Below are 57,284 nucleotides of genomic sequence, written 5' to 3' on the forward strand. Positions count from 1 at the left end.
AATACCGATTCCAGGGAATCAATCCATTCCGTGGTTTCGATCGGATCGAGATCTTCTCTTGTCTCCAGACTCATAGAGGTCTCTCCGAATGACGATAAATGACAAAAATCCCCGCTACCCTGAAGGGCCTGGGGCGGCGGCGTGGCACTACACCACGCGCCAACATTCAGCCGGTGATTAAACGCCGGATAGGGGTTTTAGCTCTACATTCAACAAGCTACGTAACTATTGATGTAGTAAAGCTACACAATTCTCTTAGAAGTTAGCCTTTTGTATAGGCGAAGATACCTCAAAGTCGCCACGCTGCCAATTCCGTCGCAGCGGAAAAGCCTATCGAAAACAAACTATTGCACTGCAACATAAGCAATTCATAGAGCATTTGCCATTGCGACCAAATAGTCATCCGATGTAATTAAACTACCGTTTTATTGCGTTATTAGTGAAATACTTAGCACACGGGGGAAAACGTAATCGAACCGCTAACGCTCAACACGCGATGTCAGCAGTTGCTGGAAATACGCCCAATCAAACGCCGGACCAGGATCCGTTTTGCGCAGCGGCGCCACATGGGCATGGCTGGTAATACGACTGCTATCTAGCTGAGGGTTGCGCGCCATTAGCCACACCACTGCTTCCACCAGAGTGTCATACTGTGCTTTGCGATAGGGGGTAACGTCATCCCCTTCAAGTTCAATCCCCACCGAGAAATCGTTGAGCGCCTTTCGCCAGCTTAGCTGGCGAGCATCCCACCAGTTGGAGCGCCCAGCATGCCAAGCACGCTGATCTGTATCAACAAACTGCACGCACTCACCATCGCGACGGATAAGCAGGTGTGCGGAGACTCTTAAGTGGGCAATTTCGGCGAAAAATGGATGTTCGTCTACCGCCAATTGATTGGTAAATAGCGCTTCAATAGCATTACCACTAAACTGACCAGGCGGAAGACTGATCGCATGAATCACTAGCAACGACACCTCACCGGTGGGCCGAGGGTCACAGTTCGGTGAAACGACTTTACGCGCGCTTTCCCACCACCCGTCAAGGGGTTGTTTATTTTCCACTGGCAAGGGCTCCTTTACGTTAGCGCTTTCTTTCTCTGTTCTCTTTCACCTTCACCGCTGTTTTTCACTACAATGCACGTCATCGAAGACGACGTTCAGGGAATTCACGGCCATGCATTATCAATCCGCTCTTGCTGAAGAAATCCGCGCCAGCGCCGCCCGCTTGCTGTCAGAAGACGTTGGCCCAGGTGATATTACCGCGCAATTGATCCCTGAACACCAGTGGGCCTGCGCCGACGTAATTACCCGTGAAACCGCAGTGCTGTGTGGCGCACCCTGGGTAGATGAGCTGTTTCGCCGCCTGGATAGTCGGGTAAGCCTGACCTGGCACGCCGCTGACGGCGATAAGCTAGAGGCTGAACAGTGTTTCTTAACCCTGGAGGGCCCCGCCCGTGTCCTGCTTACCGGCGAGCGGGCGGCGCTTAACGTATTGCAAACGCTGTCTGCCACCGCCACCGCCACCCGCGCATATGTCGACCTGATTGAAGACACCGGCGTTCGCCTGCTTGATACGCGTAAAACGCTGCCCGGCATGCGCTTGGCGCAGAAATATGCGGTCACCTGCGGCGGCGGCCACAACCACCGCATTGGCCTATGGGACGCGTTTTTGATCAAAGAGAACCATATTGCCGCCTGTGGAGGCATTCAAGCGGCGGTTGCGCAAGCGCGCAAGTTAGCCAACGACCTGCCCGTGGAAGTCGAGGTAGAAACCTTTGAAGAGCTGGATCAGGCATTGGCCGCGGGTGCTGATATTGTCATGCTCGACAATTTCGCCATCGAAGACCTGCACGTTGCCGTGGAAATTAACGGCGGCCGAGCCACCCTGGAAGCTTCAGGCAATGTGGATGCTGCCACCCTGCGGGCAATTGCCGATACCGGTGTTGACTGTATATCGAGCGGCGCACTGACCAAGGACATCGCCTCGATCGATCTTTCCATGCGCATTACCCGCAGCTATAGCGTTTGATGATTAGGTTTCGACAGCATTAAGCGATTTGGAAAGTTTATAACGCAGCAGTCGCTCCCCGCTTCGCTCGACCCACTCCTCGCCGTGGTTTTTCCAACCACGGCGCAGCAGGCGCTCATAGAGCATTGAACTCGCCTCTATCTCGATTTGCCCCTTTCCCTGCTCAAGCAGCAGCCGTTCGGCATGTACCAGCAGCGTGGTACCGATACCGCGACCGGCTAATGAGGGCCATACGTAGAGTGTTTCAACCCGCCCAGCGACTAAATCCAACTCCAGGAACCCCACGCAGCGACCATCACAGGTAGCCACTAAGGTTGTGTAGAGCGCTTGGCGCACTCCCCATGCACTGCCTTCGCGGGGCAACGCATTGGCCCACGCACGCCGCTCATCCAGCGTGTAATGCGTGGCCGCTCCCTGCATAACAGCGTGATAAAACACTTCCGCTTGGTCGGCGGCATCCCGTGCTAGCGCCGCGCGATAGGTTATTCGCGTACTGGTTGGCGCTTGCTGCTCCTCGGTATTGGTCATGCGTCACCTCTGAGCTGTTCAGCTATCATTTGATCAAGACACATTCGATCACGCCCCATTTGGTCACGCTTAAGCCATTGGCCTGCTTTATACTACTTGGATCAATTCTACGCGAATCAACCCCAGCAGAAGGCAGTGTGATGGACGATGCCCCTAACAGCGAGCACTTTACGCTGACGCCCATTGGTCATGTGGTTAGCGACTACCCCGATAAATTCGGTATTCCCCGCCAGCCGGGGCTCGCCCCTGCGGCCGATGCCCGGCTTGTACTCACTGCGCCCTACAACGATCCACTCGCGGTGCGCGGTTTGGAAGACTTCAGCCACCTGTGGCTGAGCTTTATTTTTCATCAAAGCCCCGAGCGCTGGTCGCCGCTGGTAAGGCCGCCGCGCCTGGGGGGCAATAAAAAGGTGGGGGTTTTTGCCAGTCGCAGCACCCACCGCCCTAACCGCCTGGGGCTCTCACTGGTGAGATTAGTCGGTATCGACACCCAGCACGGCGTTACGCTGCAGCTCCAGGGCTGCGATTTAGTCAGCGGCACCCCAGTGATTGATATCAAACCCTACCTGCCCTGGGCCGAATCCGAGCCTAACGCACAGGCCGGTTTCGCCCCTGAAACACCGCCACTCATGGACGTCACCTTTCATCCAGCGGCACTGGATACGCTTGCTCAGCGCCACGACAGCGCCACACTGCTGGCATTAATTGAGCAGGTACTCAGCCAAGACCCCAGGCCCGCCTATAAGCAAAAGGACAGGAATTCTGAGCGTCTTTACGGCGTACGCCTGCGCGACGTGGACGTTAAGTTTTGCCCTCGCCAAAATGGCGAAGCCACCACCTTAGAGGTGATGGCTATCGAACCTTACGCCGGGCAATAAATCTGACGTGCCGGCTTAAGCAGGAAAGGTAATGCCCAAACGGCGGCCAACTTCCTCATACGCTTCAATCACACCGCCCAACCCCTGACGGAAGCGGTCTTTATCGAGCTTCTCACGGGTGTTGGCGTCCCAAAGACGGCAACCATCCGGAGAGAACTCATCCCCCAGCACCACCTCGCCTTTGAATACACCAAACTCAAGTTTGTAATCCACCAGTAGCATATCGCCCTCAGCAAACAGCGCTTTGAGGATATGGTTAACCTTGAAGGTCAGCACCTTCATCTTGGCTAACTGCTCAGGCGTTGCCCAACCGAAAGTCTCCGCCAGCGACTCATTGATCATCGGGTCGCCCTTCTCGTCGTTCTTCAGAAACAACTCGAAGGTGGGTGGCGTCAGTGCAATTCCCTCTTCAACGCCGAGACGTTTTACCAACCCACCCGCGGCGATATTGCGCACCACACACTCCACCGGGATCATCTGCATCTTTTTGACCAGACTCTCGGTGTTGGAGAGCTGTTTTTCAAAGTGGGTGGGGATGCCCGCTTCCTGCAGCCGCTCCATAATGAAAGCGTTAAAGATGTTATTGACCATTCCCTTGCGGGCCAGCGACTCGACTTTTTTGCCATCGAAGGCGCTGGTGTCATCACGAAAATTGAGCACCAACAAATCCGGATCGTCGGTGGTGTACACAGATTTCGCCTTACCGGCGTAGAGTTCTTGGCGCTTTTCCATGGGGGCTCCGTAAGGGGTCAAGGATCAACAAATTAACGTAAATAGCCGGAGACACGCTCAAGCAGCTCGCGCTGATCATCGGCGCTGAATGCCCGCTCGCTGGCATTGATGGCACGCAGAATCGTCTGGTCGCCGTTAGGCTGCAGGGCAAGACGAATCTGCTGGGACATTTTGCGCACATCCGGGCTGAAGACGATTTGCAACGGGTTGCGGTTGCGCTCGGTTTCAGTCATGTACTCAACCATAAACTCATGACTGGCAGGGTCGACGGCCAGCAAATCACGCTGACCTTCCTGAGCAAAATCCAGCTCAAGATAGTGGTTCAACTCTGCCCATACCCGATCGACCGGCTGCGGGATCACCACTTCCCACTCGTCGTCCTGCTGGCGGATTTGCAGCGTTTGCTCACCGGTGAGGCGCTGAGCGGTCCAGGAAGAAGAGACACTGGCAGATGCACTGCGCGCGCTTAAATGGCTCTCTAACGCATCGAGGCAGCTCGCCATGGTTTGCCCGCCGCGTTCGCAGCGAACTTCGCTACTGCCTGCGCGTAGTGCACTTTGCAGGCGAATTTCCGCCTGGGGCGTGACGATAACGCCCTGAGAAGCACTGCTCTGCTGCACCTCCAACTGACGACTACGTACAAACTCTTCCAACTGCGGCCAGACCGTACCGGTGTCGGCGGCCACTACTAGCCAGGTTTGATCGCCCACTTCGCGACGCTCGACATACTCAGGTTCCATCCCACTGCCAATCGCCAATGACTGTGGCGGGCGAATCTCTGCTGCTTCGTCAAGCCGTGCACCTTGGGTGGCGGCTTGAGGAACCGGCAGCGCATCGCGATAGCGCTGGGTGTTGCGGGTCTCTGGCAGCACCAAAGGCGGCGCCGGAGCGGCCTCGGTGTAGTCCAAATTACGGTCGTGGTAAAAACCATCCCGCGCACAACCAGAAAGCGCGACAGCCGCTGCGAGTGCCAGCGGAACCCATTTAAGCGCACGTATTTCAAGCACAGAGCTCATCAAGCCACCTTAAGTCAACAATTCGGGTACCCAGCTCAACGGTAAGCGAGCTGGGTAGCAAAGGGTATTGCGTCGGACTACTCCTCTACGACACCCGCCAACTGCAGCGCTTCGCTCACCGTGGCGTGGTACTTTTCCGACAGCCAGGTTAGCGGTAAGCGAATACCCGCATCCGCGTACCCCATACGGTTCAGCGCCCACTTCACTGGAATAGGGTTCGACTCTATACCCAGGTTGGTATGCAGCGGCATCAAAAGCGTATTAATCTGATGCGCCTTATCGGAGTCGCCGGCCACCGCTGCCGAGCAAAGCTCATGCATCGCCCGGGGGGCAACGTTGGCGGTGACGGAGATATCCCCATGGCCACCCATCAACATAAAGTCGCAGGCGGTCGCATCATCACCGGAGTAGAGCATAAAACCACTGCCCTTCAGGCGAGTGATTAGATCTTCCGCACGCTCCAGGTTCCCCGTGGCGTCTTTTAAACCGATAATATTATCGACTTCGGCCAGGCGTAACACGGTCTCGTTGTAGATATCCGAGCAGGTGCGACCAGGCACATTGTAAAGAATAACCGGCAGGTCGCTGGCCTCGGCTGTGGCCTTGAAGTGCTGAAACAGGCCTTCCTGAGTAGGCTTGTTGTAGTAGGGAGCCACCGTCAGACAGTAATCTGCACCCACCTCTTTCGCGTAGCGGGTCAACTCCACTGCTTCGGTGGTGTTGTTCGAGCCGGTACCGGCTATGACCGGTATACGGCCATTGACCTCTTCCACCACGCTACGAATCACGTCAAAGTGCTCCGCAAACGACATGGTAGTCGGTTCGCCCGTGGTGCCAGCGGCGACAATGGCATCGGTGCCATTTTCGAGATGGAAGTTCACCAGACGACGAAGCGCCTCCCAGTCGATGTCGCCATTGACCTTCATAGGCGTCGCCAGGGCGACGATGCTGCCTGTGATCATCCGTTTATTCCTCACCAGCCAAATTGTGATATCAACTATCTGTGTTTTTGAATACGAGAGTTTTTTTCAAAACCGAGCGCGATCACGCTATTTTGCATCAAGCGCCGACACCGCACAGAGGCCAAATGGTACTCAGGCGATTCGAGCCTGTACAGCGTAAAGCGGTGTGAGTTTGTCGTCACCCTGTTTTGAGCTTTGACAACGGCCGCTGGCTTACGTGTAATCACGCGTAACAAGCAATATTAACACCCACCCTTAAAAGGATGCCTTATGCCTGTTGAAATTGGTCAACCCGTTGCTGACTTCTCCGCCACTGCCACGGGTGATACCACCGTGACACTGTCGGAAATGCGTGGCAAACAAGTGGTCATATACTTTTATCCCAAAGCCAGTACACCTGGCTGCACCACCGAGGGCGGTGACTTCCGTGACCGCAAACCCGCCTTCGATGCCGCTAATACGGTCATTCTTGGTGTTTCTCGAGATGGCTTGCGCGCCCAGGAGAATTTTAAGGCCAAACAGGATTTTAATTTCGACCTTATTTCAGATAAGGACGAAAACATCTGCACGCTATTTGATGTTATCAAGCTCAAGAAAATGTACGGCAAGGAGCACCTGGGCATCGAACGCAGCACCTTCCTGATTGATAAGGAGGGCAAGCTAGCCAACGAATGGCGCGGCGTTAAAGTACCTGGCCACGCGGAAGAAGTACTTGCTGCGGCTGAAAAGCTGAACGCTTCCAACTAACTCAACCAGAGCTCTATCTCAACCAGGGCTCTATTTCAGTTCAGCCCACTGCCCATAGTGATCTCTTGCGCGGGCAGTGGGTGAGCGCTATTCGGCTTCCTGGCTAGCTGTGGCTGGTATACTCCGACGCTCCTCCCGCTCATGCATGCTACGTGGCCAGGCGTAAATCAATGCCTTGAGCAGTGTTGCCAAGGGAATCGCAAAGAAGATCCCCCAGAAGCCCCAAATCCCACCGAAGAACAGTACCGCCACAATAATCGAAACCGGATGAATATTATTGGTCTCAGAGAACAATACCGGTGCCAATACGTTGCCATCCAGGGCTTGAATCACGCCATAAGCCACCAGCACATAGACAAAATCTTCACTAAGACCAAAATAGAACCCCGCTACCGCGGCGACCGGTAGTGTAGCCACCGCAGCACCGATATAAGGCACTAACACCGAAAGGCCGACCAACACCGCTAGCAGCGCTGTATACGGTAAGCCAAAGAACGCAAAGGTAAAGAACGCCACGGTGCCAACGATGATGATTTCAATAAATTTGCCGCGGATATAGTTGGCAATCTGATCGTCCATTTCGCGCCAAATACGCGATAGCAGCGTACGCTTTTGGGGCAGCAGCGAAAGAATAAAACCGACCAACACGTCGCGATCCTTGAGCATAAAGAACACCAGGATCGGCACCAGTACTAGGTAGATAATCAGCGACATAATATTGCCGAGCGAAGCCAGCGAAAGCGTTAAGGCGCGCTGGCCTAGCTGGCTAATCTCGCGGCTCGCCACGCCTATCCAGCTTTGCATCTGATCCGGCGTAATAATATTCGGATAGCGCGCCTGCAGTTCATCCAACCAGCCCTGGCCACTGGCGAACATCCGCGGTGTCTCTTGCACCAGCCCCACTAGCTGATTCCAGATCAACGGCATCAGAATAAACGCCAGGGTGAGCAGCACGCTGATAAAGGCCAAAAAGACCAGAATGACCGCTAGTAGGTGCGGTACCCCTCGCCGGGTAAACGCACTCACTACACCTTGCAAAAGAAACGCAATCACCAGTGCAGTAAAAAACGGCGCCAGCATGCGTCCAAACCAGATAATCGCGGCAAAGCCCGCCACCAGTACTATCAGCAGGATCAGCGCCTCCTCATCCGAGAAATAGCGTTCAACCCAGCTTTTTAAAATCGTGCGCAGGGTCATGAGTGCGCATCCCCAGCTTTTCTAATCCAATAAACATACACCTCGTCGCGCTGCTCACGACCTTCCAGCGTATGTGCACTTTGGTCGGTAAACGACGCCATATCACGCCACGAACCCGCATCGGTGGAACGCACTTCCAGTAACTGACCAGCCGCCAAACCTGCCAAGGCCTGCTTAGCCTTCAGCAAAGGCAGCGGGCAATGCAGCCCGCAAGCGTCAAGCACCGTGTCGGGTTGAAAGCCCTCGGATTGCTCAGACATATACACTCCCTCAAAATGACCTGCATACTCACGGCATTGTTACATAAACTATCTTTTTAGCGATTGATTTCACTAGGCAGTCGATTTAACGGCACTTCCCTGTGTTTATCAATGTCACACTCTTCACCAATGCCATACCCTGACCACTGTACTTATTCATTATTTATGAGGATGCCATGCCAACCCTTCGTATCGCTTACCCAGGCTGGATATGTGCGTTTGCTTGTGCCTGTGGCAGCCTACTGTTTAGCCCACCAAGCATTGCCTCCAGCGATTACGGCTTGCCGAGCTTAGGGGCGGCGTCTACCTCTGTCAGCAACGAAGAGTACCGCTTGGGCCGCGCCTGGTTGCGCCAGTTTCGTGCCCAAGCCCCCCAGTGGCAAGACCCCATAACCAATGATTATTTGCAAAGCCTGATTGCCCGGCTGGCCCCGCATAGTGATATTAACGGTCTGCGCACGATCACCGTCATGGTCGATAACGCTTCATTGAACGCCTTTGCCGTCCCTGGCGGCGTAGTAGGGATCAATTCAGGACTTTTCGCGTTTGCCGAAGATGAAGGCGCTTTTGTCTCGGTGCTAGCTCACGAACTGGGCCACCTCTCTCAACGCCACTATGCCCGAGGCAGTGCCCGCGCGGCTCAGACCCAACTGCCCGCCATGGCAGCCATGCTGGCGGGTATGCTGATTGCCGCCAGTGGCGGCGGCGACGCTGGAATGGCGGCCGCCATGGGCTCACAGGCGGCGCTGATCCAGGATCAGCTCAGCTACTCACGGCTGTTTGAGCAGGAAGCCGACAATATCGGTCTTCAGGCCATGGCCGATGCGGGCTATGACCCCGAGGCAATGGTGCGCATGTTCTCGGCCATGCAGCGTATGGCGCGCCTTCAGGGCGATACACCCCCCGAGTTCCTGCTGACCCACCCGGTCACCGACAATCGTTTAAGCGCCGCACAAGCCCGCGCTGCCCAGCTCAATGTTGCCGATGCATATACCAGCGACACCCTCTACGACATGATGCGCGCCCGGGCGCTGCTAAGCATTTACACTAATACGCCGCAGCAAGCTGCTTCGCGCCTTGCTCAGGAAGGCGCCGAACAAGCCGCTCAGGACTACTTAGCGGCACTGATCGATGCTCGCAACGGCCAAACCGATAGCGCCCTGGAGCAACTGGATAGGATTGCCAACGAGCATCCCGACTTTGCCATGCTGCCCGCCTCTTCGGCTAGCGTCGCCCTGGAAGCTGGCCGCTACGATCAGGCCATTCAGCGCAGTCAGCAATTGCTACGTTTTATGCCCAACTACCTACCTGCCCAACTGATCTTGGCCGAAGCACAGCTGCAGCGCGACCCGCAGGCGGCCTATGACCTGCTGCGCGACATCACTTCCCAAAACCTGGAAAACCCGCAGGTCTTTAACCTGCTGGCCGAAGCCGCCGGGCGCAGTGGGCATGATAGCTGGGGGCACTTAGCCCGCGCAGAGTATCTTCAACTGACCGGCCGCGTCGATCGCGGCATTCGCCAACTTTCTATCGCTCGGGATGCTGCTGAGCGGGAAAATGATCAGCAGGCGCTGGCAAGAATCGAGCAGCGCCGCGAGGACTTCATTGAGTATCGCGAAGCGCTGGATGATTTTAACTAAACCTGTGTCATTGCAAGGAGCGCAGCGACGCGGCAATCTCAACCTGCGGTGGCAGTCACCCCGAGATTGCTTCACTTCGTTCGCAATGACACACCACATGTCATTGCTAGGAGCGCAGCGACGCGGCAATCTCAGCCAGCGGTGGCAGTACCCCCGAGATTGCTTCACTTCGTTCGCAATGACACACCACATGTCATTGCGAGGAGCGCAGCGACGCGGCAATCTTAACCAGCGGTGGCAGTCACCCCGAGATTGCTTCACTTTGTTCGCAATGACATTCGGTTAATCTTTTCTCGCTAAGCATTGAAGTTAAGCATGCGCTCAAGGGGCTTTAAAGCCTGCAGACGCAGCGCTTCATCCACCTGAATTTCTCCACTTCCCTCACGCAACGCACCGGCTAGATTATCCAGCGCGTTCATGGCCATCCAGGGGCAGTGTGCACAGCTACGACAAGTGGCGCCGTTGCCTGCCGTCGGCGCTTCAAACAGCGTTTTATCCGGCACTGCCTGCTGCATCTTGAAGAAGATGCCACGATCAGTTGCCACGATCAGCTTATCGTTGGGCAGCTCTTTCGCGGCCTTGATCAACTGCGAGGTGGAGCCTGCCACGTCCGCCAGCTTCACTACTGGCTCAGGCGATTCGGGATGCACCAGTACTGCGGCATCTGGATAGATGCGCTTCAGATCTTCAACGCCCTTGGCCTTAAACTCTTCATGAACGATACAGGCGCCGTCCCACATCAGCATATCGGCGCCGGTTTTGTTCTGGATATAGCCGCCCAAATGCTTATCGGGCGCCCAGAGAATTTTCTCGCCTTTGGCCTGCAGGTGCTCAATCACCTCGACTGCAATCGACGAAGTCACCACCCAGTCTGCCCGCGCCTTAACGGCTGCAGAGGTGTTGGCATACACCACTACGGTGCGGTCAGGATGGGCATCGCAGAAGGCGCTGAACTCATCGGCGGGGCAGCCAATATCCAGCGAGCAGGTGGCTTCCAAGGTGGGCATCAGCACGCGTTTTTCAGGCGAAAGGATCTTGGCGGTTTCGCCCATAAAGCGGACACCGGCGACGACCAGCGTGGTGGCTTCGTGGCGAGCACCAAAGCGTGCCATCTCCAGCGAGTCAGCGACACAGCCACCGGTCTCTTCCGCCAGTTGCTGAATGGCATCATCGGTGTAGTAGTGTGCGACCAAAACGGCGTTATGGGCCTTCAACAGTCGTTTGATCTCTTCAACCCGTGCCTGATCTTCCGCCGGAATGCGGGTCGGGCAGTAGGCTGTGGGTAGCGGGGCCTCAAGCTTCGCTTGAGTAGTCATAATAGTCATTGTGTCTACCACTGTGACGAACAGGGAATCCCCCTGTTAAACACTGGGCTACGGCGCAGTGCGTCTTGCACATGCACCGCTCGTTGGAGCGATGAGCCGCTGCGTCTCTCGCGATGGCCATCGCTTAAAATCTATTCTAGACAGATTTATTCTAAACCATTTTGGCGGGAAATAGCGTTTGACTGCAAACAGATTGTCACACATAGAGTTCTTTCTAGACACATAGCAAAACGCCCCTGGCAGCTAAACTGCCAGGGGCGTTGAATTTGGTGGGTCGTGCAGGATTCGAACCTGCGACCAATTGATTAAAAGTCAACTGCTCTACCAACTGAGCTAACGACCCAAACTTGCTGTGCTGATCACTTTCCAGCGTTACTACACATACTGTTACTACACATACTTTAAACGTTCACCACTGCATTCAAACTGACTTTATTCAAACTGATCAGTCGTTTGAATGGTGGGTCGTGCAGGATTCGAACCTGCGACCAATTGATTAAAAGTCAACTGCTCTACCAACTGAGCTAACGACCCGCCTGAACGGATGCATATCCTACGCTTACACCTTATTGATAGCAAGCGTTTTTTCGCTTTCACTCTACAATAATGAACCATTTGCGTGCCCGCTGGCGTCACTCAATGCTGACAGGCACGCTTATCAGCCTAACCGCTAACGACTGAGCACCAAGAGGTTCAACGGGCTCTGCAAGCCGCGCTTAGCGAGCCTTGCTTTTCGGTTTGCGCAGTGCCTGTACCGGCTTACGCTTGTGCTTATCGCGGTTCCAGCGATTCTTCTCATCCGGTGTCAACGCGGGCACTTTACGTGTTTCCAAGTTAGCCAGCGTGGCTAAGTCATCCACCTCATCCTGGGTAAGTTCGACCCATTCGCCGGCTTTCGCCCGCTTATCGAGGAAGATATTGCCGTAGCGCACGCGTTTAAGACGACTAACCGTCAGCGCCTGGGATTCCCAAAGACGACGCACTTCACGGTTGCGCCCTTCGAGAATCACCACGTGGAACCAGGTGTTGATGCCTTCGCCACCAAACTCCTGAACATCGGTAAAGCGCGCCGGGCCATCTTCAAGCATGACCCCATCGACCATGGCCAGGATATGCTCGCGCTTCACTTCACCCATCACGCGAACCGCGTACTCGCGCTCCACCTGGGTAGAGGGGTGCATCAAACGGTTGGCCAGCTCACCGTCGGTAGTGAACAGCAGCAAACCACTGGTGTTGATATCCAGGCGACCGATCGCAATCCAACGTTCGCCTTTCAGGCGCGGCAAGCGGTCAAACACCGTGCGGCGACCTTCTGGATCCTTACGGGTGCATAGCTCGCCTTCCGGCTTGTTATACATAATCACCCGGCGTGGCACTTCTTCTTCTGGGCGCAATGCCACCGGACGGTCATCAAAACTGACTTTATCCCGCGCTTCAACGCGGTCGCCCAGCTTAGCCACCTGGCTATTCACTTTAACACGGCCGGCGGAAATCGCCGTTTCCATCTCACGACGCGAGCCAAGGCCTGCACGGGCCAAGACTTTTTGCAGCTTTTCGCTGGTGGGGGGCGTGGTGTTATTACTCTGACTCATGGTCGTCTGACCTCACATCGGTAGTCTCCGTGCTTTCGCGCTCATCTTGTTGGCGCTTGGCACGTGCCGCGAGCCGAGCCTGTAGGTCGGCAAAACTCAGCGGCTGGGTTAACGCCGTCTCGGCGTGCGTGTCGGCTATCTCAGCCGAGGTTATCTGTTCTTTCTGAGGTGGCGCATCCTGCACCGTTTTGATCGTTTCGTCCAGTGCTTCATGGTCTGTACCGGGGCCATTTTCTTCCTGAATGTCAGTATCCATCGTCATCCCCGGTTCTTCAGATATCTCGTTTTCATCCCAGCTTGCCAGGGTGTGCATGGGCGGCAATGCATCGAGGGTTTTTAACCCAAAATCGTCTAAAAAGCTGCGTGTGGTGGCGTATACCGCTGGTCGGCCAGGCACATCACGATGACCGACCACCCGAATCCAGCCGCGCTCAGCCAAGGTGCGCATAATGGAACTACTCACGCTGACACCGCGCACTTCCTCAATGTCCCCACGAGTAACCGGCTGCCGATAGGCAATTAATGCCAGTGTCTCCAGCAGCGCCCGCGAGTAGCGCTGGGGGCGTTCATCCCATAACCGCGACACCCACTGGGAAAGCCGCGGACGAATGCGCAGTTGGTAGCCTGAGACCGTTTCCAGGAGCTCCAGTGCACCGCCAGAATGTCGCTGCTGCAAACGTTCCAGGACGTCACGAAGCTCTTTGCGCGGGGGGCATTCGCCCTCAAGAAAGAGTGTCTCCAACCGCTCAAGGGGCAAGGGTTCGCCAGCGGCCAGCAGTGCGGCTTCAACAATATCATCTAAAACAATGTCATCTAACGCGGTGACGGTGTTACTCATGGCGTCTCCTCGTCAGGTTCAAAAGCGGACTCGCCATAGGCATCATCTTCTATCTCGCCCTCATCAAAAGCGCTCTCCTCGCCGTCAGCAAGGGCAGCGCGTCGCGCGCGCACGTGAATTGGCGACAGCGGCGCATTTTGGACAATTTCAATCATGGCTTCTTTGGCCAGCTCAAGAATCGCCATAAACGTGACCACCACGCCTGCGCGCCCCTCCTCTAAAGTAAATAGCGCTTCAAAGGGGGTATAGCGCTGATGGGCGTCGTCGTAACTTAGCTGCTCCATGATCTTGAGCATGCGCTCGCGGGTAGAGAGAACCTCGCGGCTGATCTGGTGGGCCTGCACCAGCTCGGCACGCTTGAGGATATCGGAGAGCGCGCTGAGCAATTCATCCAATTCCACCTCGGGGTGAATCACACGGGATTCCAGTGGCGGTAAGCCCGCCTGCACGCTGAACCAGTCACGCCCCATACGCGGTAATGTGTCCAGCGTCTCTGCTGCCTCTTTAAGGCGTTCGTACTCTTGCAGACGGCGGATAAGCTCAGCGCGGGGATCCTCCTCGTCATCGCCCTCAGCCTTCGGCGGGCGGGGCAACAAAGTGCGCGACTTGATCTCAGCCAGCATAGCGGCCATCAACAGGTATTCCCCCGCCAGCTCGATCTCCATGGCCTTCATCAGCTCCACGTACTCGATGTACTGGTGGGTGATGGTCGCCACGTTGATGGTCAGAATATCCAGGTTTTGGCGGCGAATCAGATAGAGCAGCAGATCCAGCGGGCCTTCAAAGGTCTCTAAAAAGACACGCAGTGCTTCCGGGGGAATATACAAATCCTCCGGCATTTGCGTAATCGGCTCATTAAACAGACGCCCAAGCGAAGCTGCCACTGGCTCGGTGGGTTCGGAATCAGGGCTTGCTAAATCAACAGTAACGCTTGGCGTCTCGCTCACGCGGGTCGGCTCTCTTGGAAAATGGAAATCGGCACAAGCGAACAGTTTAGCAAAGTCGTTAGCATTCGCGTTGCTCTATTAGAGAGTAAGCACAAGCGTACTACCCCGCCTCCACCGCTTTGCGGTAGCGGCCAGTATAGTCAAACAGCTTGTCACGGATTTGGAAATGGCGCCCCACTTTGCGGCCTACGACAAAATCCGGGTGGCGTAGGCGGCGCTGTTCGGCGACGACGTCCTCGGCGCTTAGCGGCTGCCATTTACCTCCCGGTGCGCGCAGATGGTAGCGCAGAAAGGCGGCATAAAAAGCGCGCCGTTGAGCGGGGGTTTCAAGCGCGTACCACTCGGAAAGATGGGTGCCATCTTCGTCATGATAGGTGACTTTTAAGCGCGGCAGGCCACGGCCGTTAGTGGTCGCTTCCAGCTGCATACCGCTTACCCGCAATACCTTGGCGTCTTTCAGCTTTAGGGCGTCCTTGAGTTTATCATCCGCGTCCACCAGTAGTTTTTCGCAGCCGTGGCAGCGGCGGGCGGCAATATCATTCTCGGCGCCACACTCCTCGCAAACTTTAAAACGGAACCGAAACTCACATTGCTTTTTATAGGCGCCCGAAGCCGCGCCGCGCTGGCCGTTAGCTACGCTGGAAGTCCAATCAGGGTCTTCGACCAGCCCCTGACAACGACGGCCAAAGTGCTCTATCACTAGCTCGCCATCACGCTTCCCCCAATACACATTGGCATGACCACAGGCGGGGCACTCCACCTGCACTGGCTCGCTGTCACTATCCGGCTTCGGCTCACCCACTTCCGGTGCGTAGATATCCCAGGGGTTCCCGGCGTAATCCAGAATCAGGCAGTCGCTCTTGCCCGGCGACAGGCGCAGCCCTCTGCCCACCATCTGCTGGTAGAGGCTCACCGATTCGGTAGGCCGCAAAATAGCGATCAAATCCACGTGGGGAGCATCGAAACCGGTGGTCAGCACCGCGACGTTCACCAGGTATTTTAGTTTCCGCGCTTTAAAAGCATCAATCAGTGCAGTGCGCTCTTGGGAAGGTGTTGCACCGGTAATTAAAGCCGCCTCTGCCCGGGGTAAATAACCGATAATTTCTTCAGCGTGGGCCACGGTGGCGGCAAAAATCATCACGCCCTGGCGATCAACCGCACGTTCGACGATTTGCCCGATAATGCCCGGCGTCGCTCGACTGCCCGCCACCACGCGATTCAGCTCTTCCTCTTGGAACAGACCGCTTGAAGAGGGTTTGAGCGCGGAGAAGTCATAGCCCTCAATCGCCATATCCAGGCGCTTGGGCGCAGCCAGATAGCCCTGCTTCACCATCAAACGCAGCGGCTGCTCGAAGACACAGTCACGAAAAAAACTCTCTTCGCTGCCCCGCACCATACCGTGATGGTGGCGATAATAGATAAACCCCTGCCCCAAACGGTACGGCGTCGCGGTGAGGCCGAGTATTTTAAGCTGTGGATTGTGCTGGCGCAGGTGCTCAATCACCTGACGATAGCTAGCGTCTTCGTTGAGTGATACACGATGGCTCTCGTCGATGACCAGCAGGGTAAAATTAGCGTCGTTAAAACTCTCCAGGTTACGCACCACCGACTGCACCGAGCCAAATACCACTTGCCGACTCGCCTCTTTGCGCTTTAAACCGGCGCTAAAAATATCCGCCTCAAGCCCATAAGCCTGGTACTTGGCATGGTTCTGCTCCACCAGCTCACGCACATGGGCCAGCACCAGCACCCGCCCACGGGCCAAACGCGCTAGCTCAGCGATCACCAGGGATTTACCACTGCCCGTGGGCAGCACCACCAGCGCAGGCTCGCTTGAGGCTCGGAAATGGCTCACCACGCGCTTGACCGCTTCCTGCTGATAGGGGCGAAGCTGGGGCGTTGGTGAGGTGGCTAGTGAGGAGCTAGGTATCGACAAATTAATTAGCCCGCTATTGAACTATTACGACTTTAGTCGCGTCGTAGTAGTGATGGTTTAAATAATCCCAGAAATCGCAACGTTTATCAGCGAGAAGATACTAGTGAGGTGAGCCATGACTACCAACCATTTCAGCCCTGAGTGCCCGGAATGCAGCAGTCGTTTAAAACGCCTGCCCGCCACGCGGCGTGGTAAAGCCCATGTGTTCTGCATGGATTGCGGACATGATTTTGGGCGCTTCGAATACCTCGTTGAGCGCTACCGGTTAGAGCTTGAAACGCTGGAGGCCAAACTAGGATTGCCGCCCGAAGGAGCTGATAAAACACCGGCTAGCGCTCCCGAGCGGCACTCTTAATAACTGTTGTCACGACTCGCGTAACTGTTAACGGCGGAAAAAAATCCGCCGTTAACATGGGCGCTATGCCCAACGCATTATCAGGAGCATTACTGGAATCAGTTGAGCCAAACCCGAGCGTTGCGGAATAGCCGCAGCCAGGCGCCATCTTCAGTCCACTCTGCCGGGCGCCAGGAGTTGGTAACCGCCCGAGCAACGCGCTCAGGGTGGGGCATCATAATGGTTACCCGGCCATCCGGCGTGGTCAGACCGGTAATGCCCGCCGGTGAGCCGTTGGGATTTGCCGGGTAGCGCGTGGTCGCCTGGCCGTAGTTATCGATATAGCGCAGAGCAATTTGGTTGCTCGATTGCATGCTGCGCAGATGAGCGCTGTCGCGGAACTCCGCCTGCCCTTCACCATGAGCAACGGCGATGGGCAGTTTTGAGCCCTCCATACCGGCGAGCAGAATCGAGGGGCTTTTCTCGACTCGCACCATGGAAACGCGGGCCTCAAATTGCTCGGACTCATTGCGCACAAAGGTCGGCCAGTTTTCAGCGCCAGGAATTAGCGATTTCAACTGCGAGAGCATTTGGCAACCGTTACATACGCCCAGCGAGAAACTATCGTCGCGGGCGAAGAACGCCGCAAACTGCTCCTGGGCGCGCTCATTAAACAGCACCGACTTGGCCCAGCCACCGCCAGCACCAAGCACGTCGCCGTAGGAGAAGCCACCGCAGGCCACAAGCCCTTTGAACTCTTCCAGCGAAACACGCCCCGCCAGGATGTCGCTCATATGCACATCCACCGCCTCAAACCCGGCCTTATCGAAAGCCCAGGCCATTTCTACCTGGCCATTGACGCCCTGTTCACGCAGCACCGCCATGGCAGGCTTAGCTGTGTTGACATAAGGTGCGCTGATATCTTCATTAATATCAAAGGTGGGCGTGGCAGATAGCCCCGGGTCGCGGCCATCGAGCAGATTGTCGTATTCGTTCTTGGCGCATTCGGGGTTGTCGCGCAGCGCCTGCATACGGTAACTGGTTTCTGTCCAGGTACGCTGGGTAAGCTGACGAGTGGTTTCCAGCAAGGGCTCTTCAAACAGCGTGACGCGCACCTGGTCATCGTAACGCGGGCGGGCGATGACGCCACAAGTTTCGATACCCGCCACGGCAAACTGCGCCAGCACTTCTTCAGTGTGTTCACGATTGACCTGAATCACGGCACCCAGCTCTTCCGAGAACAGCGCGTTCAACGCCTCCACTGGCTCGTCGATCATCCAGTCGAGTTTGATCTCAAGCCCGGCGTGGGCAGCAAAGGCCATTTCCAGCAGCGTGACCAGCAGGCCGCCGTCGCTGCGGTCGTGATATGCCAGCAGCTTGCCGTCGCGGTTCAGGCCTTGAATCACTTCGAAGAACGCTTTGATATCTTCCGGGTCGTCCACATCGGGGCAGTCATTGCCCACCTGGCCATACACCTGCGCCAAAGCGGAGCCGCCCAACCGATTCTGACCGTTGCCCAGGTCGACCAAAATCAAATCCGACTCGTCTTGATCCAGATTGATCTGCGGCGTGAGCGTCGCCAGGGCGTTGGTCACCGGAGCAAAACCGGTCACCACTAGTGAAAGGGGCGACGTCACGCTCTTCTCTTCGTATTCGCCCTGCTCGTTCTCATCCTTCCAAGCGGTACGCATCGACATCGAGTCTTTGCCCACCGGAATCGAAATGCCCAGCGCCGGGCACATTTCCATACCTACCGCATAAACCGCATCGTAAAGCGCCTGATTTTCACCTGGGTGATCCGCCGCGCTCATCCAGTTAGCGGAGAGCTTGATATCGCTCAGTTTGGCAATCGGTGCTGCCGCCAAATTGGTAATCGCTTCGGCCACCGCTAAGCGAGCGCTAGCAGCAGGGTTGATCAAGGCTACCGGGGGACGTTCCCCCATGGCCATGGCTTCACCGGTGTGGGTATCAAAGCTTGCCGTGGTCACCGCTACATCGGCTACCGGCACTTGCCAGGGGCCGACCATTTGGTCGCGAGCCACCTGGCCGGTGATCGAGCGGTCACCAATGGTGATCAGGAAGCTTTTGGAGGCCACGGTAGGTAAGCGCAGTACGCGATCAAGTGCTTCGCGCAGGTCAAGATTATCCAGCATCATGCCGGAGAGCTCCGGATTGCGACGCTCAAATTCGCGCTGCATCTTGGGTGCTTTGCCGAATAGCACGCTCATCGGTAGGTCAACCGGCTTACTCTCAAAATGGCCGTCGCGCACTTCAAGATGGTGCTCTTCCAAGGCTTCGCCGACTACCGCATAGGGGCAGCGCTCGCGCTTGCACAGGGCATCAAATGTATCCAAATCCTCTGGTGCAACCGCAAGCACGTAACGCTCCTGGGCTTCATTACACCAAATCTCCAGCGGGCTCATACCCGGCTCGGCGTTGGGCACCGCGCGCAGATCAAAGCGGCCACCACGGTTGCCATCTTTTACCAGCTCGGGCAACGCATTGGAGAGCCCACCCGCGCCAACATCGTGGATAAAGCGAATCGGATTGTGCTCCCCCAGCGCCCAGCAGCGGTCGATCACCTCTTGAGCACGGCGTTCAATCTCAGGGTTTTCACGCTGCACCGAAGCGAAATCCAAATCGGCGCTGGAAGTGCCGGAAGCCATGCTGGAGGCTGCGCCGCCACCCAGGCCAATCAACATCGCCGGGCCACCCATCACAATCAGCTTGCCGCCGACAGGGATATCACCCTTCTGAACATGGTGGGCACGGATATTGCCATAACCACCAGCGAGCATAATCGGCTTATGGAAACCGCGCCGCTCGATACCGCCGTCGTTAAGTGACTCCTGCTCGTAGGTGCGGAAATAGCCGGTTAGATTGGGGCGGCCAAATTCATTGTTGAACGCGGCGCCCCCAATGGGGCCCTCGAGCATAATATTGAGCGCCGACTCCATACGCCCTGGCTTGCCGTAATCAAAGGCTTCCCAGGGCTGTACGAATTCTGGAATGCGCAGGTTGGAAACCGTAAAACCTGAAAGACCCGCTTTGGGCTTGCCCCCAATGCCGGTAGCACCTTCGTCACGGATTTCTCCACCGGAGCCGGTCGCCGCGCCTGGGAAAGGGGCAATCGCGGTGGGGTGGTTATGGGTCTCTACCTTCATCAGGATATGAATGGGTTCCTGATGAGTGGCGTAGAGTGCGCGCTCGTCGTCAACGCCTGTCAGCGGCGTGGCAAAGAAGCGACCAGCCTGACTGCCCTTGATCACAGCGGCATTGTCGCTGTAAGCCGAGAGAACATTGTCCGGCGACGACGCAAAGGTATTCTTGATCATCTTAAACAGCGAGTGGCTCTGCAGCTCGCCGTCGATCATCCAATCGGCGTTGAAGATTTTGTGACGGCAGTGCTCAGAGTTGGCCTGAGCAAACATCATCAGCTCAACGTCGCTGGGGTTACGCCCCAACTCATTGAAAGCATCGACAAGATAGTCGATTTCATCTTCTGCCAGCGCCAACCCCAGCGCCTGGTTGGCCGTTGCCAACGCATCCCGGCCACCCTCAAGAATATCTACACTGCCCAGCGGTGCCGGGTCGTGTTGAGCAAACAGCTTAGCGGCGTCCGAGGCATCGGCTAGCACGGTTTCGGTCATACGGTCGTGTAGCAGTGCCGCCAGCGCGCTCAAACTCTCTTCGTCCGGCATCGCGGTGAAGCTGACCCGGTAATCGATGCCGCGCTCGATGCGGCTAATTTGGCGCAAGCCGCAGTTGTGGGCGATATCAGTCGCCTTGGATGACCAGGGCGACTGGGTGCCTAGGCGCGGCACCACCAAAAAGCGCTGGGCGCGCTCAGGAACCTCTACGCTCGAGTGAGTACCGTAATCAAGTAACTGCACCAAACGTTCGCGGGCAGCGTCATCCAGTTCCTCGCGGCGCTCATGGGAGTGAACATCGATAAAATGAACATAGTGGGCAGACAGCGCTTCCACCTCGGGAACACGTTCACGCAGCACCGTTAACAGCCGAGCATGACGGAAGGCAGAAAGGGCGGGCGCGCCTCGCAGTTCGAGCATATCCTGAAGCCTCTAGAGCAGGGAAATTCGAGCAGGGAAATCACCGGGCCGCTAGGCGGCCGTGCTTTTATGGTGCCGGAAAACACAGATAATGTGGTACCGGAAAACGCCTATGATACTGGAAACCAGCCGTCACACGAAATCAACAAGGTGACAGCCTGCCCCTGGCTGGGTATCGTGGCAGCTTGTTTCATGCCGACAAGACGCCATGCTGACGTTGATTTGCCGACATTTTGTAGCCCGTGCCAGCGCTTATTATGCGCTAATAGCGATTACGCTTCTGACTCTGGTGCCCACCCTCTCCCTGGTTCCTCCCGGCGAGCATCTGACTCAGATCACTGCAAAAGATTTTATTACCGTTCACACCCGTAATACACCCACCACTTATTACCAAGGTCGCCAGGGCCCTACCGGCTTTGAGTACGAGCTAATGCACCGCTTTGCCGACTATCTAGGGGTGAGTCTTAACCTTAACGCCCGCCATCACCCTGAAAGCGTGCTGCCGGCGGTACGTGAGAGCGGCGACCTGGGCGCGGCAGCGCTACCCCTGCTGCCTAACCCCTCTGGTGTTTACTACACCCGTCCGATTATCAAGATGCAGCCGCTAGTGGTATACCGGCGCGGGCTTAATGGTATTAGTGAACCAAGCGACCTTGTCGGCCTGGAGCTTGGTACGCTTAGCGAAGCGGGTACCAGCGAAGCACTGCGCGATCTCCAGAAACGCCACCCCCCCCTAAGCTGGAAAGAGTCCCATGAGTTGGAGGTCGCCGAACTGCTGGCCCGGGTTGAAAACGGCACCCTGGACGCAGCGGTTATTTTTGAGCATCAGTTCCGCTTGAACCGGCTGTTTTTCCCCAACGTTGAGCGTGGCTTTATCCTCGGCGACCCGCTCTCCATGGCATGGGCAGTGCCCAGCGGTCGCGGTTTGGGGTTACTCGAAGCCGCTAATCGCTTCCTCCAAGACCTGCAGGAGAGCGGCACGCTAGATCAGCTAGTCAGCCGCTACTTCGGTCATGACGACTACTTGGAGTATGTCGGTACCCGCACCTTTCTTGACCATCTGGATGCACGCCTGCCCCGCTATACTGAATTATTCCAGCAATCCGCCCAGGAAACAGGTTTTGATTGGAAGCTACTCGCGGCCGTGGGCTACCAGGAGTCGCACTGGGATCCAGATGCGGTCTCGCCGACCGGGGTGCGTGGTTTAATGATGCTAACCAACCCCACTGCCAGCGAGATGGGCATCAGCGACCGCACCGACCCGGCCCAAAGCATTGATGGCGGTGCCCGTTATTTGCGCAGCATCAAAGACCGCCTACCGGAAAGCATTACCGGTGATGACCGGCTTTTTATGGCCATGGCTGCCTATAATGTGGGGCTAGGGCATTTATACGACGCCCGTAAGATTGCCGAGATGCGAGGCGGTGACCCCGACAGCTGGACGGATGTACGCGCCGCACTGCCCCTGCTACAGCAGCGTGAATGGCACAGCCAAACGCGGCATGGCTACGCCCGTGGTGGCGAGCCAGTAATATACGTACGCAATATCCGTCGCTACTACGAAATGATTGAGTATGTTGAACGTAGCCGCCAGCAGTTTTTCCAACTAGAACAAACGTCAGTCAACGATGATCCACTGCTATTGTTCGAACTTGTGCCGCCGCTTGATTAACACTTCTTAACTATTTCTGGCTAAGTTGATCGCGTCGCGCGGTGAAAAAACGCTTCAGTAATTTTTGCGAGGGTGCTGCTAATACACCGCCAGTCACCGCGACCTGATGGTTGAACCACGGCTGCGCCAGTAGGTTAGCCTTTGATTCAACCATGCCAGCCCGAGGCTCAGCAGCACCGTAAACCAAACGGGCTAGGCGAGCATGTATCATCGCCCCTGCGCACATCATGCACGGCTCTAAGGTGACAAACAGCGTGCAGCCCTCAAGCCGATAGTTCCCCTGCTGCTGCCCCGCCTCGCGCAGCGCACGAACTTCCGCATGGCCGCTGGGGTCGCAACTGGCTACCGGGGCGTTGCAGCCAACGCCTATGACCTCCCCCTGCGCATCGACGACAACCGCCCCTACGGGCACCTCACCTGCCGCAGCGGCCAAGTGTGCTTGGTCAAGCGCCCGGTGCATGTAAAATTCATCGCTGCGCATAAACGTAAACTCCGCTAAGGTAGCTAAACGATCGTATGAAAGGGTTGTCCCCCGTCGTAGCAACTCACTTTCATCGACAGCATTCGATTGAGACAGCCGCAAGGATACCGAGAATGACAGACGCGCTGAACAAACTGGTAGCGTTACTGGAGCTAGAAACGCTGGAAGAGACGCTATATCGTGGCCAGAGTCAGGATCTAGGCTTTCCTCAGCTCTATGGTGGTCAGGTACTCGGCCAAGCGCTTGCAGCCGCTGCGCGCACAGTGCCCATTGAGCGCCGCCCGCACTCTCAGCACGGCTACTTTCTGCGTCCTGGTGACCCACATCGCCCCGTTGTCTACCAAGTGGATACCATTCGCGATGGCGGCAGCTTCACGACCCGTCGTGTCACTGCCATTCAAAAAGGCCGGCCAATCTTCTTCTGCAGCGCCTCCTTTCAAAGCGCTGAGGCGAGCTTTAGCCATCAGCGCACCATGCCGGATGTGCCGACACCCGAAGCGTTAATCGAGAACGGCGAGGCCAAGCATGACCGCTTTCCCGGTCACCCGATTGAGTTTGTGCATCTACCCGGCAACCCCGACAACGGTACACCTGCTGGCCAATGCTTATGGTTTCGTCTTTCCGGCACGCTGCCAGACGACCCGGCGTTGCACCGCCACTTGCTCTCTTACGCCTCTGACTTCAATCTGCTGACCACCAGCCTGATTCCCCATGGCATTGAGTACCGAGACCCCAAGCTACGCATTGCCAGCCTTGACCATGCCCTGTGGCTCCACCAGGACACCCGCCTGGACGATTGGCTGTTATACGTCATCGACTCACCCTGGACAGGCGGCGCTCGCGGGCTGGCGCGGGGGCATATTTACAGCCGCGATGGCCGCTTAGTGGCCTCCACCGCTCAGGAAGGGTTAACACGCTATTCTCAAAGCTAAATAAATAATCTCTCAAAACATTTACGCCCGCTAAGCAGCGGGCGTAAATCGACTAACCAGGGAGCAGTGCCTTAACCGCCATAAACGTCATTAATTGACTGCAGCGGGTAGTGCGCCGGGAAAGGCTTACGGGCGACACCAGAATCAACCGCGGCTTGCGCCACCGCCGAGGAAACCCGCGCCAGCAAGCGAATATCGACCGGCGTGGGGATGATGTACTCGCGGCCAAAACTCATCTCGGTGCGCTCGTAGGCGTCCAGCACTTCCTGAGGAACCGGCTCGCGGGCCAGGTCTTTCAAGGCATGCACCGCGGCCAGCTTCATCTCTTCATTAATGCGCGTGGCGCGAACATCCAAAGCGCCGCGGAAGATAAACGGGAAGCCCAGCACGTTGTTGACCTGGTTCGGGAAGTCTGAACGGCCGGTGGCCATGATCACATCCGGGCGCGCCTCCCGGGCAACGTCAGGATGGATCTCCGGATCCGGGTTGGTGCAGGCAAAAATCACCGGATCTGGCGCCATTTTTTTCACCTGCTCAGCAGACAGCAGCCCTGGGCCTGACAGGCCGATAAAGACGTCAGCATTGTCGATGGCATCGTCCAAGGTGCGCATCTCGGTATCGCGGGCGAATTCAGCCTTATATTCGTTGATACCTTCGCGATCAGTATGAATAACGCCACGCCGATCCAGCATTACCAAATTCTCTTTACTTGCACCACAGGAGACCAGCAGCCGCATACAGGCAATCGCCGCCGCCCCTGCACCCATGCAAACGATCTTGACGTTCTCAATTTTTTTGCCCGCGATATCCAAGGCATTAAGCATGCCGGCCGCTGTCACAATTGCGGTGCCGTGCTGGTCATCGTGGAAGACCGGGATGCTGCAGCGCTCAACCAGTGCTTTCTCAATTTCAAAACACTCCGGCGCCTTGATGTCTTCAAGGTTAATCCCGCCCCAGGTATCGGCAATGCGCGCGACGGTATCGATAAACGCCTGCGGGCTTTCCGCATCCACTTCGATATCCACCGAATTGATGCCTGCAAAGCACTTAAACAGCACGCCCTTGCCTTCCATCACTGGCTTGCTCGCCAGCGGGCCCAGATTACCCAACCCCAGAATAGCGCTGCCATCGGTAATGACGGCGACCAGATTGCCCTTGCCGGTATAGCGGTAAGAATTTTCCGCATCCCTGGCGATTTCAAGTACTGGCTCAGCCACGCCTGGGCTATACGCCAGTGCCAAATCCCGTGCTGTCGCGGTGGGTTTGGTCAACTCCACCGAAAGCTTACCGGGAATCGGTTTCGCGTGATAATCCAAAGCAGCCTGCTTATTTGCATCCGTCATGGTCAGAGTCCAGTTAACATAAAGTAGATAAGTCGTTTCAGAATATAGAAAAAACCATAGCGCCTCAAGCGCGCCGTCAACTTACGACAAAACGCTCGTTTAACCGAATTTTATCTTCACATTCGTCACTTTTAGCCACTATTTGCAGAAACTTATGCAAACAGGCTTTACTCATAATGCTTTACTTATTGCTGCATAACAGAATTTATGGAAATTTTTTTCACATAAAACTCATGCAGCAAGCATATCCAGCTCACAAAAAACCCACGCCGAGGCGTGGGTTTTGCGCGAGCATAGCCTTATAGGAATAGCCTGATAGGAACAGGCATGCTGGCGATATGGCTATCCGACTGGGATTAGCCGCGCTTAACAGCAGCGCCGAAACGCTTGTTGAAACGCTCTACGCGGCCACCAGTGGTCGCTTGCTTCTGCTTACCAGTGTAGAACGGGTGGCAGTTAGAGCACACATCCAAGGAGAAGTCCTGACCAGAGGTCGTACCTACTTGGAAAGTGGCGCCGCAAGAACAGCTGGCGGTGACCGTGTTGTAATTCGGGTGAATACCTTGTCTCATTTCGAGCCTCACGAAGCTATATGCCGCCACCTGATCTCGTGCCAGGTACCGCATACGGGTTTGGAAAAAACGACTAACCGGTTAGCCGCTCTGTCGTTACGATAGGTCTTTACAAATAGATCGATAAAGATCGTTAGGATTCAGAGCGGTCGCATATTCTAGCAAAACTAACGCCGGAGGCCAATTGGCTGACTCTTTTTCTTCGCAGGCATACTCTCAAGGACAGTCTCAAAGACCGTCCCAAAGATCTTCCCAAGCACTCGATCAAGTGCTCAAGGTAGCGCTGCCTTCGCCGCTGCGCCGCCTGTTCGACTACCTGCCTTCCAGGGAAACGCCTCCCTGCGGCTGGCAGCCGGGGCTGCGAGTGCGAGTGCCCTTTGGGCGCCGCGAAGTCGTCGGCGTGGTCGTCGAATTGGCTGACCACAGCGACCTTCCGCGCAGCCAACTGCGTAGCATCAGCGAAGCGCTGGATGATGCCCCGTTGCCGGAGGATTGGCTATGGCTATGCCGTTTTGCCGCCCGTTATTATCAACACAGCCTAGGCGACACCCTGCACCACGCCATGCCTGCACGGCTACGCCAGGGGCACCCCATGGCTGGGCGCACCCAGACTCTCTGGCTTGCCCAAGGCGAAGGCGCAGAAGAAATACTCAGCCGAGCGCCCAAGCAAGCCGAGCTGCATGCGCTGCTGCGCCAACACCCTCATGGGTTGCCTGGCCGTGCGGTTAGCGCCCACGGCTTTGCCCGCGACCAGCTATTAGCGCTGGAGAAGAAAGGCCTCGCATCCAGCCAGGAACACATCCTCACTGCCCCAACGCCACCCAGCGGCAACTTACTGGCAACACCGGCCCTGCCGCTTAACCGTGAACAGGCGACGGCGCTGGCCACACTGCATGAAAAACTCGATGGCTATCACCCCTGCTTACTCGAGGGTGTCACCGGCAGCGGCAAAACAGAAGTCTACCTGCAGCTTATTGAAGCCGTCGCCGCCAAGGGCAAGCAGTCGCTGGTACTGGTACCGGAAATTGGCTTAACCCCACAGACACTCGCCCGCTTTAGAAGCCGCTTTCGGGTACCCGTGGTGGCGCTGCACTCAAGCCTCACCGACCCCGAACGGCTAGATGTGTGGGAAGCCGCCGCCAGCGGCCGGGCGCTCATTATCATCGGCACCCGCTCGGCGATTTTCACCCCGCTGACCAACCCCGGCGCGATTATTGTCGATGAAGAGCACGACGGCTCCTACAAACAGCACGACGGTTTGCGCTACCACGCCCGCGATTTAGCCGTGGCCCGGGCCCACTACCATAAAATCCCGCTACTGATGGGCAGTGCCACACCCTCCCTGGAGAGTCTGCACCAGGCGCTTAGCGGCGCTTACCGCCACCTACGCCTGACCCAGCGCCCCAGCCAGCACCCGCCAGCCAAGCTGGAGCTGATTGATCTACGCCACCAACGCCGCCAGGGCGGCCTGTTACCCGGTGCCATCAAAGCGATTAAAAGCACCTTGAGCACTGGCAAGCAGGTGCTGATTTTTATCAACCGGCGCGGCTTTGCACCGACACTTGCCTGCCACGCCTGCGGCTGGATGGCAGAGTGTGGCCAGTGCGACGCACGCATGACGCTACACCGCCAGCCTCCCCTACTGGCTTGCCACCACTGCGATAGCCGCCGCGCCCTACCGGACGCTTGCCCCGAGTGTGGCAGCGGCGATCTGCGCGCCTTGGGTAGTGGTACAGAACGCACTGAAGAAACGCTGCAAACGCTGTTCCCGAAAACCACTATCCACCGCATCGATCGCGACAGTACTAGGCGCAGGGACAGTTTTGAACAGGTACTAAAAGAGATTCAGCGCGGCGAACCCTGCGTGTTGGTCGGTACTCAAATGCTCGCCAAAGGGCACCACCTACCCCACGTCACACTTGTCGTGGTCGTCAATGCCGACGGCGGCCTCTACGCCGCTGATTTTCGCGCTCTGGAGCACAGCGCCCAACTACTTGAACAAGTAGCGGGCCGTGCCGGTCGCGCCGCCCACCCAGGCCGAGTGCTGGTGCAAACCCTCCACCCCGACGACCCACACTTGGGCCAATTGGCTGAACATGGCTACGGGGCCCTTGCGCGCAATATGTTGGAAGAAAGGCGCATTTCCCAGCTGCCCCCGTTCTGTTTTATGGCGCTGCTACGCATCGAAAGCCCCAAAGAGGAGGCCGCTTTGGCCATGGCGCAACAGGCCGCTCAAGCCCTGCGCCAATGGTTAAAAGAGAGCGGCGTAGCCACCCGCTGCCTGGGGCCTGTGCCCGCACCGATGGAAAGACGCCAGAACCGCTACCATTTACACGTTATGCTGGCAGCCGATAAACGCAGCCAACTACACCCGGCCGTTAGCTGGCTGGTGCAGTGGCTTGAAGCCAATCGAGAGGCCCGCAAGGTACGCTGGTCGATTGATATCGACCCACAAACCCTCGCTTAGCGCTTATCTCTTGGCACTTGTTTAGCAACACGCCTTTGAAACTGCGGCTCAATTGCCGATAATAGCCGCTTTGCCGACGCACCTTTACTGCTGCGCGTTAGCACACGCCGCCACAGACGTAACCGGATACCCACATGAAAGATACGATAGTTTCTCTGCTCGAAGGCGCGATCACCGCGCTCAAGCACCAAGGCGTGCTGCCAAACGACCTTCAGCCCACCATCAAAGTGGATCCTACCAAAGACAAGGCCCACGGCGATTACGCCACCAACTTGGCGCTGATGTTAGCCAAGCCGGCAGGCAAAAATCCGCGTGAATTAGCCAACGCGCTGGTTGCAGCGCTACCCGGAAGCGACGCTATCCAAAAAACCGAGATTGCGGGCCCCGGCTTTATCAACTTTTTCGCCGCCGCCGATGCCGCAGCGCAAATCGTTGCCCAGGTACTCGACTGCGGCGACACCTTTGGCCGCAGCATGATGGGCAAAGGTGAGAAAGTGCAGGTCGAGTTCGTTTCCGCCAACCCCACCGGCCCGCTGCACGTAGGTCACGGTCGGGGCGCAGCGATTGGCGACTGCCTATGCCGCCTTCTCGAAGCCACCGGTTTTGATGTCACCCGCGAGTTCTACTACAACGACGCGGGCGCCCAGATCGCCAACTTGGCGCGTTCGGTACAAGCGCGGGTGAAAGGCTTAGGCCCTGACGACGATAGCTGGCCCGAAGACGGCTATCGCGGCGAGTATATCGTCGATGTGGCCAACGACTACCTGGCAGGCAAAACGGTCAGTGCCGATGACCGCGAAGTCACTGCCAAAAAAGACCCGGATGATTTAGACGCCATTCAAGAGTTTGCCGTGGCGTGGCTGCGTCGCGAACAGGATCTGGATCTAAAAGCCTTCGGTGTGGAGTTTGACGTCTATTTCCTAGAGTCCTCACTCTATGAAGATGGCAAGGTGGACGCCACTGTTGAAAAACTGGTGAGCGCAGGCCACACCTATGAAGAAGATGGTGCCATGTGGCTACGCACCACCGACTTCGGTGATGACAAAGACCGCGTAATGCGCAAACGCGAGGGTGGCTACACCTACTTCCTGCCTGATGTGGCCTACCACCTGGACAAGTGGCAGCGCGGTTTCAAAACCGTGATCAACGAGCAGGGTGCCGACCACCACTCCACCGTCACCCGCGTACGCGCCGGTTTACAGGCACTGGAAGTGGGCATTCCCAAAGGCTGGCCCGACTACGTGCTCCACCAGATGGTCATGGTTACCCGCTCAGGCGTCGAGGTAAAACTCTCCAAGCGCGCCGGCAGCTATGTCACTGTGCGCGACTTGATCGACGAAGTGGGCCGCGACGCCACGCGCTTCTTCCTCGCCGCTCGCCGCGCCGACTCGCAGCTCACCTTTGATATCGACCTGGCCCGCTCCCAGTCGAATGACAACCCGGTCTACTACATCCAGTACGCCCACGCCCGGGTCTGCAGCATGCTGCGCAAAGCCCAGGATGCCGACCAGCCGTTTGATCACGCCTTGGCACTGGCCAACCTAGCGCTGCTGGACAGCGACCAGGAGAAAGCCGTACTTAACCGGCTAGCGCGCTTCCCTGAAGTCGTGGAAACCGCCGCCAGAAACCGCGAGCCACAGCAGGTTGCCCAGTATTTGCTCGACCTTTCCGGTGATTTCCACACCTGCTACAACGCCGTCAAAGTAATGGTCGAAGACGACACCCTGCGCAATACGCGCCTGGCGCTGGGCCTCGCCACCCGTCAAGTGCTGCGCAACGGGCTTGACTTAATGGGGGTTAGCGCCCCAGAGGAGATGTAAGCAATGGCTAGCCCGCGCAAAAAGCCCGCCCCCCGCCGCGGAGCCACATCGCAGCGCAAGTCCAAACGCAGCTCAGGCGGCGGCTTCCGCCTACCCGGCTGGCTGTGGGGTCTTGCCGGTATGGCGGCGGGCTTCTTTTTGGCTCAGCACCAGCACGGCACCGCCCCCTGGCAAGAGCAGAGCGAAGCACCTCAAGCCACGGTACTGCCCAAGCCCTCGGGTAGCGAAGAACGCGCCGCCGCTCGGGAAACCGAGGAAGCCGCTGAACCGTCGATGCCGACGTTTGAGTTTTATACCCTGCTGCCGGAAACCGAGGTCATTGCCCCCGGCGTCTCTCTGCCTTCAAGCGTTGTGCGCCCGGAGGCTCCCGAACCGACAGCCGATAGTGCTGCGGCCTCTGGCGCTGCAGGCGACGACCCCATCGCCCAGGTGATTGCCGCCAACACCCGACCTGAAGATCAGGTATCGGCGGCTCAGGAGAATGAAGCGGCCACCAATACCCCAGGGCGCTATATGCTTCAGGCGGCTTCATTTCGTGAAGCCAGCGACGCCGAACAGCTGCGCGGCCGACTGCGCAATTTAAGCCTGCTGGCGGAAATCAGCGAAGTAAAGGCGGATGGCAATACCTGGCACCGGGTACAAGTGGGACCTTACGAGGACACCCGTGAGTTGAACCGGGCCCAGGATTTAATGAATACCCAAGGAATTGAGCCGCTGCTTATCCAACTGCAAAACTAATAATCCCTCCTGGATTACCCTGCGGGCGGTTGATTTTTTATCAGCCGCCCGCATTTTGTTGTGAACGCTTAAACAATGGTCGCTTATTGAGTGGCCTGCCAGTCATCGGGAGCTCGCCTCCCCCAAGGAGTTATCTCCATGACCACTATTGTCTCCGTTCGTCGTGGTAATCAGGTCGCCCTCGCTGGCGACGGCCAAGTATCGCTGGGCAATACCGTAATGAAAGGTAACGCCAGCAAAGTACGCCGCCTCTACCGCGGTAAGGTACTGGCCGGGTTTGCAGGTGGCACGGCGGATGCGTTCACGCTGTTTGAGCGCTTTGAAGCGCAGTTGGAAAAGTACCAGGGCCATTTGACCAAGGCAGCGGTTGAGCTTGCCAAAGATTGGCGCACTGACCGGGCACTGCGCCGCCTGGAAGCGCTGCTCGCCGTTGCGGACCACAGCGCCTCGCTGATCATTACCGGTAACGGTGATGTAGTCGAACCCGAGCGCGGCATTATTGCCATTGGCTCTGGCGGCAACTTCGCCCAAGCCAGCGCCCGGGCGCTACTGGAAAATACCGAGCTGTCGGCGCGTGAAATCACCGAGAAGTCGCTTTCGATCGCTGGTGATATCTGTGTATTCACCAACCACCACGTGACCCTCGAAGAGCTGTCGACTGACGATCGCTAATCAACTCACGCGATCCCCAAGCGCCGCTCACTGCACACTAAGGTTACTTATATGACTCAGATGACACCCCGCGAAATTGTTCACGCTCTAGACCAGTACATTATTGGCCAGCAGGATGCCAAACGCGCCGTGGCAATTGCTTTGCGTAACCGCTGGCGCCGTATGCAGCTCGATGACGACCTGCGCCCAGAAGTCACTCCTAAAAATATTTTGATGATCGGCCCCACCGGTGTGGGTAAAACCGAGATTGCCCGCCGCCTGGCCAAACTGGCTAAAGCGCCGTTTATTAAAGTCGAGGCGACCAAGTTTACTGAAGTTGGTTATGTAGGCCGTGATGTAGAGTCGATTATCCGCGACTTAATGGAAGCGGCGATCAAGATGGTGCGCGAACAGGCCAAAGAAGAAGTTAGCCACCGCGCCGAAGATGCTGCAGAAGACCGCGTGCTAGACGCCCTTCTGCCGCCGCCCCGTGGCCAGGAAGACAAGCCGCGGGAAGACAGCGGCACCCGCCAGACCTTCCGCAAGAAGCTTCGCGAAGGGCAGTTGGACGATAAAGAGATCGATATCGAAATCTCTTCCCAGGGCCAAGGCATCGATATCATGACGCCACCAGGTATGGAAGAGATGACCAGCCAGCTGCAGAGCATGTTCTCCAACATGGGCCAGCAGAAGCGTGAAAACCGCCGCGTAACAGTCAAAGAGGCGCTGGTACTGCTGCGCGATGAAGAAGCGGGCAAGCTGGTCAACGAGGAAGAGATCAAATCCCGCGCGGTCTACTCGGTCGAGCAACACGGCATCGTATTCCTGGATGAGATCGATAAAGTCGCCAAGGGTAGCGGCCAGTCCAGCGGTGGCGAAGTCTCCCGTGAGGGCGTCCAACGAGATCTGCTGCCGCTGATAGAGGGTTCCACCGTCTCGACCAAGTACGGCATGGTTAAAACCGATCACATCCTGTTTATCGCCTCCGGTGCTTTCCACCTGTCGCGCCCATCGGATCTGATCCCTGAACTACAGGGCCGCTTGCCGATCCGCGTTGAGCTTGACGCGCTAACGCCCAACGACTTTAAGCGCATTCTCACCGAGCCCTCCGCCTCGCTGACCAAGCAGTACCAAGCGCTGCTGGCCACCGAAGGGCTGGACGTAGAGTTTACTCCCGACGGTATCGAGCGCATCGCTCAGATCTCCTGGCAGGTCAACGAAGGCACTGAAAATATCGGCGCCCGCCGCCTACACACAGTGATGGAGCGGCTATTGGAAGAAGCCTCTTTCCGAGGCGGCGATATGGAGAGCCCGCTGGTAATTGACGGCGACTATGTCAATGCTCAGCTTGGCGAACTGGCGGTCGACGAAGACCTGTCGCGGTATATTTTGTAAGCTGCGTCTGCTGTTATTATCTGCATTGGTACCGTCAGCAACAGCAAGCCCGCTCTTTGCGGGCTTGCTGCTATGTTCATAAGCCATGGACACTTAGCGATGAGGTTTCATCATGAATGCGCCCACCCCCACTAGGGTTCACTACCATAAACAGGCCCGCGAGCTGGAGCTTGGCTACGCCAATGGGGAGAGTTTTCACCTCCCGGTTGAGTTTTTACGCGTCTATTCGCCTTCCGCCGAAGTGCGTGGCCACGGCGGCGACACCGCGGTACTGCAAGTGGGTAAAAAAGATGTCGGCCTGCAAAATATTACTCAGGCGGGCAACTATGCACTGAAACTGCACTTCGATGATGGCCATGACAGCGGGCTATTTAGCTGGAACTACCTGTATGACCTCGCGACCCACCAAGAAGCCTACTGGAACAACTACTTGCAGCGTTTAAAAGAGGCCGGTGCCTCGCGAGAGCCCGCCAGCATTCAATTCAAGCAACTGTGACTACCTGACTCATATCCTATACAAGAAGCCAGGCAGACAAGCCAGGGTGGACAAGGCTACAATGGCGTTAACTTTTAATCGCGTCGATCTCAGGGTCAAAAGACCTAAGGTCGATTTGCCATCGCCTCGAATTCGGGAGCTACTGCCCAATGAGCCCCACAGAAAAACGCACCACTGACTTTGGTTTTCAGGAAGTCCCAGTTGATGAAAAAGCTTCACGAGTGGCCGATGTTTTCCACTCCGTGGCTGCCCGCTACGATGTGATGAACGACCTGATGTCTATGGGCATCCACCGAGTCTGGAAGCGTCTTACCATTGAACGCGCAGGGGTGCGGCCTGGTCACCACGTGCTGGATATCGCGGGCGGCACAGGGGATTTAACGCTTAAGTTCTCCCGTTTGGTTGGCCCCCGGGGCAAAGTCGTACTTGCCGACATCAACGCCTCCATGCTCAAAGTGGGCCGCGACAAACTGATGGATAACGGTGTAGGCGGCAACGTCGAGTATGTTCAAGCCAATGCCGAAAGTCTGCCGTTTCCCGACAACAGCTTCGACTGCATCACCATTGCCTTTGGCCTACGTAACGTCACCGACAAAGACGCCGCGTTGCGCTCCATGGCCCGAGTGCTCAAGCCCGGTGGTCGCCTTTTGGTGCTGGAGTTCTCCAAGCCCAATAACCCGCTGCTCTCCAAGGCCTACGATGAGTACTCTTTCCGCCTGCTGCCCAAAATGGGTGAACTGGTGGCGGGGGACGGCGACAGCTACCGCTATCTGGCGGAGTCGATTCGCATGCACCCGGATCAGGAAACGCTTAAAGCCATGATGGAAGAGGCGGGACTTGAGCGGGTTGAGTACACCAACCTGACCGGCGGTATCGTTGCGCTGCACCGCGGCATTAAGTTATGACATTTCAAAGCAGTGCGACATTGCAAAACAGCATGACGTCCAAAAGCCAGACAACGTCCCTGCGGCCGATGACGCTATCTACCAAGAGGTCAGCATGCTGGTAACCCCGACCCTGCTGCTGGCCGGTTGTGAACGCACGCTCAACGCCCTGCTCTCCCGTGACCCCGCTGCTCCTGAACGGCTAGCGGCACTGGCGGGCAGCCGTCTACTGGTGCGCCTTGAGCAGCCCCACTTAGCACTGGTCATTCACTACCATCACGCCGGGCTCGACCTGATGCGCGGCGATGACGTTGATGAAACCGACGTAGACGCAGTGGTAGAGCTCACTCCGGAAACGTTTTCCGAGTGGATCAGCGGCGCCTCGATTGAACGCCTTATGTTTGACGGCAAGCTGGCGGTGCGCGGGCGTATCCATCTGCTTGAAGCCACTCGAGACCTGCTCTTCGACCTGGACATCGACTGGGAGAGCGAGCTGGCCCGCTGGCTGGGCGATATGCCCGCCCACTCCCTGGCCGAGGGGCTGCGCCGCGCTGCCCGCTGGGGGCTGCGTGCCAAAGACGAGCTGATGCAGGATGTTTCTGAATATGTCTTTGAAGAGGCACGCCTGCTGCCAGGGCGGCAGCAGCGTAGCCTACTGCGCGAGCATCTGACCGAGTTAGAGGTGGCGACCGATCGCCTGGAAGCGCGACTAAACCGCTTACAGCGACGTCTAGAACAGCTACAGCTTGCGCCACAGGAGTCGCGCCCATGAGCCTGCGTCTGCTGCGGATAAGCTGGGTGATCAGCCGCCACCGGCTTGACACACTGCTGCCGCTAGAGCGGCTGCCCTGGTGGCTCCGGGCGCTGCTATGGTTTTCTCCGCTACGTTTGATCCCCGTTGGCAAGCGCTCGCGGGGCGAACGTCTGCGCTTGTCGCTGGAAGCACTGGGGCCGATTTTTATTAAATTCGGCCAAATGCTCTCGACCCGTCGCGACCTGCTGCCAGCGGATATCGCCGATGAGCTGAAACGCCTGCAGGATCAGGTGCCGCCCTTTCCCGGTGATCAAGCCGCCGACCGGGTCGAGAAAGCGCTGGAAATGTCGCTGGAAGAGGCCTTTGCTGAGTTTGACCGAGTGCCATTGGCCTCGGCGTCGATTGCCCAGGTGCACGCGGCAAGACTGCACGGCGGTGAAGACGTGGTGGTGAAAATCATTCGCCCCGGCATTGATCGCGTGATGCGTCAGGATATGGCGCTGATGTACCAAGTCGCCAAGCTATTCTCCAAAATCCCCGAGGCGCGTCGCCTGCGTCCGGTGGAAGTCATTCGCGACTACGAAGCCACGCTGTTTGACGAGCTGGATCTCTACAAAGAGGCCGCCAACACCTCGCAGCTCAAGCGCAACTTCAAAGACTCACCGCTGCTGTTTGTGCCCACCATCTACTGGCCCTTCACCCGCCGCCATGTGATGGTGCAAGAGCGCATTCGCGGTATTCCGGTCGCCGATTTAGATACCCTGATTGCTCGTGGCACTAATTTGAAGAAGCTTGCAGAGCGCGGCGTCGAGCTGTTCTTTACTCAGGTATTCCGTGACAACTTCTTTCACGCGGATATGCACCCAGGCAATATTTTCGTCAACTGTGACAACCCCGAAGATCCCCAATACATTGCCATCGATTGCGGCATCGTCGGCAGCCTGACCCGGGAAGATCAGGACTACTTAGCGCGTAACCTACTGGCGTTTTTCCACCAGGACTATTATGAAGTCGCTGCGCTGCACATCGAATCCGGCTGGGTGGGTGAAAACACCCGCGCTAACGAATTCGCGGCGGCGATTCGCACCGTTTGTGAGCCTATTTTAGAAAAGCCGTTGAAAGATATCTCCTTCGGCCAGGTGCTATTGGGGCTGTTTCAAACCGCGCGGCGCTTTAATATGGAAGTACAGCCGCAGCTGGTACTGTTGCAGAAAACGCTGCTCAATATTGAAGGCCTGGGACGCCAACTCTATCCGGATCTAGATCTGTGGAGTACCGCCAAGCCCTATTTAGAGCAGTGGATGAAAGAGCGTGCCGGGGTCAGCGGTTTATGGGAGTCGCTGAAGCGCCAGGCGCCGGAGCTTTCGCACCAGTTGCCCGAACTGCCCGTACTGGCTCACCAGGCGCTAAGCCGTATGGAGCACGAGCATCGCCAGCGCCACCAGCAAGTCGAATCGATCAACGACATGCGGGTGCAGATGGCGCGCCAGGGCAAACGCCTCTACCGCCTTCGGCTTGGCTTGATTCTGCTGGCGCTGGCACTGGCTTGGCAGCCCTTAAGCGGCTGGATTGCACTTCAGGAGTGGCCGATACTAGCGGCCGCCGCCATTGGCCTACTGTTGCTGGTATGGCAATAGAGTGACGCACTAAACGTTTACGAGGATTCCCATGGACAGCAACGCATTATCGCCTAACAATTCGACTAGCCATACTGATGTGCTGGATACGCTCAATGAGGTGCTAAAGCAGCGACGCCATGCAGCGGCAGAAGAATCTTATGTTGCCTCCTTGCATCATAAGGGTTTGAACAAGATACTCGAAAAGGTAGGCGAGGAAGCAACAGAAACAGTGCTTGCGGCAAAAGATGCCGAGCATGGTAGCGAGGCTGAACGCCAAGCATTGATTTCTGAAACCGCCGACCTGTGGTTTCATAGCCTGGTGATGCTGTCACACCTGGGGATGGATCATCAGGCCGTTTTAGACGAACTGGCACGGCGTTTCGGCATTTCCGGACACGAGGAAAAAGCCGCCCGCCAACCATAGTTGCCACATATGGCTGTCGCATAGTGGTAACGCGCGTACTGTAGTACTGCTCCTAGCCATAGGGCTTGTATTCATTGGCTCAGTGGTAAAAGAGATAGCGCTAAAATAGGTAGCACTCACTAAAATAGATAGCACTCAATCGATAGTTAACCTGCTCGCAAGAGGACACGCATATGTTAGGTGGTATTAGTATTTGGCAGTTGCTGATTGTGCTGGGCATCATCATTCTGGTTTTCGGCACCAAAAAACTGCGTAACGTGGGCACCGACCTAGGCGGGGCGGTCAAGGGCTTCAAGAAAGCCATGCACGACGAGGAGAAAAATAAAGAGGCGGACAAAGAGGACGCCGACCAACCCCATGCCAAAGTGAGCCATGAAGAGCCGGGCAACACTTACGACGTTCAAGCCGAAGAGAAACAAGCCGCCCACGACCGCAACGAAGAGCGCAAATAAACCATGCTGGATATCGGCTTTCTTGAACTGATGCTGATTGGGGTCGTCGGGCTGTTGGTGCTTGGCCCGGAGCGGCTGCCCCGCGCCGCCCGTACGACGGGCATGTGGATTGGTAAAATCAAGCGTACGGTATCCGGTATGCAGCGTGAAATCAGCGCCCAACTGGAAGCAGAAGAGCTGCGCCAAAAGCTCAATGAACAGCAAAAGAAGCTCGATGACAGCTTGAAGAAAGCGAAGCTGGACGTAGAGAGCATTGCCGATAGCCCGTCAGACGCTGCACCAGCGCAGCAGAGCGACACTGATAAGAGTGACACTGAGCAGCGCGTTGCCCAGGCCAGCTCTCGATTGGATGACGCCCTGCAAACGGTGCGAGAGGAAACGGTGCGTGAAGAAACACCTCCGTCATCATCTGCCTCGACTGCGCCCACCCGCGAGGCCGAACCTGAAACGCCTAACCCTGAGTCGGCTGCACTTAATAAGGATCGTAATCACCAATGAGCATGTCTGGCGATTCAAAGGAGCCGCGGGAAGAGCAGAGCCAAGCCCCCCTGATTGAGCACCTGATCGAGCTGCGCTCACGACTAATGCGCGCCGTGATCGTTATCCTGGTGGTCTTTTTGGGCCTCTACTCCTTTGCCAATGATATCTACACCTTTGTTGCCGAGCCGTTGATGGCGCTGCTGCCCGAAGGCTCGCAGATGATCGCTACGGAAGTCGCTTCGCCATTCTTAGCGCCGTTCAAACTCACTCTGGTAGTCGCGGTATTTATCGCTATTCCGTTTGTGCTACACCAAGCCTGGGCGTTTATCGCCCCGGGGCTTTACGACAATGAGAAAGCGCTGGCGATTCCGATTCTGGTTTCGAGCATTGCGCTTTTCTACGGCGGCGCGGCGTTTGCCTATTACGTTGTTTTTCCGCTGCTGTTTGAGTTTTTCACCCAAACCGGGCCGGAAAACGTCGCCGTGATGACCGACATTAACCAATATCTGAACTTCGTTCTTAAGCTGTTCTTTGCCTTCGGTGTAGCGTTTGAGATTCCTATTGCGACCTTTTTGCTTATCTTATCTGGCGCTACGTCGGTGGAAAGCTTGTCTAAAAAGCGCCCGTATATCCTACTAGGCTGCTTTGTTGTCGGCATGCTGCTAACGCCCCCGGATGTGATTTCACAGAGCCTACTGGCGGTACCGATGTATCTGCTTTATGAAGTCGGGCTGTTGTTTGGTCGCCTGGTGCGCAAGCGCAAAGAGGAGAAAGAGACTGCCGAAGAGCAAGAAGCAGACCTCTAAGCACTGGGATCAACGTCCAGATATTTAAAAGCCGCCGCCATGATCAATGGCGGCGGCTTTTGTATCAGCACAGTGGCGAGCTTAATCCATCATTTCTGCAATGCGATCCACCAGTTTAAAAATACCAGTTGCGGCTTCGCTGATCCGCGTTGCCAGCATATAAGCGGGTGTGGTGACCACCCGGTGCTCAAAATCCACCACGATATCTTCTACGCTACAGGTGCGGTGTAGCCCACCCATGGCGCTTATCGCCCCGGAAACCGCCGGGTCATTGCCCACCGTTACCGCAATGCCCTCATCCAATAGGCGTGGCACAAGTACGGGGGAAATACACATCAAACCAATCGGCTTGGCCTCTTGGTGAAAGCCCGTCAGCGCCTCTTTTAGCGCTTCTAACACCTGCATATTGTCGCTGGCACTGGCAAAGTCCGAAAGGTTCTTGGCAACGCCAAAACCACCGGGCACAATCACTGCGTCAAAATCATTAGCCACTAATTCACTCAGTGGGCTGATCTCCCCTCGCGCCAAGCGAGCGGACTCCAGCAACACGTTACGCTGCTCGCCCTCCACTACTTCTTGGGTGAGGTGGTTAACCACATGGTGCTGCTCAATATCGGGGGCAAAACAGCGGTATCCAATGCCCAACTGATCCAAGCGCAGCAGGGTTAGCGTGGTCTCATATATTTCCGAGCCATCGTAAACGCCGCAGCCAGCTAAAATCACTGCCACCTGTTTGGTCATGCCTATCTCCTTATCCCAGGGTCTGCCGAACGCAATACAGCAAAGCTGTCGCTCACTTTAGTCAGTCTGCCGTGTCGCCACAAGACGGCTTTCGCCGCAGGGCATGGCTGATATACTGATTCCAGGCCTTCGGGCATGTTGATTTGCGATCCTTAATGTTCACGATCACTGATTTTTACGACCTCTAATGGAGAGCCCTCTTGAGTACACCCACTGCCCGCCACTTTCCCGCCACGCGCATGCGCCGTATGCGCCGCGACGATTTCTCACGCCGATTGATGCAGGAAAACAGCCTGAGTCCATCCGACCTGATTCTGCCCGTTTTTGTGTTGGAAGGTATCAATCAGCGCGAAGCCGTCGCCTCCATGCCCGGCGTTGAACGGCTGTCTATTGATCTGCTGATTGAGCAAGCTCGCGAAGCGTATGAACTGGGCATTCCAGCACTGGCACTCTTTCCTGTGGTTGGCTCCGAGCACAAGAGTGAGTTTGCTGAAGAGGCCTATAGCGCTAGCGGTTTAGTTCAGCGCAGCGTGCGTGCCCTTAAAGAAGCGCTACCCGAATTAGGCATTATCACGGACGTGGCGCTGGATCCTTATACCAGCCACGGTCAAGACGGCATTCTTGACGAACACGGCTATGTCCAGAATGACCGCACAGTGGATACCCTGCTCAAGCAGGCGCTCTCCCATGCCGAAGCGGGGGCCGATGTGGTCGCCCCTTCCGATATGATGGATGGCCGGATTGGTGCGATTCGCCAGGTGTTGGAGCAGGAACATCTGCATAACGTGCGTATTATGGCCTACAGCGCCAAGTACGCCTCGCACTACTACGGGCCTTTTCGCGATGCAGTCGGTTCGGCTGCTAACTTGGGCAAAGCGGACAAGCGCACCTACCAAATGGATCCCGCTAACAGCGATGAAGCGCTCCACGAAGTAGCCATGGATATCGCCGAGGGCGCCGACATGGTGATGGTCAAGCCCGGCATGCCCTACCTAGATATCGTGCGGCGGGTAAAAAGCGAGCTACAGGTACCCACCTTCGCTTACCAAGTCAGCGGCGAGTACGCCATGCACCGCGCGGCCTTCGACAACGGCTGGCTAGAAGCGGAGCCGGTGATACTGGAGTCGTTGATGTGTTTCAAACGGGCAGGCGCAGATGGCATTCTGACCTACTTCGCCCTAGATGCAGCGCGGTTACTTCAGCAACGCTAAAGATGACAACCTGGTGACACCTTTTTGTCATCTTCTCCCCGCATACTGCACTGATATACCAGTATCAGGCTATGATACCTTCGAGCTATCAACGCGGGGAGATCCACTATGGACGAGCAAGCTTCAGATTCCTTACCACTGTCGTCTACCGATCACACCAGCAGCGACGGCGATACGCCGCTACGGATTAACCGTACCCCAACCGGCGTCCAGGCACGTGAAGCACAGCCTGAAACCGACCTCGACGATACCCAGCTCTACTTCAACCGCGAGCTGTCGCATCTACAGTTCAATATCCGCGTCTTGGAGCAGGCTTTAGATGACGCCCACCCACTGCTCAATCGGCTAATGTTCCTGCTGATCTTCTCCTCCAACATGGATGAGTTTTTCGAGATTCGAGTGGCGGGTTTGAAGCATCAAATTGCCCTGGGCGACGACACCACCGCCGCCGATGGCCGCCTGCCCAAAGCGGTGTTGGCGGAGATCTCGCAGCTTGCCCACGCGCAAATTGATCGCCAGTATCAGATACTCAACGACACCTTGTTACCCGCGCTGGAAACCCATGGACTGCGTTTTCGTCGCCGCGATCAGTGGACTGATGAGCAGAAAGCCTGGGTTAAAGCGTTTTTCGATAATGAAATTATGCCGGTCATTAGCCCGATCGGCCTCGACCCCTCGCACCCTTTCCCGCGGTTGGTGAATAAAAGCCTCAATTTTATTGTTGAGTTGGAAGGCAAAGATGCGTTTGGTCGCGCCGGGGGGATGGCGATTCTTCCCGCGCCGCGCTCGCTACCGCGTCTGATGGCACTGCCCAAGGAGCTATGCGAGGAGGGATTCTCGGAATATGTTTTCCTCTCTTCGATGATTCATGCCCATGCCGAGGAGCTGTTTCCTGGCATGAGCGTACGCGGCTGCTATCAATTCCGGCTGACCCGCAACGCGGATATGAGCGTTGACCCAGAGGAGGTTTCGGATCTCGCCTCTGCGCTGCGCGGTGAGCTGCTGGCACGCCGCTACGGCAGCGGTGTGCGCCTGGAAGTCGCCGACAGTTGCCCTGATGACTTGACCAACTTTTTGCTGCGCCAGTTTGAACTGGAAAGTGACGACTTATATCGCGTCAAAGGGCCGGTTAATTTAACCCGTATGATGTCGGTACTGGGGGATGTGGATCGCCCCGAACTACTCTATCGGCCGTTCACCCCCAGCATTCCCAAAGCGCTCAAAGCGGGTAGCCTGTTTGAGGCCATCGCCAAGAACGACATTTTACTCCATCACCCCTTCCAGTCGTTTACACCGATTGAAGACCTGCTGCGCGAAGCCGCCCGGGATCCAAATGTACTGGCAGTGAAGCAGACCCTTTACCGTACCGGCGCAGACTCGGCCATTGTTAACGCACTGGTGGAAGCGGCCAGCCAGGGCAAAGAAGTCACTGTGGTCATTGAACTGCGCGCGCGCTTTGATGAGGCCGACAACCTACAGCTGGCTTCACGCTTGCAGGAAGCGGGGGCAATCGTTGTCTACGGCATTATGGCGTACAAAACCCACGCCAAAATGCTGCACATTGTGCGCCGTGAAAAAGGCGATCTTTGCTACTACGCGCACCTGGGCACCGGTAACTACCACTCTAAAACCGCCAAGCTATATACCGACTACAGTCTGCTGACTGCTAACAAAGCGTTGTGTGCCGATGTTCATAAAGTGTTCCAACAGTTGTCTGGAATGGGCCGCGCACGCAAAATCGACACGCTGTTGCACGCGCCATTCACGCTGCATGAGCGGTTGGTGGCAATGATCGACCGGGAAGCACAGATAGCGCGTAAGGGTAAGCGCGGGCACATCATTATTAAGTGCAACTCATTAACCGAGCCCAAGCTTATCAAAGCGCTCTACCGGGCCTCACAGGCGGGGGTAGAGTGCGATTTGATTATTCGCGGTATGTGCTGTTTGAAGCCAGGGGTACCGGGCGTTTCCGACAACATTCGCGTGCGCTCGATTATTGGTCGTCTGCTGGAGCATACTCGGGTGTTCCACTTCCACAATGATGGCAAGTCGGAGACCTGGTGCTCAAGCGCGGACTTTATGGCGCGCAATATGTTCCACCGTGTGGAGACGTGCTTCCCGCTGCTGGATAAGAAGCTCGCCACCCGGGTACGCAAAGACCTGGAGACCTACCTGGTGGATAACTGCCAGAGCTGGCTGCTCCAGACCGACGGCAGCTACCTACTCCAGAATCCGGGCGACAGCGATGCCATTAGTGCCCAGGAAACCCTGCTCTACGCCTATGCATCAAAAAGCTAGGCATCGAAAAGTCAGCACTCCCCCGCTGCTTAGGGCAGCGGGAGGGATTCTGCCCTCTGCCCGTTTACGCATAGCGTTGACGTAACACCTTAGCCGCTTCCACCATATTGGCCAGCGCTGGCTCTACTTCCGCCCAACCACGGGTTTTTAAGCCGCAGTCCGGGTTCACCCACAGCCGTTCGACGGGGATTTTTTCCAGGGCTTTCTCCATCAAATCGACCATCCAGCTCACCTCGGGAATATTGGGGGTGTGGATATCGTAAACCCCTGGGCCGATTTCATTGGGATAAGCGAAGTCCTGGAAGGCATCCAGCAGGTGCATATCCGAACGCGACGTTTCGATGGTGATGACATCGGCATCAAGTGCTGCAATCGCGCCAATGATGTCGTTGAATTCCGAGTAGCACATATGGGTATGAATCTGGGTGGTGTTGGCCACACCTGCAGCGCTTAGCTGGAAGCTCTCTACCGCCCAATCAAGGTACGACTGCCACTCATGTTGGCGCAGCGGTAACCCTTCGCGTAGCGCTGGCTCATCGATTTGAATAATTTTGATCCCGGCTTTTTCCAGATCCAACACCTCATCGCGCAGTGCCAAAGCAATCTGGCGGCAGGTGGTTTCCCGCGGCTGGTCATCACGCACAAACGACCACTGTAGAATCGTCACCGGCCCTGTCAACATGCCCTTCATGGGCTTATCGGTCAGAGTTTGGGCGTACTCGCTCCAGCGCACCGTCATCGGGGCGGGGCGCGATACGTCACCGAAGATCACCGGCGGCTTCACGCAGCGTGAACCGTAACTTTGTACCCAGCCAAAACGGGTAAACGCAAAGCCTTCCAACTGCTCGCCAAAGTACTCCACCATATCGTTACGTTCGGCTTCGCCATGCACTGGCACATCGATCCCCAGCGCCTGCTGGCGCTCAACGGCGTAGGCAATTTCAACTTGCATACGGGCTTCGTAGTCGGCTAATGCCAATTCACCGGCCTTAAAAGCACGCCGGGCGGCACGAATCGCATCGGTTTGCGGGAAAGAACCAATCGTCGTGGTGGGGAATAGCGGCAGCTTAAGCGCGCGACGCTGAGCCTCAGAACGCACACCATAAGGCGCCCGGCGCTGGCTATCGGCGGGGCGAACCGCCGCCAAACGCTCACTGACCTCAGCTTGGTGAATACGCGTTGATTCACGCCGGGCATCCAGCGCCCGTGTGGCCTGATCCAGTCGCTGCTCATCGGCAGGCGTGGCGCGGTTATCGATCAAGCGCGCCAAGGTGACCACCTCGTCAAGTTTCTGCCGCGCGAAAGCCAGCCAGCTGATCAGCTCATCACCAAGCTCCGTCTCCTGGGCCAAATCCACCGGCACATGCAGCAGCGAGCAGCTGGGTGCCAACCAAAGCCGCTGCCCCAGGCGCACTTTCAACGGCAGCAGGCGTTCTCGCAAGGCAGCCAAATCGGCCCGCCAGATATTGCGACCATCGACAAACCCCACCGATAGCACCTGATGGGGGCCAAGGCGGTCAATCACACCCTCGACTTGCTGGGGGGCGCGCACGGCATCAATGTGCAACCCTGCCACGGGCAAACGGGTCGCCAATGATAGGTTATCGCCCAAGCCGCCGAAGTAAGTGGCTAGCAATAGTTTTAGCGGCGCAGACTGAAGGCGATGATAGGCACGCTCATAGGCCTGCTGCCATGCCAGCGGCAGATCCTGCACCAGCGCAGGCTCATCCAGTTGCACCCACTCAATGCCTTGGGTGGCAAGCCGCGCTAATATTTCGCCATACACGTCGAGTACGCTGTCGAGCAGCGTCAGGCGGTCAAAATCACCGCCCTTGGTTTTGCCAAGCCATAGCCAAGTCAGCGGCCCCGTCAGCGTTACTTTCGGGGTAAAACCCGCACGTAACGCTTCATCCACTTCGTCAAACAGCCGGTTGGATGCCAGAGTAAAGGTTTGCCCTTCGTGCAGTTCGGGGACGAGGTAGTGGTAGTTGGTATCGAAGTATTTGGTCATTTCACAGGCTGCGGCGGGCTCACCGCTGGGGGCTCTACCGCGGGCCATACGAAAGGTGGTGTCGAGATCGATATCGCCACCTGCCACTTCATTATTGGCGTTAAAGCGGGCAGGCACAGCCCCCAGCGCCACTGAAACGTTCAACACTTGGTCGTAAAATGCGAAATCGCCCACGCTAACGAAATCCAAACCCGCGTCCTGCTGTGCCTGCCAGTGGCGCAAACGCAGCTCGCGAGCGGTGTTTTCCAGCTCGCTACGCGTACACTCGCCTTTCCAGTATGCTTCAGTGGCTTTTTTTAGCTCGCGCTGAGCGCCGATGCGGGGATAGCCGAGAATATGAGAAACTGTCATGATGAACCCTACCAACGTGAAATAATTCACACAGTCTGGGCACCAGGCCTTGATGAATCAAACTAAAGTTTCTAATAGTAAAGATGAAAAACACTCACGATGATTGAGCCACTACATGATTGAGTTACGACACCTACGCACGCTGCTGGCTCTGCGCGAAACCGGCTCCCTGGTCGATGCTGCCGATCGCGTGCATTTGACCCAATCGGCGCTTTCGCACCAGCTTAAAGATCTTGAGAGCCGCGTGGACAGCGCACTTTTTGTGCGTAAAACCCGCCCGGTGGAATTCACCCGCGCGGGGCTGCGGCTGCTCGCCCTAGCCGACCAGGTACTGCCTGAAGTACGCAAGGCGGAGCGTGATTTGGCGCGCCTGGCAGGCACCGAGCAGGGGCGTTTGCATATGGCCATTGAGTGCCACAGCTGCTTTCAGTGGCTAATGCCCACAGTGGACTATTTTCGCGATCACTGGCCGGAAGTGGAAATCGACATTCCCAGTGGACACCACTTTGACCCGCTTCCGGCGCTTGCCCGAGAGCAGCTGGATCTGGTGATCACCGCTGACCCCCAGCCCCTTGAGGGCATTCACTACGCCCCGCTGTTTCGCTATGAAGGGTTACTGGCCGTCGCCCGCCAGCACCCTTTTGCTGGCCGGGGGTTTATAGAGCCCCAGGCACTGGCTGAGGAAACGTTGATTACCTACCCCGTTGAGCAGTCGCGATTGGATATTTTCACCCAGTTTTTGCAACCGGCGAACGTGCGTCCTCAGGAGATTCGTACCGCCGAATTGACGATTATGATGATGCAGCTGGTGGCCAGCGGGCGTGGCGTGTGTGCACTACCCAACTGGGCACTCACCGAGTATTTAGAGCGCGATTACGTTAGCGCGGTGAAGCTAGGCGAGCATGGGGTATGGAGCACGCTGTATGCGGCGATTCGCGAAGAGACCCGCGAAGCGCCATGGATGCAGGATTTTTTACGCACGGCGCGGGAGACCTCCTTTGCAGTGCTATCCGGGGTCAAGCCTGCGGATCGCGACGCGGAACCAGCAGCGTAAAGCGCGCGCCGCCCAAAGAGGGACTGGTATCGATGGTCACGCTACCACCGTGCCCGGCCATGATTTTCTGCACAATCGAAAGCCCTAACCCGTAGCCACCAGAGCTGCGAGCACGGCTATCGTCCAGACGGGCAAACGGCTTGAAAATATCCGCCCGCGCTTCCGGCGGAATGCCGGGGCCGTCGTCTTCAACGTCAATACGCACCAGATTGGGCTCATCCCAGAGGTGAATCATCACCTGGGACTTGGCATGGCGGCAGGCGTTGCCGACTAAATTCTGCACCGCACGCTGAAGATAGCGCGGCTCCGCCAGCAGCTCGATTTCAGGACCAGGCGCAAGCGCCAACGCTAAGCCCCTATGCAGCGGCGACAGCGTATCAATCACCCGTTCCGCCATGGCCCGACACTCTACCAGCGCCGTTTCAAGCTCAGCGCCATTAACCGTTTCTCCACCCAGTCGCGCATAGGTGAGAATTTCATCAACTAACTCATCAAGCTCGGCAATGTCCGCATCGATCCCCTGAAGCTGGCGGCGAATGGCGGGTTGGTCGGTCATATCCTCGACCATCTGCACGGCAAAGCGAATACGCGCGACCGGGGTGCGCAGCTCGTGGGAAACCGCCCGAATCATCTCCTGTTGACCGCGCAGCAGGCTCTGCACCTGATTGGCCATGCCATTAAAAGCCATCCCCAAGCGGCCTAAAAAGTCGCCGCTCTCTACCTTTACCCGGGTTTCCAGGCGGCCACTGGCAATCCGCGTGGCAGCCAGCTCCAGCCGCGCCATGCGGGCTTCGATACTGCGCATAATCAAATAAATAATCAGGCTGAGAACGATCATCAGCCCCATCAAAAGGGGTAAGTGCAAATTCAGCGGTAAGGTGTCGCCGCGGGAAATAGGCCCCGCTTGCAGCCATTGTGACTCGCCTGGCAACTGATAGAGCAGCGTAATTGAAAGCTTATCAGAAACAAGTTGGGTGATGACGTTGCCCCTGGCCAGCTGAGCCTGCTGCGCCGCCGTTAGTCCCGCAGGCAACGAAGGCAAAAGCTGCAACGGCCAACTCCCTGGACGCAATTGGGCAATGCGGCCATCACGCTCTGCCGCGGGCGCTGCCGCGAGCCACCCACCAAGCAACTCAATGCTGCCATGCCACTGGTGCTCACTCCAGTCATCGAGTCGTGCTTGCAGCAGCCAGGTGTCGCCGGGCAAACGCTGTTGCAGTAGCCAGGGGCTTTCAGCCACCAGTATTTTGCCCTGCTCCAGGCGTGACCGTTCGAAAAATCCCAAATCCGCATCGCTGATAGGCTGCAGGGTCAGCTGTAAATCGAGCTGTTCCGAAAAACGCTCAAGCAGAGCATTTCGCTGTTCAACCGGTGCGTCGGCGAGCTGTTGCGTCATCAACGACATAGGCAGCGCGGCGAGCTGCTCACGATAGTCTTCACGGCGCACCTGTTCGATAAAGGAGCGCCCCGCTAAGGCGATCACAAAAACCACTAATAGCGCGATGCCCAACAGCAAATAGAAGCGTAAAAACGAGCCGTTACTGAGCACCCGCCGCATGATGCCATCCCTCTGAATGATCAACTGTCTTTGACGAAAAGATAACCTTTGCTGCGCACGGTTTTGATCCGGTGAGGCTGATTCGGATCATCGCCAATTTTGGGTCGAATGCGCGATACGCGTACATCAATCGAGCGGTCTTGGCCGTCGTACTTAATGCCCCGTAAGTCGCTGAATATCTCTTCGCGGGTGAGTACTCGGCCAGCGTTACGGCCCAGTAACCAAAGTAGGTCAAACTCAGCGCTGGTTAAGTCAATTCGCTCGCCTGAAAGCCAGGCTTCACGAGTGGCGTTATCGATCTCCAGGTTTTCAAAACGCAGCCGCATTTCGCCGTCTGGTGCCGGCCCGTCGGCACGGCGCAGCAGCGCGCGCATACGCGCCAATAGCACCCGCGGTTGAACCGGCTTCGGCACGTAGTCGTCGGCGCCCATTTCGAGCCCCAAGACCTGATCGAGATCATCGGTGCGAGCGGTCAGCATCATGATCGGGCCGGCAAAATTGGGTCTAACACGACGACAAATCGCCAGGCCGTCCTCCCCCGGCAGCATTAAGTCTAAAATCACCAGATCGGGCTGTAGGGTTAAAATACGGTCGACCCCTTTCGCACCGTCAGCTTCCAGCGTTACTTGGAAGCCGTTCGCTTCCAAGTAATCACGGGTCAGCTCGGCTAAACGCTGGTCATCCTCAATGATCAGGACATGATCTTGATCAGGATAGTCAGGCATTACAGACTCTTGCGACTCAAGCGCCTGAAATTGCTGTTCCAAATGATCTACCATCCTCTTTATGCACTCCGCTTAGGCTGTTTATTTTTTCACCCGCTCACCCAATACCAACGCAGGCGCCCTATGATTGGCACTCAGGATAACTCAAAACTATCAAAACACCCGCTTCTGTCGTTACAATCATGCGCATTGATCGGTAGACAAGGCCCGATACTTGATTCTCGCACCTGCGGAAGCTACTGTTAAGGCGCGAACTGTCGACAATTTGACAGGAGGAACCTGCCATGGGAAGTAGCAAAACGAAAAGTGTCATTAAGCGTGTTTACGTTCCAGCCCAAGTGCGCGACCTGCCCAATGGGGAGAAGTTAAAAATCCCAGGGCATTACAAGGCGCCGCCAGGGGAAGAAAACGACACCATTGAGTAATGTTTGGTTAAGTATATCTATTGCTAAAGCATACTTAAAAAGGCAGACCACCAGTGGCCTGCCTTTTTTTACTTAGCTACTTTTTTACAACTACTTTTTTCGACTACACATTTTGACGCAATTGCACGAGGCGGGCTTTTCAACAGCTTTGCTTTTCAGCGGCTACCCTTTGGGCCCAAACAGAAACCATGCAATTAAGCCGACTAACGGGAAAAACAGCAGCACCAGGATCCATATCAGCTTAGCAAGACCACCCGCGCCGCTTTTGGCTACTTTCACAATGGCCCAGATCACAATGATGAGCCAAATTAGCCCTAATAAACCACCTACTTCAATGCCCATAGCAACTCCTTAGCATGTTGGCACTCGTATTAATTTAGACAATCATATCAGTGGCACATTCACAAGCCGAACTCACTGCTCGGGAAGGCTCAACACCATCTCACCCGACTGTATTTCAATCGACAATAAATTTAAAAAGCTCATGCCGAGTAGAACGGTGTCACGCTCCATGCCGGGGCTGATAGACCCCTGCACATTCTGCACTTTTAGACCGCCCAGAGAAACCTCATCGAGTTCGGTTAAAGTACCTTCAACTCGACCATTGGCGGTATTGAACCAAGCGCGGCGTCCCGGTTTTAGGCCTAACTCGCTAGCCAAATCGACCGGTATGGCGACATAGGTGGCGCCAGTATCGAGCAAAAAGGTCACCGGCGTGCCGTTGATGCGTCCCGGCGCTTCAAAGTGCCCTGCCCGGTTACGTTTTAAGGTAACCGGCTCACCTGCAGGTAGCGTATGCACAATATTCGCGTTCGGGCGCATCATCTCTTCGAGACCACCGTGAATCCACCAAGTGCCCACCGCCATTAACAGCACCCAAAACAGCAGCATCATAACGATACCACCGCGTTGCGCTGTTTGACCTGCCAGGTGCGTTGCCATGCTCCACCTCACTGAGGTAAGGATGCCTCGTTAGCGTTATTAGTGTTGCTATAGCTGTTGGCTTCCCAGGCGAGCGCCGCCTCCCGACCACGGCGCTCGTTGACCCTGGCGCAAATCAGCATCGCGATAACGAACAGGGCAACACATAATAGAATAGACGCTTGCAAACCAACCAGCGTCTGCAACACCCCCAGCATGACGATCCCCAACACCCCTGCCAACTTATTCGCCAGCCCCCAGAAGCCGAAGAACTCGGCTGATTTCTCCAAGGGTGAAAATAGCCCCACCAGAGCCCTGCTGGCAGATTGGCTGGAACCCAGGCTAAGCCCCGCCAGGCAGCCGACTATCAAAAATACGTACTGTGCCTGCCACTGCAGGTCAAACTGCCCGTTTACCCACTGCGTCATCTCCGGCGTTGCCCAGATAGCAATAATCGCCAACACCCATAGCGCCAGGGTCATTTGGTACGTTCGCTTGGCACCTAGCTGATCCTGTATCCAGCCAAACCCCAGAGCCCCTGCTGCAGCGGTCACTTGGACAATAATAAACATGATATTACGTACGCTTTCATCCCAGCCGATCACTTGAGCACCATAAATAAAGGCGAACGCGATGATGATGTAGACGCCGGCCATCGAGAACAGCAGTGAAATCAAAAATACCGTCAGATCTTTAAAATAGCGCAGCTCGTGAAGGGTGGTGGTGACGCGGTTCAGGGCAATATGCCGATAAGAGACGCCACGGGGCTGAGGGGTGCCACGCTCTTTTAGCCATAAAAACGTAGGAATAGCGGTAATCAGAAAAAAGCCGGCCGCAAAGGGCCCCACCCAGCGTATGCGCTCAAAGTTTTCCGCGCTGGCCTCGCCTAGCACCACCAGGGTAAAACCTGCCGCAAACAGTCCACCGATGTAGCCGAGCGCCCAGCCAAAGCCAGAAATTTTGCCCAGCGACTGCGGCGGCCCAAGTTCAGGTAAAAATGCAGCAATAAATGACTCCCCCATGGAGTACGCGTAGTTAGACAGCACGATCAATAACAAGCCGATAACGACATAGCCCGGCTCAACGAAGTAGAGCATGCCCGTAGTGACCACGGTGGCGAGATAACTAATCAGCAGAAAGCGTTTTTTCTCCGCCCGGTAATCCATCACCGCTCCGCACAACGGCGCGGTAATCACCACCATTAGATAACTAATCGCCAGGGCCAGGCTCCACAAAAAGTTGGCCAACCGGAAATTATCGCCCCGATCCCCCACAATGACGGTGGTGAAAAGCTCGCCAAATACCACGGTAATAATCAAAAGCGTGTAGGCCTGGTTGGCAAAATCAAACATCGCCCAGCCGAAAATTTCTCGACGCGATGCGTAGCCATCCGTCGCCTTAGCAGTGTTAGCAGGCAGCATTAGTTTTCTCTCACAGGGGAAGCCGTAAGGCTAGCAGATAGAACCGCCAAGGCGCCACGGCTTGCGTTGGCAGATTAGAGATGACAGCCGACCAGCGTTGCTCTAAGTTTGATTGATTGATCAGTAATACGGATAGAACTGCGATGGGATTAGCCCAGCCATCTCTACGGCCAGTGTACCGACAACCCTTAACCAGGTTGATGGCCACGCTATGCCTCTGGCTGGCAATCGTCGCAAGCGGACAGGCTGATGAGCCCGACACCTTGGCGGCATTAACCTTTATTACTGAAGAGTACCCGCCCTATAACTATATCGATAATCAGCAATTAACCGGGATATCGATTGATTTGTTGGAGGCTATTTTTGCGGCGACAGAAACACCATTAAGCCGTAATGACGTCCGTCACTACCCTTGGATTCGCGGCTATGAGCTGGCGCGCAGCCAACCTAATACGGTGCTATTTTCCACTACGCGTACGCCCTCAAGAGAGGTCAATTTCCACTGGGTGGGGCCGATTGCTCAAGACCGGGTCGTACTGCTAGCCCACCGCGACGCACCGATTGTGGTTGATTCTTTGGCTCAAGCGATTGATCGCGGCCTGACCGTAGCGGTCATTCGGGAAGATATCGGCGCCCAGGCGCTGTTGGAAGCTGGCTATCCTGAGCGCCTACTCGTATCCGCTATTGATAACCGAAGCGCGTTCAATATGCTAACCCGCGGGCGAGTTGATCTATGGGCTTACAGTCAGGATGTGGCTGGCTGGATAGCGGAGTCAGAAGGTTATCCTAAAGATATTTTAATCCCCACACACACCCTCAGCAAATCTTCGCTATACTTTGCCATCAACAAAGCCACGGATCCACGTCTGGTAGCGTTGATGCAGCAGGCCTTAAACAGGGTGCAAGCGGGACGAGTCGAGAGGTAGTTGACGATGGCTAACGACCTAACTCGCCGATGGCAATACTGCATGGGCGTTGCCCTGATCACCGTTATCGGTAGCTGCAGTCTGCCACTTCATGCGATGCCGCTGACGATCAATACCGAAGAGTATCCACCGTTCAATTATTCGGACGACCAAGGGCAAATAATCGGTAGTGCGACGCGACTGCTACGTGATGCGCTTCGCCAAGCTGACATAGAGGCTAATTTTCGGCTGCTGCCTTGGGCACGCGCTTACACCGAAGCACGCTTAAGGGAGAACCATTGCGTCTACTCCACCACCCGCACCCTTGAGCGTGAAGCGCTGTTTCACTGGGTGGGGCCACTGGTCGTCAATGAATGGGCAGCGTTCAGTTTAGCCGAGCGTGGGCTCAATGTTGATTCACTTTCCGGGCTGAACGCTTGGCGAGTGGGCAGTTTTAGGGAAGATGCCATAGGCGATTACGTCGCTGATAGCGGCATTAATGTGCTACTTGCTCCTTCGGAGCGAGAAAATATCGCGCGTTTAAAGGCGGGGCTACTAGATGTGATTGTGACAGGCAAAGCAACCGGTGAATTTATGGCACATGAACAGGACATCGCGCTAGCGCATTTATTTACTTTTTATCGCGCACCGCTTTATCTCGCCTGCCACCTCAACGTTTCGAAAGCACTGCTGGAGCGACTGCAAGCCCAGCTGGATGCCCTGCAGGGGGAGAGCCAGTGATAAGTCCCCGCCCTCGCTTTCCTATGTTGACCACTGGCGTCGCGCCTAAAAAAGGCAGCCTGACCACTAAGCAAGCGCTACTCACCCTGCTCATTGCTATGCTGATTAGTGGTGTAGCAGGAAGTATTGAACTTCTCAGCCACGCTACCAATATGCGCCAGGAAACCGAGCAACGCATTACTCAACAGTTGGCGGTCGTTAACGGCGCCGCAGCAGAGGCCGCTTTCCAGCTTAACCCCGACCTCGCCCACCAAATCGCCTATGGGCTATTTAATGCTGACGAGGTCGCATGGGTGTCGATTCGTGACGATTTTGGGCGCGCTCTGGCTGAATTTGAGAGGCCAAAACAGGCTGATTCGACTTGGCTCAGCCAATATTTATTTGGCGATATACTGCACCACCAAACCGACCTCGCCTACTACATGGGCAGCGACATGCCGGAATCGGTCGTCGGCGAGATTGAGCTGATGCTGGCAGAAAGCTACTTAACCCAGCAGTTCCTCGCGCGTATTTACACGGTGGTCGGGGTGAGTATTTTAGAGGCGTTTATTTTAAGCCTAGTGGTGATCGCTTTTTTTCATCTATTTATTACTCGCCCATTGCTCAAGGTACACGCAGCTATTGCCCAAACCGATCCCAATCGTCCCGGCCAGTGGCCCAAGCCAATGTTGCGAGGACATCAGCATGATGAGTTAGGGCATCTGGTGGATAGTTTGGATCATTTGTTAAACGCGTTTCAGCAAGGCTTGGAGCAGCGCGACCAGCTCCATCATCTCTCTAATATGGATGGCTTGACGGGCGTGGCGAACCGACGCCACTTCGATGAGTTTTATCAACAACACTGGCACTTGGCGCAGCAAACCCAGCAGCCGCTATCGGTGATTTTTATCGATATCGATAACTTTAAGGAATTTAACGATCATTATGGGCACGCCATGGGCGACGACACCCTGCGCGCCGTAGCAAAAGCGCTCAATCAGTGCATTGCCCCCGCCAGGGATTTACTCGCCCGCTACGGCGGCGAAGAATTTGTCTGTGTACTGCCAGGTCAGGATCATGACGACGCTGTGGGCGTTGCCAACTGCTTGCGCGAAGCAGTGCTGTCACTGGCCATTCCTCATGCTTTTTCAAGCACCCATTCAGAGCTTACCGTTAGCATGGGTGTTGCCAGCATGTCGCCCGGCTTATCAATTAGTGCTGAAGCGCTGATTGAGCGTGCCGACCAGCACCTTTACCACGCCAAACGGCTGGGCCGAAACCGGGTCGAAACACGCAAACGCCCGGCATAAAGCCGGGCGTTAAGCACACATATTGCACAGAGCTGGTACTTTAAAGCAGCCAGTGAGCGGCCACAGCAGCCAGACCAATGATCATCGCCGTTAGCACCGCTACTGTGACTACCCTATCTAGCCAGCGATCGAAAGCAACTCCTTTAGCCTGCCGTCGTGTCGCTCCATGGCGCCCTTGCCGCGCCATCAGCATTTTCGCTTCATGTGTCGCTGCTCCCCAACTACCTTGCCCCGCAATCGAAGGCTTGGTTACTTTTTATTAGTGTTGATGACTGATGCTAACTATTAATGCGCCGATTGACCACACTCGGTGCACGGCGCAAGCGCTCTTCTTCACCTAACAGCTCGGCTTCAAAGGCGTCCGCACCCACCGGCGTTTCGCCATGGCGGCGATAAAGCTGCGTTAGCATCGCCTTGCGGTCGGCGCGTAGTTCCTGAACTAATACGAACACCATCATATACAAGATAAAGGTGAACGGCAGTGCCGACAGCACCGAAGCCGATTGCAGCCCCGTTAAGCCACCTGAGGCAATTAACGTCAGGCAAATAGCGGCGATCAGCACACCCCAAATGACGCGCTTATAGAGCGGCGGATTGATCGAACCATTATCGGTCATTTGCGCCACGATATACGAGGCCGAGTCAGCGGAGGTGACCAGGAAAATAAAGATCAGCAGCATCGCAACGACCGACAGCACGCCGGTAAAGGGCATCAACTCAAACATCTCAAACAGTGCGACGGTTATATTATCCTGGGTTGCGGCAGCAAGACCGATATCGGTACCGTTCAACTCCATGTGCAGCGCCGCGCCACCGAATACGCCAATCCATAAACAGGCCAGCAGCGGCGGTACGAACAGCACCCCAAACACATACTCTTTGATGGTACGACCCCTTGATACCCGGGCAATAAAGGTACCTACAAACGGCGACCAGGCAATCACCCAGGCCCAATAGAAAATCGTCCAGTTGCTTGCCCACTCATTGTCACCATAGGGAGAAATGCGCAGGCTCATGCCGATAAAATTCTGCAGATAATCACCAATCCCCACCGTGATGGTCTCTAATATCGCCACGGTGGGGCCAGTGAACAGCACATACAGCATCAACCCGATACATAAAATCATATTAAGGTTAGAGAGGCGTTTAATGCCTTTATCCAAACCCGACCAGGTGGAAGCCATATAGGCGCAGAACATCACGAAAAGAATCACAAACTGCCAGAAACCGTTCTCCGGCAGGCCAAACACAGCGTTTAAACCGCCATTCATCTGCAGCACGCCTAACCCTAACGAGGTAGCCACCCCCATTACGGTGGCGACCACGGCAAATACATCCAGCCAGGAAGCGTAGGGACGAATTTTAGGATTCTTAGCCGTTATCGATGACAGTACGGACGACACCAATCCTGCCTGCCCTTTGCGGAACTGAAAATAGGCAATGATCAAACCGACAATCGAGAAAGCTGCCCACTGGTGTATCCCCCAGTTAAAGTAGCTGTATTGAATAGCGTAGCGGGCGGCCGCTTCGGTTTCGGCGGTTCTGTCGCCATAGGGCGGCTCAATGAAGTGAAACATGGGTTCCGCCATGCCATAGAAGACCAGTCCGACACCAAAGCCTGCGGCCAGCAGCATGCTGATCCACGAAAAGAATGTATAGTTGGGTCGACTGTCCTGGGGGCCTAAGCGCACCTTGCCATACTTGCTTAGCGCCAGACCAAACAGAAAAATGACAAAACCAAAAACCGAAAATAGATAAAACCACCCGAATAGCCCGGTAACAGTAGTCAGTGCGCCCTCTGCAACGTTGGCAAATCCTTCAGGAAATGACGCCCCAACAACTACCAAGCCAAAAATAATCACCACCGATGCGATGAATACCGACTTGCCTCCATGATTAGCCATATAACCGTCCTGTTAAATGAGCTCTGTTTAGGTAAGCACTGCGTATTAAGCGCATGCTTGTACAACTAAACCTGCCTTGTACAGCTTAATGGTAACAGTTGAAAAATCTAATCGCACTGTGGCCAAGCAGTGAACTTGCTAGAGCTACTGTGTTCCAATGGGTGCGAATAACCGATGGAGGCTCTCATGCCACAGATGAATCGCGACCAACGCAACGCTGCATGGCAAGCGGCTAACCAATGGCGCGCCCGTGCTGCGCAAACTCAACCCAGCGGAGTGGCGGGCAGCTTGAAGCTGCTGCTCACGTGGCTGGCGTTTGGCGCGTTAATGATAGTCGGCGTGGTACTCGGCCTGTTTTTCTTGCTGATTGGCTGGGCAATGATGCCGTTTATGCGCCATAAAATGAAAAAGCGTATGGAGCAGATGCGCGCCCAGCAGGCACAGGATATAGGTGGGGGATATTCTCAAGGGCATTCTCACGGACATGCTTCCCCGCATACGTCTGCGCAAAACCGTCCTGGTCATCAGGATGTCTTGGAAGGCAGCTATGAAGTTAAAGATGATCGATGAAGTTAAAGATGATCGTTAACCCGTTAGTCACTTTTTCGCGCCACCTAGTGCCGTATACTTTGTTACAGCGGCGCGTAAACCCAGGTAAATGCCGCGGCCAAGGTCAGCGGCATAACGACCAGACTGCCCAGGTTACCAATCAG

General features: G+C 56.1%; 53 protein-coding genes and 2 tRNA genes (1 of these 55 running past the window's edge). 28 read left to right on the forward strand and 27 right to left on the reverse strand.

All coding sequences use genetic code 11. The features are described 5' to 3' along the window. Positions 1 to 479: 479 nt before the first annotated feature. A complete protein-coding gene (gene ampD, locus RO22_RS21705; RefSeq protein ID WP_022522123.1) occupies positions 480 to 1,061 on the reverse strand; it encodes a 1,6-anhydro-N-acetylmuramyl-L-alanine amidase AmpD in 582 nt (193 codons plus the stop codon). Between the two features lie 112 nt (positions 1,062 to 1,173). Between ampD and nadC the strand changes: the two genes are divergently transcribed. Beyond that, positions 1,174 to 2,028: a carboxylating nicotinate-nucleotide diphosphorylase gene (gene nadC / locus RO22_RS21710; protein WP_041159389.1), complete on the forward strand. Its 855-nt coding sequence runs from the start codon at positions 1,174 to 1,176 to the stop codon at positions 2,026 to 2,028. Between the two features lie 3 nt (positions 2,029 to 2,031). On the opposite strand, the gene RO22_RS21715 is transcribed toward nadC, so the two are convergent. Beyond that, positions 2,032 to 2,556 (reverse strand): GNAT family N-acetyltransferase, encoded by a 525-nt coding sequence (locus RO22_RS21715; protein WP_022522121.1) that lies wholly within the window; start codon positions 2,554 to 2,556, stop codon positions 2,032 to 2,034. 140 nt (positions 2,557 to 2,696) lie between these two features. Between RO22_RS21715 and tsaA the strand changes: the two genes are divergently transcribed. After that, entirely contained in the window at positions 2,697 to 3,434 is a 738-nt protein-coding gene (gene tsaA, locus RO22_RS21720) for a tRNA (N6-threonylcarbamoyladenosine(37)-N6)-methyltransferase TrmO (RefSeq protein ID WP_041159390.1), read from the forward strand. Between the two features lie 15 nt (positions 3,435 to 3,449). Here the strand turns inward: tsaA and purC are convergent, their stop codons facing one another. The 3 genes from purC to dapA form a co-directional block, all read right to left on the reverse strand. Continuing rightward, positions 3,450 to 4,166: a phosphoribosylaminoimidazolesuccinocarboxamide synthase gene (purC, locus tag RO22_RS21725; protein ID WP_022522119.1), complete on the reverse strand. Its 717-nt coding sequence runs from the start codon at positions 4,164 to 4,166 to the stop codon at positions 3,450 to 3,452. A 32-nt stretch (positions 4,167 to 4,198) separates the two neighbouring features. After that, a complete protein-coding gene (gene bamC, locus RO22_RS21730; RefSeq protein WP_022522118.1) occupies positions 4,199 to 5,182 on the reverse strand; it encodes an outer membrane protein assembly factor BamC in 984 nt (327 codons plus the stop codon). A gap of 77 nt (positions 5,183 to 5,259) precedes the next feature. Beyond that, positions 5,260 to 6,144 (reverse strand): 4-hydroxy-tetrahydrodipicolinate synthase, encoded by an 885-nt coding sequence (gene dapA / locus RO22_RS21735; protein WP_022522117.1) that lies wholly within the window; start codon positions 6,142 to 6,144, stop codon positions 5,260 to 5,262. Positions 6,145 to 6,414: 270 nt separating this feature from the next. On the opposite strand from dapA, the gene RO22_RS21740 reads away from it, so the two are divergent. Next, complete coding sequence (locus RO22_RS21740; protein ID WP_022522116.1) at positions 6,415 to 6,891, forward strand: peroxiredoxin; 477 nt, start codon at positions 6,415 to 6,417, stop codon at positions 6,889 to 6,891. An 87-nt stretch (positions 6,892 to 6,978) separates the two neighbouring features. Here RO22_RS21740 and RO22_RS21745 read toward each other — a convergent pair whose 3' ends face one another. Next, positions 6,979 to 8,088 carry an AI-2E family transporter gene (locus tag RO22_RS21745; protein WP_009287428.1) on the reverse strand — a complete coding sequence of 370 codons (1,110 nt, stop codon included), beginning with the start codon at positions 8,086 to 8,088 and terminating at the stop codon, positions 6,979 to 6,981. Next, a complete protein-coding gene (locus RO22_RS21750) occupies positions 8,085 to 8,348 on the reverse strand; it encodes a sulfurtransferase TusA family protein (protein ID WP_022522114.1) in 264 nt (87 codons plus the stop codon). Before RO22_RS21750 ends, RO22_RS21745 begins: the two co-directional genes overlap by 4 nt. A 176-nt stretch (positions 8,349 to 8,524) precedes the next feature. Here RO22_RS21750 and RO22_RS21755 point away from each other — a divergent pair, with 176 nt between their 5' ends. After that, the gene (locus RO22_RS21755; RefSeq protein WP_041159391.1) at positions 8,525 to 9,988 is read left to right on the forward strand and encodes a M48 family metalloprotease; all 1,464 of its coding nucleotides are present in this window, start codon (positions 8,525 to 8,527) and stop codon (positions 9,986 to 9,988) included. A gap of 296 nt (positions 9,989 to 10,284) precedes the next feature. Here RO22_RS21755 and nadA read toward each other — a convergent pair whose 3' ends face one another. From nadA to RO22_RS21790, 7 genes are all read right to left on the reverse strand, one after another. After that, positions 10,285 to 11,313 carry a quinolinate synthase NadA gene (gene nadA, locus RO22_RS21760; RefSeq protein ID WP_027958657.1) on the reverse strand — a complete coding sequence of 343 codons (1,029 nt, stop codon included), beginning with the start codon at positions 11,311 to 11,313 and terminating at the stop codon, positions 10,285 to 10,287. Positions 11,314 to 11,580: 267 nt separating this feature from the next. Further along, positions 11,581 to 11,656 (reverse strand) — tRNA-Lys (locus RO22_RS21765). 115 nt (positions 11,657 to 11,771) lie between these two features. Beyond that, positions 11,772 to 11,847: transfer RNA gene (locus RO22_RS21770), tRNA-Lys, on the reverse strand. Positions 11,848 to 12,029: 182 nt separating this feature from the next. Further along, positions 12,030 to 12,905 (reverse strand): 23S rRNA pseudouridine(2605) synthase RluB, encoded by an 876-nt coding sequence (gene rluB / locus RO22_RS21775; RefSeq protein WP_009287431.1) that lies wholly within the window; start codon positions 12,903 to 12,905, stop codon positions 12,030 to 12,032. Further along, positions 12,892 to 13,743 carry an SMC-Scp complex subunit ScpB gene (scpB, locus tag RO22_RS21780; protein ID WP_009287432.1) on the reverse strand — a complete coding sequence of 284 codons (852 nt, stop codon included), beginning with the start codon at positions 13,741 to 13,743 and terminating at the stop codon, positions 12,892 to 12,894. Before scpB ends, rluB begins: the two co-directional genes overlap by 14 nt. Beyond that, positions 13,740 to 14,690, reverse strand: coding sequence for a segregation and condensation protein A (locus RO22_RS21785; RefSeq protein WP_009287433.1), 951 nt, complete (start codon positions 14,688 to 14,690; stop codon positions 13,740 to 13,742). The genes scpB and RO22_RS21785 overlap by 4 nt, the downstream gene beginning before the upstream one ends. Before the next feature lie 100 nt (positions 14,691 to 14,790). After that, positions 14,791 to 16,626 (reverse strand): DEAD/DEAH box helicase, encoded by a 1,836-nt coding sequence (locus tag RO22_RS21790; protein ID WP_041159392.1) that lies wholly within the window; start codon positions 16,624 to 16,626, stop codon positions 14,791 to 14,793. A 115-nt stretch (positions 16,627 to 16,741) separates the two neighbouring features. Between RO22_RS21790 and RO22_RS21795 the strand changes: the two genes are divergently transcribed. Beyond that, complete coding sequence (locus RO22_RS21795; protein ID WP_027958654.1) at positions 16,742 to 16,981, forward strand: hypothetical protein; 240 nt, start codon at positions 16,742 to 16,744, stop codon at positions 16,979 to 16,981. Between the two features lie 98 nt (positions 16,982 to 17,079). Here the strand turns inward: RO22_RS21795 and purL are convergent, their stop codons facing one another. Further along, positions 17,080 to 21,030, reverse strand: a complete 3,951-nt coding sequence (gene purL / locus RO22_RS21800; RefSeq protein WP_041159393.1) for a phosphoribosylformylglycinamidine synthase — start codon at positions 21,028 to 21,030, stop codon at positions 17,080 to 17,082. A gap of 208 nt (positions 21,031 to 21,238) precedes the next feature. Between purL and mltF the strand changes: the two genes are divergently transcribed. Then, the gene (gene mltF / locus RO22_RS21805) at positions 21,239 to 22,702 is read left to right on the forward strand and encodes a membrane-bound lytic murein transglycosylase MltF (protein ID WP_041159394.1); all 1,464 of its coding nucleotides are present in this window, start codon (positions 21,239 to 21,241) and stop codon (positions 22,700 to 22,702) included. Positions 22,703 to 22,712: 10 nt separating this feature from the next. On the opposite strand, the gene tadA is transcribed toward mltF, so the two are convergent. Then, positions 22,713 to 23,183 (reverse strand): tRNA adenosine(34) deaminase TadA, encoded by a 471-nt coding sequence (gene tadA / locus RO22_RS21810; protein WP_027958651.1) that lies wholly within the window; start codon positions 23,181 to 23,183, stop codon positions 22,713 to 22,715. A 113-nt stretch (positions 23,184 to 23,296) separates the two neighbouring features. Between tadA and RO22_RS21815 the strand changes: the two genes are divergently transcribed. Further along, entirely contained in the window at positions 23,297 to 24,115 is an 819-nt protein-coding gene (locus RO22_RS21815; protein ID WP_022522108.1) for an acyl-CoA thioesterase, read from the forward strand. Positions 24,116 to 24,186: 71 nt separating this feature from the next. On the opposite strand, the gene RO22_RS21820 is transcribed toward RO22_RS21815, so the two are convergent. Continuing rightward, positions 24,187 to 25,458, reverse strand: coding sequence for a malic enzyme-like NAD(P)-binding protein (locus RO22_RS21820; protein WP_041159395.1), 1,272 nt, complete (start codon positions 25,456 to 25,458; stop codon positions 24,187 to 24,189). A 356-nt stretch (positions 25,459 to 25,814) separates the two neighbouring features. Continuing rightward, entirely contained in the window at positions 25,815 to 26,030 is a 216-nt protein-coding gene (gene rpmE / locus RO22_RS24340; RefSeq protein ID WP_081742600.1) for a 50S ribosomal protein L31, read from the reverse strand. Positions 26,031 to 26,298: 268 nt separating this feature from the next. Between rpmE and RO22_RS21825 the strand changes: the two genes are divergently transcribed. The 13 genes from RO22_RS21825 to tatC all read left to right on the forward strand — a co-directional run bounded on the left by RO22_RS21825 (position 26,299) and on the right by tatC (position 39,016). After that, a complete protein-coding gene (locus RO22_RS21825) occupies positions 26,299 to 28,497 on the forward strand; it encodes a primosomal protein N' (RefSeq protein WP_041159396.1) in 2,199 nt (732 codons plus the stop codon). A 134-nt stretch (positions 28,498 to 28,631) separates the two neighbouring features. Next, positions 28,632 to 30,317: an arginine--tRNA ligase gene (argS, locus tag RO22_RS21830; protein ID WP_041159397.1), complete on the forward strand. Its 1,686-nt coding sequence runs from the start codon at positions 28,632 to 28,634 to the stop codon at positions 30,315 to 30,317. A gap of 3 nt (positions 30,318 to 30,320) precedes the next feature. Beyond that, positions 30,321 to 31,055, forward strand: a complete 735-nt coding sequence (locus RO22_RS21835) for an SPOR domain-containing protein (RefSeq protein WP_039859439.1) — start codon at positions 30,321 to 30,323, stop codon at positions 31,053 to 31,055. Between the two features lie 138 nt (positions 31,056 to 31,193). Next, the gene (gene hslV / locus RO22_RS21840; RefSeq protein WP_039859441.1) at positions 31,194 to 31,727 is read left to right on the forward strand and encodes an ATP-dependent protease subunit HslV; all 534 of its coding nucleotides are present in this window, start codon (positions 31,194 to 31,196) and stop codon (positions 31,725 to 31,727) included. A gap of 51 nt (positions 31,728 to 31,778) precedes the next feature. After that, positions 31,779 to 33,101, forward strand: coding sequence for an ATP-dependent protease ATPase subunit HslU (hslU, locus tag RO22_RS21845; RefSeq protein WP_009287441.1), 1,323 nt, complete (start codon positions 31,779 to 31,781; stop codon positions 33,099 to 33,101). 112 nt (positions 33,102 to 33,213) lie between these two features. Beyond that, on the forward strand, positions 33,214 to 33,597 hold the full coding sequence (locus RO22_RS21850) for a gamma-butyrobetaine hydroxylase-like domain-containing protein (protein ID WP_027958645.1): 384 nt from the start codon (positions 33,214 to 33,216) through the stop codon (positions 33,595 to 33,597). A 149-nt stretch (positions 33,598 to 33,746) separates the two neighbouring features. After that, a complete protein-coding gene (ubiE, locus tag RO22_RS21855; protein WP_009287442.1) occupies positions 33,747 to 34,502 on the forward strand; it encodes a bifunctional demethylmenaquinone methyltransferase/2-methoxy-6-polyprenyl-1,4-benzoquinol methylase UbiE in 756 nt (251 codons plus the stop codon). A 94-nt stretch (positions 34,503 to 34,596) separates the two neighbouring features. Then, positions 34,597 to 35,253, forward strand: coding sequence for an SCP2 domain-containing protein (locus RO22_RS21860; protein WP_027958644.1), 657 nt, complete (start codon positions 34,597 to 34,599; stop codon positions 35,251 to 35,253). Beyond that, a complete protein-coding gene (gene ubiB / locus RO22_RS21865; protein ID WP_027958643.1) occupies positions 35,250 to 36,872 on the forward strand; it encodes a ubiquinone biosynthesis regulatory protein kinase UbiB in 1,623 nt (540 codons plus the stop codon). The genes RO22_RS21860 and ubiB overlap by 4 nt, the downstream gene beginning before the upstream one ends. Before the next feature lie 31 nt (positions 36,873 to 36,903). Beyond that, positions 36,904 to 37,278 (forward strand): phosphoribosyl-ATP diphosphatase, encoded by a 375-nt coding sequence (locus RO22_RS21870; RefSeq protein WP_027958642.1) that lies wholly within the window; start codon positions 36,904 to 36,906, stop codon positions 37,276 to 37,278. A 173-nt stretch (positions 37,279 to 37,451) separates the two neighbouring features. After that, positions 37,452 to 37,730 carry a Sec-independent protein translocase subunit TatA gene (tatA, locus tag RO22_RS21875; protein ID WP_022522099.1) on the forward strand — a complete coding sequence of 93 codons (279 nt, stop codon included), beginning with the start codon at positions 37,452 to 37,454 and terminating at the stop codon, positions 37,728 to 37,730. Between the two features lie 3 nt (positions 37,731 to 37,733). Continuing rightward, positions 37,734 to 38,228, forward strand: a complete 495-nt coding sequence (gene tatB / locus RO22_RS21880) for a Sec-independent protein translocase protein TatB (RefSeq protein ID WP_022522098.1) — start codon at positions 37,734 to 37,736, stop codon at positions 38,226 to 38,228. Then, positions 38,225 to 39,016: a twin-arginine translocase subunit TatC gene (gene tatC / locus RO22_RS21885; protein WP_009287443.1), complete on the forward strand. Its 792-nt coding sequence runs from the start codon at positions 38,225 to 38,227 to the stop codon at positions 39,014 to 39,016. Before tatB ends, tatC begins: the two co-directional genes overlap by 4 nt. 81 nt (positions 39,017 to 39,097) lie before the next feature. On the opposite strand, the gene elbB is transcribed toward tatC, so the two are convergent. Further along, positions 39,098 to 39,757 (reverse strand): isoprenoid biosynthesis glyoxalase ElbB, encoded by a 660-nt coding sequence (gene elbB / locus RO22_RS21890; RefSeq protein WP_009287444.1) that lies wholly within the window; start codon positions 39,755 to 39,757, stop codon positions 39,098 to 39,100. 200 nt (positions 39,758 to 39,957) lie between these two features. Between elbB and hemB the strand changes: the two genes are divergently transcribed. Together hemB and ppk1 are read left to right on the forward strand one after the other, a co-directional pair. Next, positions 39,958 to 40,968, forward strand: coding sequence for a porphobilinogen synthase (gene hemB, locus RO22_RS21895; RefSeq protein WP_022522097.1), 1,011 nt, complete (start codon positions 39,958 to 39,960; stop codon positions 40,966 to 40,968). 108 nt (positions 40,969 to 41,076) lie between these two features. Beyond that, positions 41,077 to 43,266, forward strand: coding sequence for a polyphosphate kinase 1 (gene ppk1, locus RO22_RS21900; protein WP_041159398.1), 2,190 nt, complete (start codon positions 41,077 to 41,079; stop codon positions 43,264 to 43,266). A gap of 64 nt (positions 43,267 to 43,330) precedes the next feature. On the opposite strand, the gene metE is transcribed toward ppk1, so the two are convergent. Continuing rightward, positions 43,331 to 45,628 carry a 5-methyltetrahydropteroyltriglutamate--homocysteine S-methyltransferase gene (gene metE / locus RO22_RS21905; protein WP_041159399.1) on the reverse strand — a complete coding sequence of 766 codons (2,298 nt, stop codon included), beginning with the start codon at positions 45,626 to 45,628 and terminating at the stop codon, positions 43,331 to 43,333. Positions 45,629 to 45,743: 115 nt separating this feature from the next. Between metE and RO22_RS21910 the strand changes: the two genes are divergently transcribed. Further along, positions 45,744 to 46,682, forward strand: a complete 939-nt coding sequence (locus RO22_RS21910; RefSeq protein WP_022522094.1) for a LysR family transcriptional regulator — start codon at positions 45,744 to 45,746, stop codon at positions 46,680 to 46,682. Here RO22_RS21910 and RO22_RS21915 read toward each other — a convergent pair. Further along, positions 46,645 to 48,240: an ATP-binding protein gene (locus tag RO22_RS21915; RefSeq protein ID WP_041159400.1), complete on the reverse strand. Its 1,596-nt coding sequence runs from the start codon at positions 48,238 to 48,240 to the stop codon at positions 46,645 to 46,647. The two genes, RO22_RS21910 and RO22_RS21915, sit on opposite strands and share 38 nt — an antisense overlap. 20 nt (positions 48,241 to 48,260) lie before the next feature. Further along, positions 48,261 to 49,019, reverse strand: coding sequence for a response regulator (locus RO22_RS21920; protein WP_007113866.1), 759 nt, complete (start codon positions 49,017 to 49,019; stop codon positions 48,261 to 48,263). Between the two features lie 230 nt (positions 49,020 to 49,249). Between RO22_RS21920 and RO22_RS24795 the strand changes: the two genes are divergently transcribed. Further along, positions 49,250 to 49,390, forward strand: coding sequence for a hypothetical protein (locus RO22_RS24795; protein WP_162836279.1), 141 nt, complete (start codon positions 49,250 to 49,252; stop codon positions 49,388 to 49,390). 162 nt (positions 49,391 to 49,552) lie between these two features. Here the strand turns inward: RO22_RS24795 and RO22_RS21925 are convergent, their stop codons facing one another. The 3 genes from RO22_RS21925 to RO22_RS21935 form a co-directional block, all read right to left on the reverse strand. Next, complete coding sequence (locus RO22_RS21925; RefSeq protein WP_022522092.1) at positions 49,553 to 49,732, reverse strand: PLDc N-terminal domain-containing protein; 180 nt, start codon at positions 49,730 to 49,732, stop codon at positions 49,553 to 49,555. A 72-nt stretch (positions 49,733 to 49,804) separates the two neighbouring features. Continuing rightward, positions 49,805 to 50,332 carry a TIGR02281 family clan AA aspartic protease gene (locus tag RO22_RS21930; protein ID WP_022522091.1) on the reverse strand — a complete coding sequence of 176 codons (528 nt, stop codon included), beginning with the start codon at positions 50,330 to 50,332 and terminating at the stop codon, positions 49,805 to 49,807. 8 nt (positions 50,333 to 50,340) lie between these two features. Next, positions 50,341 to 51,732: an MFS transporter gene (locus RO22_RS21935; RefSeq protein ID WP_022522090.1), complete on the reverse strand. Its 1,392-nt coding sequence runs from the start codon at positions 51,730 to 51,732 to the stop codon at positions 50,341 to 50,343. Between the two features lie 200 nt (positions 51,733 to 51,932). Between RO22_RS21935 and RO22_RS21940 the strand changes: the two genes are divergently transcribed. The 3 genes from RO22_RS21940 to RO22_RS21950 are packed head-to-tail and all read left to right on the forward strand — an operon-like array spanning position 51,933 to position 54,667. Beyond that, positions 51,933 to 52,658: a substrate-binding periplasmic protein gene (locus tag RO22_RS21940; protein ID WP_235270541.1), complete on the forward strand. Its 726-nt coding sequence runs from the start codon at positions 51,933 to 51,935 to the stop codon at positions 52,656 to 52,658. A gap of 6 nt (positions 52,659 to 52,664) precedes the next feature. Beyond that, positions 52,665 to 53,378, forward strand: coding sequence for a substrate-binding periplasmic protein (locus tag RO22_RS21945; RefSeq protein WP_230804808.1), 714 nt, complete (start codon positions 52,665 to 52,667; stop codon positions 53,376 to 53,378). Further along, a complete protein-coding gene (locus RO22_RS21950; protein WP_027958633.1) occupies positions 53,375 to 54,667 on the forward strand; it encodes a GGDEF domain-containing protein in 1,293 nt (430 codons plus the stop codon). The genes RO22_RS21945 and RO22_RS21950 overlap by 4 nt, the downstream gene beginning before the upstream one ends. 278 nt (positions 54,668 to 54,945) lie before the next feature. Here the strand turns inward: RO22_RS21950 and RO22_RS21955 are convergent, their stop codons facing one another. Further along, on the reverse strand, positions 54,946 to 56,571 hold the full coding sequence (locus tag RO22_RS21955) for a BCCT family transporter (RefSeq protein WP_009287453.1): 1,626 nt from the start codon (positions 56,569 to 56,571) through the stop codon (positions 54,946 to 54,948). Positions 56,572 to 56,757: 186 nt separating this feature from the next. Here RO22_RS21955 and RO22_RS21960 point away from each other — a divergent pair, with 186 nt between their 5' ends. Beyond that, the gene (locus tag RO22_RS21960; protein ID WP_041159402.1) at positions 56,758 to 57,141 is read left to right on the forward strand and encodes a hypothetical protein; all 384 of its coding nucleotides are present in this window, start codon (positions 56,758 to 56,760) and stop codon (positions 57,139 to 57,141) included. Positions 57,142 to 57,203: 62 nt separating this feature from the next. On the opposite strand, the gene RO22_RS21965 is transcribed toward RO22_RS21960, so the two are convergent. Next, positions 57,204 to 57,284: the final stretch of an AEC family transporter gene (locus RO22_RS21965; protein ID WP_009287454.1), read on the reverse strand. 813 nt of this gene lie beyond the right edge of the window; only the last 81 of its 894 coding nucleotides appear in the window; its start codon lies beyond the right edge, outside the window; its stop codon occupies positions 57,204 to 57,206.

It is taken from the genome of Halomonas sp. KHS3, assembly GCF_000830495.1.
GTDB lineage: Bacteria > Pseudomonadota > Gammaproteobacteria > Pseudomonadales > Halomonadaceae > Vreelandella > Vreelandella titanicae.

Excerpts from the sequence above, each read along its gene's own strand:
- nadC (WP_041159389.1), top strand. The coding sequence starts at position 1,174 with ATGCATTATCAATCCGCTCTTGCTGAAGAAATCCGCGCCAGCGCCGCC.
- RO22_RS21715 (WP_022522121.1), bottom strand. The coding sequence starts at position 2,556 with ATGACCAATACCGAGGAGCAGCAAGCGCCAACCAGTACGCGAATAACC.
- tsaA (WP_041159390.1), top strand. The coding sequence starts at position 2,697 with ATGGACGATGCCCCTAACAGCGAGCACTTTACGCTGACGCCCATTGGT.
- purC (WP_022522119.1), bottom strand. The coding sequence starts at position 4,166 with ATGGAAAAGCGCCAAGAACTCTACGCCGGTAAGGCGAAATCTGTGTAC.
- bamC (WP_022522118.1), bottom strand. The coding sequence starts at position 5,182 with ATGAGCTCTGTGCTTGAAATACGTGCGCTTAAATGGGTTCCGCTGGCA.
- dapA (WP_022522117.1), bottom strand. The coding sequence starts at position 6,144 with ATGATCACAGGCAGCATCGTCGCCCTGGCGACGCCTATGAAGGTCAAT.
- RO22_RS21740 (WP_022522116.1), top strand. The coding sequence starts at position 6,415 with ATGCCTGTTGAAATTGGTCAACCCGTTGCTGACTTCTCCGCCACTGCC.
- RO22_RS21745 (WP_009287428.1), bottom strand. The coding sequence starts at position 8,088 with ATGACCCTGCGCACGATTTTAAAAAGCTGGGTTGAACGCTATTTCTCG.
- RO22_RS21750 (WP_022522114.1), bottom strand. The coding sequence starts at position 8,348 with ATGTCTGAGCAATCCGAGGGCTTTCAACCCGACACGGTGCTTGACGCT.
- RO22_RS21755 (WP_041159391.1), top strand. The coding sequence starts at position 8,525 with ATGCCAACCCTTCGTATCGCTTACCCAGGCTGGATATGTGCGTTTGCT.
- nadA (WP_027958657.1), bottom strand. The coding sequence starts at position 11,313 with ATGACTATTATGACTACTCAAGCGAAGCTTGAGGCCCCGCTACCCACA.
- rluB (WP_009287431.1), bottom strand. The coding sequence starts at position 12,905 with ATGAGTCAGAGTAATAACACCACGCCCCCCACCAGCGAAAAGCTGCAA.
- scpB (WP_009287432.1), bottom strand. The coding sequence starts at position 13,743 with ATGAGTAACACCGTCACCGCGTTAGATGACATTGTTTTAGATGATATT.
- RO22_RS21795 (WP_027958654.1), top strand. The coding sequence starts at position 16,742 with ATGACTACCAACCATTTCAGCCCTGAGTGCCCGGAATGCAGCAGTCGT.
- purL (WP_041159393.1), bottom strand. The coding sequence starts at position 21,030 with ATGCTCGAACTGCGAGGCGCGCCCGCCCTTTCTGCCTTCCGTCATGCT.
- mltF (WP_041159394.1), top strand. The coding sequence starts at position 21,239 with ATGCTGACGTTGATTTGCCGACATTTTGTAGCCCGTGCCAGCGCTTAT.
- tadA (WP_027958651.1), bottom strand. The coding sequence starts at position 23,183 with ATGCGCAGCGATGAATTTTACATGCACCGGGCGCTTGACCAAGCACAC.
- RO22_RS21815 (WP_022522108.1), top strand. The coding sequence starts at position 23,297 with ATGACAGACGCGCTGAACAAACTGGTAGCGTTACTGGAGCTAGAAACG.
- RO22_RS21820 (WP_041159395.1), bottom strand. The coding sequence starts at position 25,458 with ATGACGGATGCAAATAAGCAGGCTGCTTTGGATTATCACGCGAAACCG.
- rpmE (WP_081742600.1), bottom strand. The coding sequence starts at position 26,030 with ATGAGACAAGGTATTCACCCGAATTACAACACGGTCACCGCCAGCTGT.
- argS (WP_041159397.1), top strand. The coding sequence starts at position 28,632 with ATGAAAGATACGATAGTTTCTCTGCTCGAAGGCGCGATCACCGCGCTC.
- RO22_RS21835 (WP_039859439.1), top strand. The coding sequence starts at position 30,321 with ATGGCTAGCCCGCGCAAAAAGCCCGCCCCCCGCCGCGGAGCCACATCG.
- hslV (WP_039859441.1), top strand. The coding sequence starts at position 31,194 with ATGACCACTATTGTCTCCGTTCGTCGTGGTAATCAGGTCGCCCTCGCT.
- hslU (WP_009287441.1), top strand. The coding sequence starts at position 31,779 with ATGACTCAGATGACACCCCGCGAAATTGTTCACGCTCTAGACCAGTAC.
- RO22_RS21850 (WP_027958645.1), top strand. The coding sequence starts at position 33,214 with ATGAATGCGCCCACCCCCACTAGGGTTCACTACCATAAACAGGCCCGC.
- ubiE (WP_009287442.1), top strand. The coding sequence starts at position 33,747 with ATGAGCCCCACAGAAAAACGCACCACTGACTTTGGTTTTCAGGAAGTC.
- RO22_RS21860 (WP_027958644.1), top strand. The coding sequence starts at position 34,597 with ATGCTGGTAACCCCGACCCTGCTGCTGGCCGGTTGTGAACGCACGCTC.
- ubiB (WP_027958643.1), top strand. The coding sequence starts at position 35,250 with ATGAGCCTGCGTCTGCTGCGGATAAGCTGGGTGATCAGCCGCCACCGG.
- RO22_RS21870 (WP_027958642.1), top strand. The coding sequence starts at position 36,904 with ATGGACAGCAACGCATTATCGCCTAACAATTCGACTAGCCATACTGAT.
- tatA (WP_022522099.1), top strand. The coding sequence starts at position 37,452 with ATGTTAGGTGGTATTAGTATTTGGCAGTTGCTGATTGTGCTGGGCATC.
- tatB (WP_022522098.1), top strand. The coding sequence starts at position 37,734 with ATGCTGGATATCGGCTTTCTTGAACTGATGCTGATTGGGGTCGTCGGG.
- tatC (WP_009287443.1), top strand. The coding sequence starts at position 38,225 with ATGAGCATGTCTGGCGATTCAAAGGAGCCGCGGGAAGAGCAGAGCCAA.
- elbB (WP_009287444.1), bottom strand. The coding sequence starts at position 39,757 with ATGACCAAACAGGTGGCAGTGATTTTAGCTGGCTGCGGCGTTTACGAT.
- ppk1 (WP_041159398.1), top strand. The coding sequence starts at position 41,077 with ATGGACGAGCAAGCTTCAGATTCCTTACCACTGTCGTCTACCGATCAC.
- metE (WP_041159399.1), bottom strand. The coding sequence starts at position 45,628 with ATGACAGTTTCTCATATTCTCGGCTATCCCCGCATCGGCGCTCAGCGC.
- RO22_RS21910 (WP_022522094.1), top strand. The coding sequence starts at position 45,744 with ATGATTGAGTTACGACACCTACGCACGCTGCTGGCTCTGCGCGAAACC.
- RO22_RS21915 (WP_041159400.1), bottom strand. The coding sequence starts at position 48,240 with ATGCGGCGGGTGCTCAGTAACGGCTCGTTTTTACGCTTCTATTTGCTG.
- RO22_RS21920 (WP_007113866.1), bottom strand. The coding sequence starts at position 49,019 with ATGGTAGATCATTTGGAACAGCAATTTCAGGCGCTTGAGTCGCAAGAG.
- RO22_RS24795 (WP_162836279.1), top strand. The coding sequence starts at position 49,250 with ATGGGAAGTAGCAAAACGAAAAGTGTCATTAAGCGTGTTTACGTTCCA.
- RO22_RS21925 (WP_022522092.1), bottom strand. The coding sequence starts at position 49,732 with ATGGGCATTGAAGTAGGTGGTTTATTAGGGCTAATTTGGCTCATCATT.
- RO22_RS21930 (WP_022522091.1), bottom strand. The coding sequence starts at position 50,332 with ATGGCAACGCACCTGGCAGGTCAAACAGCGCAACGCGGTGGTATCGTT.
- RO22_RS21935 (WP_022522090.1), bottom strand. The coding sequence starts at position 51,732 with ATGCTGCCTGCTAACACTGCTAAGGCGACGGATGGCTACGCATCGCGT.
- RO22_RS21940 (WP_235270541.1), top strand. The coding sequence starts at position 51,933 with ATGGCCACGCTATGCCTCTGGCTGGCAATCGTCGCAAGCGGACAGGCT.
- RO22_RS21945 (WP_230804808.1), top strand. The coding sequence starts at position 52,665 with ATGGCTAACGACCTAACTCGCCGATGGCAATACTGCATGGGCGTTGCC.
- RO22_RS21955 (WP_009287453.1), bottom strand. The coding sequence starts at position 56,571 with ATGGCTAATCATGGAGGCAAGTCGGTATTCATCGCATCGGTGGTGATT.
- RO22_RS21960 (WP_041159402.1), top strand. The coding sequence starts at position 56,758 with ATGCCACAGATGAATCGCGACCAACGCAACGCTGCATGGCAAGCGGCT.